The sequence below is a fragment of the Drancourtella sp. An57 genome (assembly GCF_002161525.1).
Lineage (GTDB): Bacteria > Bacillota > Clostridia > Lachnospirales > Lachnospiraceae > Sellimonas > Sellimonas catena.
In genome coordinates this window covers 115,343-173,013 of sequence record NZ_NFHY01000006.1, presented here as the reverse complement: position 1 = coordinate 173,013, position 57,671 = coordinate 115,343, and the positions used below count along the sequence as shown (strand labels likewise).

Genomic DNA, 57,671 nt, shown 5'->3' with positions numbered 1-57,671 from the left:
ATTTATAGAAATCTTCATCGGGCATGTTGTCGTTCTGGATTTTTCCGGCTGTCTCTTCCACATTCACGTTATAGGGAGGATCGGTCAGAACCAGATTGGCTCTCCGGCCTTCCATGAGTTTTGTGTATGTCTCCGGAATGGTGGAGTCTTCACAGATCACACGGTGTCTGCCTAAGAGCCAAATGTCACCTTTCCGAGAGATCGGCGGATTTTTTAATTCTTCCTCCACATCGAAGTCATCTTCCTTGATGTCTTTGTTATGGACTTTGGAAAACAACTGCTCGATCTCCGGAGCCTCAAAGCCCGTCAGGTCAGTATTGAAGTCCACGCTCTGCAAATCCACCAGCAAGTCCGCCAGCAGTTCCTCATTCCAAGCACCCGTGATTTTATTCAGGGCAATGTTCAGCGCCTTCACCTTATGCTCATCTTCAATATGCACCACAACACACTGGACTTCTGTATATCCCAAGTCTTTCAGAACCGTCAGACGCTGGTGACCACCGATGACTGTCATATCGAAATTGACAATGATCGGCTCCACATAACCAAACTCCAAAATGGAATTCTTGATCTTCTCATATTCCTTATCCCCGGCTTTCAGTTTTTTACGGGGATTGTATGCTGCCGGACGCAAAGCGTCCACGGACAGGGTTTTCCATTCCATCGCACTCATGCCTGTACCTCCTTACGATCTGCGGGGCCGACATAAGGCTCCCGTCCTTCTTCTTTCCTCCAAAACCGATCCCGAACATAACATGCATGGGAACAGTACCGGCGGTTCTTATTCCCATACGAGCGGAAGGTTTTTCCACAGTAAGCACAGGCGGCTTCATAGTATGCGCTTTCCTTCCGCTTGATGGCTTCCGGATGGGCTGACCACCATTCCCGCCTGCATTTGTCTGAACAAAACTTCCGCTTCCTTCCGGTGGAAGGCTGGATCAGTTCCTTGCCGCAGCAAAGACACGCCGTCCCGCTTTCCATCTGTTCTTTCACATTCAAAACAAGAGCGGATGCGTATCCATCCAGCCCGTGGCTCTTACAATAATTCCGGACAGTATCTCTGGACAGCCCGACAGCGGAAGCAATGGATTTATATCCAGCGCCCCGGAGCCGTAATTCCCGTATCTGTTTTGCCTGAAAATCCGTCATTGCTTCACATCCTTTCGCAAAATGGTTATAAAAGAAAAAGCTGGAAAACCCACCTTTGCGGATAAGTTTCCCAGCCTAAAATTTAACTTTTTGGCAAATGATATTTTGTTTGTCAGGCAGCTCAGATGCAGGAAATCCGAATCTTTTCTCGCCGCCTGCCAAAAATTTTTCGTATTTTCTTCGCCCCGGCAGGTATCCCCCCTCTTTAATTTCGCAGAAATTCACATTTGAGGGGGCGCCGGTCTTTTGAGGGGCAGGTCACAGAGATTTCGACCGCCCCTTGGGGTAGCGGAATTCCTCGTATCTGTCCTCTGTCATGGTTTTGGAATCGTGACAGGATTTGCAGAGAGCCTGCCAATTGTCCCGATCCCAGAACAATTTCCGATCTCCCCGATGGGGGATGATATGATCCACAACCGTTGCCTTCACATAACGTCCTTTGGCAAGGCATCGTACACAGAGTGGGTGGGACTGCAGGTAAACAGCCCGTGCTTTCTGCCAGCGGCTCCCGTATCCTTTCTCGGCCGTGGTCTTCCTGTCGTGTTGATGCAGGGATTTGTGTTCCTCGCAGTACATGGTGCCGTAGGGAACCAGCCTGCCGCAGCCCGGATGCTTGCACGGGGTGTTCGGCCTACGTGGCATGGTACCCACGCCCTCTCCGGTTCCGTTCCACCACCCGGTCAATGCCACGGATCGCACCGGCCTCATCCCCGGCCAGAATCTGCCCCTTGATCGTGCGGTACTGCTGCACGGTCAGTTCCGGCTTCTTTTTCTTCAGATACGACAGTGCCGCCTGCATTTTCTCTATATCCATGCGTGTCAACTCCCTTCTATGTACAGACGGGTGAAAGGATAAAGCCCCGTCCAGCCACGAAAAAAGGGCCTGAAGTTTTCACTCCAAGCCCGTCTTATTTTGGCAATTCTAATGATAGCACAGTCGATCTGAAAAAACAGTACACCTTTAGTAAACCAGTTTTGCGTAACCTACCCCTTTTTATAAAAGAAATCCGCATTATTTTCCTTTTTTCCTGTTTTTCCATACATGGTATAAAATATCTTTTAGAACTAACATAGCATCCAGCTCGCTATATTGGTATTCCTGTTTTAGTTCATCTAACATTCCACTAATCCGATGTGCATAATTGGGGATATTCACATCCTCCTGATATTTCAAAAGAATCGGATATTTCTTTCCCCACGCATTTGTCCAGTCGATTTTATCTTCTACCTGCTCACTGCTCTTTTCGATAACTTCCTGTATTTCTCTCATTTCAATATCAAACTCAATCAGATCGTCCAATGAAACATTATAAAGCCTTGCCATCTTTTTTGCCTGATAAATATCCGGTACCGTTTCATTAGTCTCCCATTTAGAAATTGTCTGCCTGCTGACACCTAATTTTTCTGCGACTTCTTCCTGCGACATTCCACATTTCTTTCTGGCATGAAATAAGCTGTTTCCTAAATTCATGATCATATCCTCCTCATTTGCTGATAATCCTATTATAAAAAAATACTGGGAAAAACTCCACCAATCAAATTCAACAATTATGCCCGTCATTTTAACATGACAGTTCCATACTAACACGGCCCTTTTTCTCTAATTATACCTTTCCACAGCACCGATCTGTATCTGTAATGCTTTCGTGACCGCTGCCATAATTCGCATATCCGTCACAGCACCTCTTTTTTCCATAAGGCAGGATTTATCAATAGTGCTGACCTGTTCGGCCAGAGCCATACTGTTTCTGGTAAGCCCGGTGCCGGAGGTTTTCGGGATCAACACATGGGTGGGGAAGTGGGGCCTTTTATATGTTCTTGCTGTCAGCGGGATCACCGTAATTACTGGAGAATTCTCATTGGCCCGGTTATTGCTGACCACAAGGGCCGGACGGATACCACACTGCAGATTGCTCTCTATATCTCTGCCAAAGTCCACAAAATAAATATCACCTCGTCTGCATTCCATCATATCCGCCTCCTTAACTCAACATGTAGGACACCATCTCGTCCTCACGCTTCTCATATAATTCCTCCAGTTCCCGGATCGCCTTCCTGCGGTTTTTTGCTACCATTGTCCGAGAAATATGATAATGCTCACACAAATAATCCCAAGTACAACCGTTGATTACCATATCCGTCATGAATTCCGGCAGATAACCACTTAAGGCAGACAAAGCCGCCTCGAAAAAGCGGATCTCCTCATCCAGCATCAGATACTGCTTTTCCAGATGTTCATACCACTCCTGATTGATCCGCTCCATCCGTTCATGGTAGTTCAGGGCAATGGAGGCGGGCTTATTAGAAATGTTGCTGGTCTGCACCCGCTCTCCCTCCGGGGAATGGAAATTCATGGAGTCGATCATCTCTTTCTCAGAAATACCCTTAAAATTCCGGATCTGATGCTCCAGACAGTTCCTCTCCTTTTTCATCCGGTGATATTCTTTTATGATTTTTTCTATCCTTTCACTCATCATTTACCCTCCAATTCTTGCACGGACAGCTTCAATCAGACTGGACTGCCGCATATCCTTATTTTCCAGAGCCTTCATCACATCCTCGTCATGGGTATCCTTGGTGATGATATGGTGGATCACCACCGTGTGTTTCTGTCCCTGTCTCCAAAGCCTAGCGTTCAGCTGCTGGTATAGCTCCAGCGACCACGTCAGTCCAAACCAGACGATGGTACAGCCGCCCTCCTGTAAGTTCAAGCCGTGTCCGGCAGAGGCCGGATGGATCAGCGCCAACGGGATCTTCCCATTGTTCCAATCCGTGATATCCTCGGAAGAATCAATGCACCGGGCCTGCGGGAACCTCTCCTGAATGCGGGCGAGATCATGCTTGTACCAGTAGGCCACCAGAAGCGGTTTCCCAGTGGCTGCTTCCACCAGATCCTCCAGAGCGTCCAGCTTCCGGTCATGGATCGGGAGAACTTTCCGGTCACTGTTATACACAGCACCGTTTGCCATCTGTAGAAGTTTGTTGGACAAAGCGCCTGCGCTGACCGCATCCAGTTCTTCCTCTCCGATCTGTACCACCATGTCCCGGCAGAAATCATCATAGATTTTTCTCTCTTTCCGATTCATCTCCACCTCCACACGATTGCAGATACATTCCGGCATATCCAAATAATCCACAGCTTTCATGGAAATACAGATATCCGAGATCAGAGAGTAAATCGCTTTCTCCGCTCCCTCACGGGGTTTGTAACTATAAATAATCTCCCGGTTCCGTTTATCCGGTGTAAAGAACCGCTCCCGGTACCCGGTGATAAACCGTCCCAGCCGCTGTCCCATATCCAGCAGATACATCTGGGGCCAGAGATCCAGAAGGGAGTTTGGAGCCGGTGTCCCGGTCAGACCGATCACCCGGTTCACCAGCGGCCGCACCTTCTTCATGGCTTTGAACCGCTGTGCCTGATTCGATTTGAAACTGGAAAGTTCATCGATCACCACGGTGTCAAAATCCCACCGATAGTTCTGCACCAGCCAGCTAACATTCTCTCGGTTGATGATATATATAAACGCCGGACGGGCAAGTGCGTCTTCCCGTTGTTTCTGACTTCCCACAACCAGTGAAGCGGTCAGCCCTGTTAAATGCTCCCATTTCTGTAGCTCCTTCGGCCAAGTGTCCGTGGCCACACGCTTTGGAGCAATCACTAAAATTTTCCCGATATCAAAACGATCCAATGCCAGTTCCCACAGGGCAGAAAGCGTGATCACCGTTTTCCCAAGTCCCATATCCAGCATCAGACAGCAAACCGGATGTTCCAGAATAAAATCTGCTGCGTACTGTTGATAGTTATGTGGTCTGTATTTCATCCAAAATCCCTCCAATCATTTCTTTGCGATCCACGGTATAAACACGAAAGCCCAATGCGGCCAGCTGCCTTGCCCGGTACTGCTGCAAGGGCCGCATGGTTTCTCCCGGAGCCTTCAATTCCACAAAGGCCATCCTTCCTTCGGGGAAGAGAACCAAGCGGTCGGGCACCCCATTGAATCCGGGGGAGACGAATTTGACAGCCAGCCCACCACGCTTTTTTACCTCCGCAGCGAACTTCTTTTCTACGACACTTTCCCTCACGAAAAAAACCTCCTGTTCCTTAGTGCTGTTCCCAGTACCAAAAATCCTATACGCGCGTACACGTATATACGTGTGCCTATTTCTATATATTTTTCTATCTTTTATCCTCAATATGGTTTTTCTTAGGAACATAGGAACAGGCTATCGCCAACCGCTTGATTTCAAAGGGGTTTTGCCTGTTCCAGACCTGTGTTCCCTGAGTCTCCAAAGATACAACGGAACGTTCCCAACTTAATCCGGCTGTTCCTTGCATCGCACGAATGTCTTCTGTGGGCCATAAAGGGGAAAACGGGTTTTTCCGCTTTTGAGTCCCTGTATCGGCTCCCAGCCACCAATCTTCATCAGGATGGATTCCACCTCATAGGAATCCGTCCGTTTCGGGTTCTGGCGCTCCTTTCCAAAGCACTCACACCAGATTTCCATGATGCAGACCTTCTCCCGGCGCACGGTTCCCGCCGTGGGCGTACCATCAAACTCGCTGCCGCCGAGGAAACTTCTCCGCTGGTATAGATCCATCCGATCCCAGTTCGCAGGGAGCAGCGTCTCCAGATACTCTGCGATCACGCCTTCCCGGTCATCGGACTCCATCGCATCCTGCTGCATGACATAAGCATCTGCCGCCACCCGGCCTTTCAGATACAATTCCTCTCCATTGTGATAACGCTCCAATGCCTCTGCCCAGACCTGATCCACCTCCTGCAGTTCCCACGGGTGGAACCGGCCATGCCCGGAAACATGTACCGGCCAGAAGCGCCGGTTCCCGGTAATGTCCCGCAGAAAGCCTCCCTCGGAGTTGGTACTTCCCACAATGATGCAGGATCTGGGATGACTCTCCACAGCCACGCCATAGGACTGCCGGAACTTATCATCCGTTCTGGTAACAAAAGATTTCACGGTCTCCACATCCACCTTCTTGATCCCGGCCAGCTCTCCCAGTTCCAGAATCCAATATCCCTGAAGCTTCTCAGCGGCGGTCTTATCTTTCATATCAGAAATGGAAAGGCTGTCTGAATACCAGTCTTTTCCCAGCAGGGCAAACAGGGTAGATTTCCCGATCCCCTGCGGGCCGTTCAGCACAAGGATGGAATCAAACTTGATCCCCGGTTCATACACTCTGGCTACCGCAGCGGTAAAGGTTTTCCGGGTAACAGCACGGATGTAGGTTGTATCTTCCGCACCCAGATAGTCGATCAAGAGTGTATCCAGCCGCTCTGTCCCGTCCCACTGCAGGGTAGAAAAGTATTCTTTGATGGGGTGATAGAGCCTCTCCGCAGATACCACGGCCAGCAAGGCGTCCTTAAACTTTGTCGGTGACCAGATCCCATAGACACGCTCAAAATACAGCTTGGCACAGGAAAGATCCGTATCACCCCAGCCGGGTTTCACCTGCCGCCACGGCAATGGCCCAATCACATCCACCATGCACTTAAACTCGTTGAAGACGATGTTCTTCAACTTCGGGTCGTACCGAAGAATCAGGGCAATATTGGTAAGCGTGTCTTTTACCTTACCCTGCTTGTCCAATTCCAGAAGAGTCTGCCAGTTCTCTGCATCTTCCTCCGTAAACTCGGCCTGCGCCGCCTCCGTCCGCTCCTTGGCAAGCTGGGCTTTCACCCGCTGATCTTGGATGGCAAATTCCTGCATGGCCTTAAAGGATGGCAGCTTCGCCGGATCGGTATCTTCACTTGCCTTTGCATCCAATCCTCCAAACTTGTGAATACGGACAACATCAAACGCATTCATCAGTTTTCCACAGGCCGGATCAGTGGCATGGTGGCTGTATGCGAAACGGTCTTCATAGATCACGACACCGGCCTGCGAGTCAGCAGGAATGTAGTCATATCGGCCGGACATAGCGCTGTGTTTATACACATCGGTCAGGAAAGTATCCATCGCTTCCGTGATACTGTAGGCACGGCAGAACGCTCCGACCACTCCCGGCTTTTCCAGAGGATCAGCCTGCTTTTTCATGTCACGGCGTACAATCGTCTGCTGCCGTTTGGATACCGGCCACTCCGCTGTATTGTGCCAGTCCGTATACTTAGCAAGAACCGTATCCGGATCGAGCAGGTCTCCCATGATCTCACGGAACACGAATTCTCCATCGGAAGAGGTGGAAGGCCAGTACATCAGCCTGCTCGGCTCATAAGTGGTATCATCAAACAGTTCAATCCCGATCTCTTCCGCAACTTTTCTGGAAACAGCGCAGTACTCATCCGGTGTCACCTCACGGGACAGAGGGATGATGAGACGGAGTCTTGGCTTTTCCGGTGTATGCTTATGCGTGGAATACACATAACACTGAAAAGAAAAGAACATCTCGATCTGATCGATGATATCTTCTGTTGCATAGTCCATATCCAGCGACAGCCCCGACCGGGTAATCACACAGTCCTTCTTCCGGCGGCCGCCCTTTAATGTGCCAAGGACAAAACCACCCACATCCTTAATCTCATCCTGCTTCGCTTTCCCCAGCTTCCGGTACTGCTCCACCGTCTCGGCAGTCCTCTGGGTGCGGAAGATCCGGTCTCTAAACTCGGACAATTCCATCTCCACAAGGTTCCAGTGTTTCTCCATTCTGGAGTTGCCAATACTCAGTCGGATCATACGGTTCCCTCCTCTATAAAGATTTCTATGTTTCTCCGTATCCTCTGCAGCATCCTTTCACACACCCGGATACAGCGCTGCAGTTCCTGCTTTTCCGATTCATCTTCCGTCTTTTTCTCCCGGTTCTGATACGCCTTTATCCGGGAGCGGTAATTCATCTCTTGTTTCACCAGAAACTGCCGCAGTTTTTCCTTTTCTGATTTTTCACAGTACCGCCGGAGCAACAGAGAGAGTTTCTTTGCTTTTGCAACGGTACAGGGGAAGAAACGCTCAATTTCCAAAACCATCTGCCCGGTCGGATACCGGATGTGTAACCTCTTTTCTTCCGCTTCCATATGCTGTACAGCATAATAGGCTGTCGGATCGGGACATCCTGATCCATTCTTATAACTGATCCCCATAGCGCATCCTCCTCTAATCTTTTTTATAAAACGCACACTCGTAACCGTCCGCACGGAGGGGCAGGCCCGCCGCCCAATCCGGCTGCTCCGACATGATCTTGCAGATTTCCTCTACACTGGAGACACCGGCCGTAACTTCCAGCACCGCTTCATCGTGGATGTGCATCACAATGTCAAAACCTCGATTCCTGAGCCGGAGCATGGCCTGCGCTAAGAGGTCACGGGCCGTGGCCTGCACGATGTTCTCCACCAGCTTCGGGCCGTAGGTTTCAATCCGCATCCATTTCTTACTCTCCCCGACACCTTCATAGGAAAGGCTCTCCCTTCCAAAGCGGTTCTGAGTCATCCGGGGCTTGATATAAGACAGCTTCCGGCCAGAAGGAAGGGTGACAAATAAGATGCCGGATCGGTAAGTAAAGCACAGTTTTCCAAGAACCACTTCCGTCCGCTCCTTCACGGCCTTAACTGCAGATGCATCCACATCCCACCAGAACTTTGTGATATGGGGATTGGAATTTCTCCACTGACTCACCAACGGCTGCAGTTCTTCCTCCTGAAGTCCCATATCCAAAGCGCCCATCGAGGTGAGCGCCCCGACTGCACCGCCATATCCCAGTGCCAACTCGGCAATCTTCCCTTTCTGGCGGAGATGCCCATTCACGCCATGTTTCACCACCGGGACGCCGAACATCTTTGATGCGGAAGCGCAATAGATATCCCCACCTTCCGCAAAGGTGTGAAGCCGCCACTGCTCCCCGGCAAACCACGCCAGCACCCTTGCCTCGATTGCGGAAAAATCTGCCACGATAAACCGGCATCCGGGTTTTGGTACAAAGGCTGTCCGGATCAGTTCCGACAATACTTCCGGGGTGGACTCATAAAGCAGATCCAGATCTTCAAACCGCTGCTCTTTTACCAGACTACGGGCAAGTTCCAGATCCGGGATATGATTCTGGGGGAGGTTTTGCACCTGCACCAAGCGTCCGGCCCAGCGTCCCGTGCGGTTCGCCCCGTAAAATTGGAGCAGGCCATGCACCCGGCCATCCGAACAGACGGAACGTTCAATAGCTTCATACTTTTTTACACTGGTCTTCGCCATCAAAAGCCGGAGTTTTAATACTTCCAATACTTCTCCATCCGTTTCCGAAATCAGCCCTTTGACCGTCTTTTTATCCAGCTTCTCCGCTTCCACGCCATGCTCCGCAAGCCAGCCCTTAATCTGCGCCGGAGAGTTGGGATTAGAAAGCCTGGTCAGTTCATAGGCTCTGGCCGTGACCATCTGACGGTACTGGTTATCACAGAGAACTGCATTCTCCACCAGCTGCTGATCCACCAGAATCCCACGGTCATTGATTTCCTGATCCATCCGGTACAACTCCATTTCCGATTCTGGGATGGGAAATTTCCACAGTTTCTGCCGGATCTCTCGCTCCGCATCCACATCCCGGATACAGTAAGTTTTGAACCGTTCCCATTTCTCCGGTGCGTCCTCTGGTCGGTTCCGAGTTCGGCCACCGTTGGCTTTCGTGGGCTTACATGGTATGGAGAAGAACCGGACAAGGTCAGTACCTTCCTTCAGCTTTTTTCTCTGGATATTCAGGACTTCACCCACATTATCCAAGGACAGGGGAAGGGCCAGCATGGCAGACTGGACTGCCGTACACTGCCATCCTTCCGGGGAGAGTTTCCGTCCCAGATACTTAGAGATACAGGTACGCTCAAACTGAGCATTAAACGCTGCTTTTGTAACTGCCGGATCTTCCAAAGCAGCCAGTACCCTCTCTGGAAGCTGTTCTCCACAGGCAAGATCCACAATCTGAGTCGGCTTCTCATCAAATGCATAGGCAAAGAGTAAAATTTCAAAGTTAGGACTGTCCGAATAGGCATACACGCCGCATTTGGTCAGATCCACGTCCGAATAAGTTTCAATATCTATTGACAGGATAGGCATAAAGTTTCCCTCCTTTATTTGCAAAATTGTTTCAAACAAATGGATATTTTTATGTAGAGACGGGTGGAAAACCACCCGCCAGTATAATCAAGAAAGGAAATCCTCGTCTTCTTCTGTCTCAAAATCTTCTGCTGCTGTGGTGCGTCCGCCGAGGCTTTCCCCGTCACGGAGTTTCTGAATATTGCCGAGTCCAGCCGCAATCCCACGGTTTCCGTTGGAGTTATATCCGTAGAAGGTCACGCTGATCTTTCCATAACAGCCGGAGTACACCTCATTCTGATCCAGAATCGGCTGTACATGGGAATCCACCACCTGCGGAGCCTGACGGCTGTTCGCATTGAAGAAATAGCTGTTGGCGTAGGCTTCATCATCCGGGCGGTCAATATCTCCATCACGAAGCGGCAGCTTCAGGTTGGCCGGGATCTTCCCACCCCATTTGGAAATGGAGTCCTTCTTGGCCTGCTCTACGGCAGCTTTGATAGCATTGATGGTTTTCGTGTCGCTCTTCGGAATAATGGCAGAAACACTATACTTGGGATCTCCGCCATTGACGGAATCCGGCTCCCAGCAATGCAGATAGGAAAAACGGCAAGGTACAATTACTTTTGTAGGGTTCATATTTTTAGACATGTTTTAGTCCTCCTTCTGAAAATCCGCTTCTGCGGTTGATGTTTGAATGGCTTCCCGCTTGTCCGACTCTGGGACAAGCGTAATCTTTCCTGCGGGCTTATACACCAATGGGCCGAGAATACGGGCAAATTCTTTCTTCCCCATCAGACGCTCCATATCGGTAATTCCCAGCAGTGTGTGTTTATAAATATCGGTATAGCCTGCAGCTTTTGCGGCAGCAGCCACCTCTTCTTCCGAGGTGTATTTCCGATTGCTCTTTCCCATTACCAGCTTGAAACCGTCCCACTGCTTATGATGGACAATCGCCTGATCCTGTGCGTATGCATAGATATCTGCTGCCCATTTAGAAAGTTCATCCGCCTGCTTCAGCACTTCCGTTATTTCTTCATCTGTAAGAAGTGCAGGTCCCTTAAACTCCATCTGGGCCAGCTTCAGATTTTCCTTAGCTCTCTGCCTGCAGGTAAATCTTGCTTTACAGAACCGACACCAGCTTCCAGCGCTTAGGTCTCCTTCGCCTTTCAGGGCCAATTCTCCGGCGGGGCGCAGCACTTCATTTCCCCATGCTTTCAGATCCTCTGGAGCAATTTCCCATGTGCTGGAATTAGAAAGTCTCGGCTGAAAAATGGTCAGACGAACAGTCTCTATCGGAAAGAGCATCTCGGCCATATCGAGAATGCCAAGCCCATAGATCATCAGCTGTGGATTTTTCTCCGCATACACCGGAACGCCTTTTCCCAGTTTCAGATCAATGATGTGTACCAGCTTGTCCGTCACGATCACCATATCCGCTGTGCCAAAGCAATCCGGCACATAATCAGAAACGTCCACCCTCTGTTCTACAGAGAAAATCGGATAAGGGCATTCCTTCCGGGCAGCTTCGATCTCACCAACTACGAAACTGACATAATCGTCCACCGCTTCTAACAGGTCATCGGAATAATAATCGGAGACCGGACGGCGGGTCTGCTGTTTCAGGTGCTTTTTTATCAGATGTTCTGCCAGTGCATGTCCAGCAGAACCTTCTGCCGCATAAGGACTCTCTTCATCCTGAAATGCCTCGCCCAGCACCAGAGAGGGTGGACAATGGATGAGGCGGTTTGCCGCTGATGGAGAGAACCGTGCGTGAGCGCCCATCAAAGCGCCTCCGCATCTGCCATAAGGGCAGCATAGTTTTCCGGCTTCACGCCAGAGAGTTTCCCGGAATCATATTTCAAAAGCAGTTCTTTCACTTCCCGGCGCTTTCCAGCCTGAGTCTTGGCTGCCAAAACTGCCCGCACTTCTTCAATGGATATTTCCTTCTTCTTAGGTTCAGCCGGAACAGCCATCTCTGCTTTTTTATCCTTCTGGTCTTTTGCCAAAGCACGGTAACCAGCGGCCAGCTTTTCATACCCTTCTGCGAGAGTCTTATAAATTTCATTCATATGTGACATCCTTTCTTAAGCAAATCTCAGTTTGTATACTGCCTGACGGAACGCATCCGTGATGCGGTCATCAATCATCATGGTTTCCGGATAAATCCGGCTGCCATCATCAGAGTAGAGGCGTACCGGAATTCCCAGCTTGCTGGCATGCTCCAATTCAAACGCCATACCATTACTGATTGTGCTTCCAAAAATCCACACCTCATCGCAGATCTTCATCAGTTCTACACCGAGCGTAATACCGAGAATCCGCTCATCCGGATCAGAATCCTTCAGAAACTGCGGATACATCAGATGCGGAACCACAGGGCAATATCCGCAACGGGCCGCAAATCGTGCATGGGCTTTCGCAAGCGCTACATTCCTCTCAACATCACCACGATAGGGAGAACAAATAAAAACTTTTTTCATCGTCATTCACCTGTACCTTTCATAATCATTCGGGGGTGTTCCCGTATTCTGGATTTAATAGGGAGAAAATTGGGAAATGATACTGTTCATAACATCAAGGTCATTTCCTTCCAAAGAGGGGGCCAGCCTTTTCAAAAGTTCTGCCTGTTCCGGTGAGAGCGTTTTCCGGTTTTGATGGTACCAATCTGCTACCTTCACACCGCCACCATATCTGCCACGAACTGTCTCAATTGGGTATGAACACGATAGTTCCTCAATATCACGCCGGATGGTTTTCTCACTCACGCCAAACTCAGACGCCAGATTTTCTACTGTATCCTGGCGTCTGATGCACAGTGCATCGAAGATCGCCGCCCTTCGTTCATTGGGTCTCATCGTGTCACACCTCCTTTCCCTTGCTCCGTGGCTTTAATTTATTGGTTAAACCGGACACCTTTTGACCGCTTTAAAAAACTTTTTCGCAAAACTTTTATCTACTCGTTTATTCTCCGTTTACATATAAAAAAGTGTAAAAAGTAGCTGATAGAAATAAAAAAAGGATCAGAGCATAACTGTAAACATTTACAGTCAGCTCCGACCCTTATTGGTGACTATTGAATTGTCCCTACGGTCAGTCAGCTTTTCTATCTTCTTCATCCTATACGTTTCTGGGCTTTAGATTTTTCTGTTTTTAATAAGTCCAGATAGGCTTTGTAAATCTTTCTGCATTTTGCACACTGAACAGAAATCGTAGCCTTGGTACGGTGATCTACCAATATTTCGCTACCACCACACCACGGACAGCTTAAATGGATATCCATTTGAAATTCTTCCACTGTATCAATCCCCCTTCTTCATTTACTTGTTCGCTAACTAGCGAACAAGTAAATTAAAAATTTTGCGGGCTTCTTAAGAAACCCGCCATATCCTTATAGGTGAACTACTCCCTCATAAAACAAAGGACTTGCTGTGTCATACAAATTTCTTGCCGAATAATCCCCAACTCTTTTAACCGGATCGTAGCTGCCTGAAAGGACACGTTAAAAACTTGTGAAACTGTATCCGCTTCAATATAGCATCTTTGAATTTCTTTTTTCTGAGAAAATCCTGGCTTTTGCCGGAGAGCCCTCACAAGTTTATGAACCATTGCCTTAGGCATTAAAATTGCAGAAGATAATGCATTGGCCTGCCACTCCATCCACTCTTTGTCTGTCCAGACCGCCTGCTGTTCACAATTCATCTTTTTCGTATCAACCCTGCACTGTATCATTGCAGCTTCTTTTCTTTTACCCAGCAAATCCATTAAAGTTATCTGATTAGGGTCATAAGCAAAGTATGGGGTATGTAAAAAAGCATGGCTTGCTTCATGTCCCATTGTAAAACGATACCTATGTTCCTGATTTTCTTCTAAAAGAGTCCGGTCAATAATAATCGTATTGGCCCTGGCACTAATATACTCAGCCCGATTTTGAATAGGATCATATACAGGAACTTTGTCCGTATCATTAAACACCGTCATTCCCAGATAGACACCGCAATGAGATAAATATTGGAAATCCTGATCTGCCCCCAGATAATCCTGGACAAAAAGATCTATATCTATCTCTTGTGGTGTGTGCATGGCGTCCGGATTAAAATCTGATACTAAATTTTCTCCAATGATATCGATCTCCTTCCGGCTTAATACCGGAGCCCCTGATCTCTTTCGAACAATTTCTGCTACATACATAGATAGGCACTTACCCCTTTCGCTTCTTCAGTTCTTCAACAAAATGCTTCCATTCTTCTTCGCCAGCGTCCAAATCCCTGGCTGTACGCAGTGCCGCGCTCACATAATCCCGTTGCATAATATATTCCGGCAAATCTGGGGCAACAGCTTTTCTCTTCTTTCCAGCTAGATTCAGCATCTCATTTTTTTCTTCCTTTGTCAGTTCCAGAATATGAGCGAGTTGATTCAGCTTCTCAATGTCGAAAGGATTTCGCCTATCTTTTTCAACATCCGTAAGAAACGGTGCAGAAACTCCGAGCATATCCGCCATTTTTCTGATGGTTATCTTTTTCTCGATCCTCTTCCTGCTTATAAAATCTCCAAAATTCGCATACGTCATAATCCTTCACCTTTTCATCTCTTTCGTTCTTGTAGTCTTATTTTTACTCTTCTTCGCTTTCTTGTTAGCATTTATGCTTGTTCGCTTTTATGATAACACAAGTATACAAAAAATACCGGGAGTTGTCAATCACCAATATCAAAATGTTTCAGCTTTTAATGCCAAGGATGATATGGTGATTGACTCCCAGATGTCTGAGATGTGCGGTTATTCTTTGAAAGATGCTGTTCTGCAGCTTCCCTGGTAGGGAAGATCCGGCTTTTACGTAACTGGATACTGCCATTGTTGTCAAACCGAACAATATAAAAATCTGAGTTCTTACGAACTATGGTTACTTCTCGAAGAATTCGATTACTTTCAATGATGAAGGCTTTGGATCCTATTTCATATTCCATATAATCATTGTGCCTCCTGAGCAAAATTAAACTCAAGGGAAAGTGTCTGTTTAATCTCTTCTCATTTCGAATTAACGATTCCTACTGTAGCGATGATTATATTATACGAACACACGTTCTGTTTGTCAATGGGATGTTTACTTTATTAAATCTTTAGTATCGTTACTTTAGAGATTCAAGATAGAGCATATCTATTTCGTCACGTATATTTTCAATCATTTCATCATTATTATAATTAATATGGGCCTTTTCGCTTAATTCTGCTATTCTCAAATGAACTTTGTTCATCCCATCGAACTCGACAATTTTAACCGGGATCCTAATCTTAAAAGTTCTTTTATCTGATGTGGCCATTATGAAATTTTCGACCAAATGAGAATTGAGAATTCCACAAATATAGTAGGCCTCTTTTTCGGATATAAATTCACCATCGGATCGTTCGCAAATAGAAACACAATGATTCTGAAATGCTGGTGTTTTCATTCCGCCCCAAGCGGTGTCAACCTGACCTATAACTGCAGATACCCACTTGGTATTATCTCTAAAAACTACATACCACGGCGCATGCGAATAAATGCCTGTTCTGGCTAGTGCATAGTATTCTGCATGTTTATTTCCAATAATTGAATCACTGTATCCTGTCTGCATTTCAAGATATTCCCTATTTTCCTTATAATACTGATAAAGAAGGGGAGAAGACTTACTTAACTCACTTCTATTAAATGGGATCTTGCTATGTTCCTTGTCATATGGAAAAGCGACTATAAACTCTGAAGGTTCAACATGAAATCTTTTGATGCCGACTCCTTTAACCAGTGGACGCAAATATTTGGTTTCAATTTCTGGAGTTCTAACTCCAATAGAATACTTGGATCTTTTGTTTTTATACGTTTCTAATGAAACTGTTTGCTTTTCATGATTAACGTTCTTGAGAATAAAAAGTTGTAATTCTTGTGGGTAATACTCAACACCTTCTCTTCCAATATATGAAGTAGTTCCTGATATTTTCTGAATACTTTTTAGCACTGATATATTATCCGCAACTGTCAAGGCTGTGCGGGTTTCCGTGGTTCTTCCAATAACCTTTTCGTTTATTGTGAAATAATCATTAAAAGTGTCTTGTGAAATTTTATCTGAAATCTTCTCAAGTTTTATCCCTTTATTTAAAACGATTTCTCTATACGGTATCCCTTTAAAATAATCCTGTTTTGTATCGGATATTATATAAGTACAAAAAAGCTGCTGTACAGGATAAAAAGGATGTCCCGACATTGACCAGTCAACAATTTCCTGGAAATATAACCGTCTATCCCCTTCTATATACAAATTTCTATACCCCTCATAGCTCTGCTGGAATAGAAGATTCTGAGGCATCAAAACAGCCATAACACCATGCTCTGCCAACCAATTCTCAGCCGTAATATTCGACAACAATGCACAAACATTTAAATTAATTCCGCCGGTGCGTCTGTCACCAGAAAACAGTTTTCTTGAAACACATGCGTTTTTGATTTTTTCTCTATGAACAGACGGCAGACTTTTCCAATCGACCCAAGGAGGATTTCCTACAATCATATCGTACTTACCTAAAGCGCATAACAAATAATAGTCTGTTATAGTACTCACCATAGAGTCACTTAACATGCCTCGTCTTTTTAATCTAATCCAATCTTCTTTTATTTCTTCGGTTTCATCTTCCGTGCAAATTTTATCTAGCTGTCTAATCAAACTATCATCGTTCTCGTCATCTGAAATATCTGCCATAAAACGAATTGTATTAATAAATTCTTCTTTATTATTGACAGAATGGGTGGGAACTCTTAAGGTTACAGTATTTCCCTCAGCATCAAGCAATTTGTCAACATAGTATTTTTTATCTTCGGTTAGTTTGTCACTATTGGAAACTGTAGAATCCCCAATAAAAACAGGAATATATATTTTTTGTTCATGAGATATGAGATCTGCAATGGTGATAAAATAATTAATACGCGCTAAAATTACCGCCAGAACGTTAGCATCTATTGATGCTACCTCTGTTAATATATGTTCAAGCTGTTTACCTTTTTCCAGATTACAATACTCTTTTCGTTTCATAGATATTACCTTGTGGGGGAATGTACCTGACCCTGCTGCAGAATCCAGCACTCTTACTCCATTTATTCCCTTTAGCGGTGAATATCTAATTGCTTCATTGATCACATTCTCTGCGAGCCACGAAGGAGTGTAATATTCTCCTAGCGAATGCCTTACGCTAGTAGGCATAATTGCCATATATAAATCTCTAAAAAGATCATCGGTTCTGCTGGTCAAATCAGGCATGTTTTCATACTTGAGCAAAACAGATATCACATCATTGATAGTATGATAAATTTGTTCTGTCCATTGTTCCTCTAAGAATACCCATGTAAAACAATTCAGTTCCAACAAATTATATATATGAATTTCTGAAGAAACCGCTCCATTTGCAATACGATTAAGTTCTGTTCGCAAAAATCTTGGCTCAAGATTATATAACTTGCGTAAAGAATACTCTTTCCTATTATTTTTTATAACTGAAACTACCTTGTATGCAATAAGCATACCTATGATTGCCGTAGCTGTGTGTAAAGAAAATAAAATTCTATACTCCTCGTTTGAACCAATTTCTTTTTTCCCGACAATAGATGCTAAGTCCTTTCGTCTCTCTTCAATTGCCTGTTGCTGTGAAGCATCGTCATGAGACAGGCCAAAGTTGTCAAGCCATGAAGAATATGATATAGTAGTTTCCATACACATACTATCTAAAGAAGTATTAATTGCCTTTGTCATAGAATAAATCAGGTTAGTTCCTCTATGCTGTGCTATGACAAGATCATTAATTAAATTTTTTGCATCCAAAGATTTAACAGAAAGTTTAATAATATTTTTAATCAGCCTGCTTAATGCTTTCCCGTCAAATCTTTCTACCGTTTCACTATGAAATGTATTATCAATCCATTCAATAAATTGATACTGGAAACCGTCTGTAACCATAGCAGCATACTCACCAGGTTCTTCCTGATTCAATGCCTGAAGATATTTAATCGCCTGCTTTTCTGCTTTTTCCATATCTGCAATTGTCAAATACTTTGAGTGCTTTTTATATTCGATGATAAAATTATTGTACTTACTATCAATCCTACCATTTTTGCTCACAGCATGAAACTTTGTGTCATCATCATCAAAAGCAGTTAATTTTACACTTCTTTCGCGATAAGGCGTATATCCATCATATCCCGCAGGAATGAGAATAAGATCGGAAATATTAACCAATTGATGATCCATTTCAAAAGCAATCGTACTTTCAGATTCTGCTTGCAGAGCGATTGTATTGATTCTGTCACTCATTACCTCTGTTAATTGATCCCAGGTATCCCCTCTAATAACAGACTCAAGTTCCTCTGATTCCAGCTGCTTCTGAATATCTTTGATCAAATTATTGATTCTAATAGCATATTCTTCCATATATAAGCCTCCAAACATAATTTCTCATTGCCCACTAAAAATAATACTAAAAATTGATGCCCTTGTCAATCGGATCTCTGTACTGCCCACATCTTTTTTGAATATTTTTAATGCCCCTGGTCATCTAAAATACTTGCTATTTATAAAAATCAGAGCTAACATGAACTGACAAAAAAGGAGGATTGCTCAATGAAAAAACTTATAGTTTCTAAAGCTGTTAAAGAAAAAATACCACAAGATTTAATAAAGGAAATATACCGTCTCATTGTCGCTTTGCCAACTACAGAGATTGTACATCAATTTATTCTATTTTCTGACAGTAAAGGTACTACTCTTACTCATACTGTACCTCTTAGCAATTTCAACTATTCACTTTACTTTTCTAAAAAATTTAATTTAAACAATTCTTTTTCTATTATTGCCTATGAGAAAAGCGATAAAATAATGATAGCATTAACCTATGAAATAAAATAAAATATAAACTATCTGGTTTTAAATATATGAGTTTGACATTTCTTTTTACACACTTCTGAAAGCAGACAATTAAATGAACATATTTATAGAGGTTTATAATCTAATTCATATGCATGTGAATAATCTTTCACAATCATCTGATATTTTGCAATTCCTTTCATATCAGCAATATGTATAAGTAGTTTTCGATAAATATCAGGAATCTGACATCCCAAATAAATTGCAACCGGCGGCTTAATAATTGGATAACGATTTTTTTGTTCTATAGCTTGATTAGGTGTTGAACATATTATTCTCCACTCATTCTCATATTTCCAATCATTTGACTTGTTTAATGCAGCTTTCGTAAATAGGAACTCATCTTCGTAACTTCCTTCTGGCAGAATTCCTATGCATTCTTTCATGTATTGTTCCACACGCCATTGGCCGTAGCTTGTTGCGTCAAAACGTTTATCAGAATAGATTATCGGATATATAGTAGCTAACTTAATATTTCCGCATGATCGATTGGGACAATTAGAGCATTGCGAAATATCGTTATCTCTAAAATCATATCCTATTGCAAATCCTTTGTGATTGTCTGCATAATGTGCCCACATTAATGGGGACTTTATACTTTCAGAAAGACAAGCCATTTTTATGTGACCTCGTATTTCTTCTCTAATTGCGGAAAAACTTGTCTCCAAAAACGCATCAAGTCCAGGAAGAATTTGTTGTACTTTATCCAAAAATGTCCGCTCATCCAAAGCATCAAGTCCATTTCTTATAAATGTACGCATATTTGAGTCTGCAAACTTCAAATTCTCTAGAGGTTCCTGATACTGTTTTATATATTTAAATAAAGTTGCAGCATTTTCAGGGGCAAATACTTTTTTTGCATGTTCTAGTATTGTTGGTTTATCAAGGAATAAGAGACTATCGTGTAAATCATTAAATAGCGAAGCATTCGCTAACCATATCTCATCTTTCTCAAACGCATCCAAACTATATTCTGTACATGATCTAAATTTATAAAGCTGGTTAGGTATATTATTTTGAATGAATTGAATCATTGGCTGCATTTTTTGATTAAATTCTTCTGGCAAAGTATTCCTGTTAACTTTTATATTTTCTACAATTTTTTCAAACTCGTCTCTATAATTCACTATAACCCTCCCAAATATTTACCACTTCTGTTACCCGGACTTCTTTGATTCCTATAGCTCTAATTGCCTCAAAATCCAATGCAATTTTCCAATCGTCCATGCTGATTTCTTCTGCATTTATAGATTAACACACCACAGAACATAATGCGCATAAAATTTCTAAATGCTTCTGCCAGATTGTTTTATACTTTTCGGTAAAAGTAAACATTTTCGCATAAGCCCGTTATCCAACCATTTTTCTTACCCCTCTTCACTCTTCGGAAACTGATATACATTCTGTAAAACAAAGAAACACACCACATTTACAAATATTCATTCTGAAAATCTCTAAGCATACCTTTATTCCGGCTAAAATATCCACCTTTAGAATAGCAAAAATGGGATGCTTATTCACACCCCATATTCGCTGTTTTCTCTTATTTCCAGGCATTTTGCCCTTACTTCTGCCAAAAGATATGTTTCCGCAAACAGCTATATCTTGTGGTATTTATTTCGTTTTCCATTGCATTTATACAATATCTCGTGTGAGCAGTACTACCGTCTCAACATGCACCGTCCCCGGAAATAAATCCACGCAGCTTACCCGTTCCGGCACATATCCTTTTCCTGTCAGCAGTTCCAGATCTCTCGCCAGACTGGTCGGTTTGCAGGAGATATAAACGATCCTCTCTGCCCCAAATCCAATGATCTTTTCCAGTGCTTTCGGATGTACTCCGTCACGTGGAGGATCAAGGATAATCAGATCCGGCACTTCCTGCAGCTCATCAACTACTTTCAGCACATCACCGGCCCAGAAGCTGCAGTTATCCAGTTCATTCAATGCCGCATTTTCTCTCGCTGCCTCAACCGCTTCCTCGATGATCTCGACGCCGACCACTTTTTTTGCTACCGGTGCCGCGATCTGGGCGATGGTGCCTGTTCCGCTGTACAGGTCAAAGACAACTTTATCCTTCGTATCTCCGATATATTCCCGTGCTGTCTCGTACAGTACCTCGGCCCCCAGAGAATTGGTCTGGAAGAAGGAGAATGGTGTAATCTTGAATTTCAGTCCCAGAAGTTCCTCATAAAAATAGTTCTGTCCATACAGAATTTCTGTTCCTTCATCTTTTACCGCATCAGCCAGGCTGTCGTTTCTCGTATGCAGAATTCCCGCAAAAGTTCCTTTCAGCGGTAATGCCAGCAGTGCTTCTTTCCACCCTCTCAGCAGAGCTTCTTCCCCTGTATAAGCGGATGTTGTAATCAGGTCCGCCAGAATTTCTCCTGTTTTTACCGCCTTTCTTACAAGCAGGTGGCGGAGATATCCGTCATGGCGCATCCGGTGATAGAACGGCACCTTCTGCTGTTCAAAATACTCTCTGGTACATTCCAGAATCATCCGGAAATCCTCATCCACGATCCGGCACCCGGAAACGGTCACAATATCGTGAAAGCTTCCCCGCTTATGCATGCCAAGTGACAGCGGGCCGTCCTTATATTCATCGCCGAATGTAAATTCCATCTTATTCCGGTACGCTTCCCGCACCGGGCTTTCCTTGATTCCTTCAAATACTCCTTCCGGAATCCGGTCTTTCAAAAGTTCCCGTACCTGGGATTCTTTGAGTTCCAGCTGCTTTTCGTACGGAAGGCTCTGGTAGGAGCATCCTCCGCACTGTCCGAAATGTGGGCACGGCGACGGGATCTCGTCTTTCGATGTCTCAAGGACTTCCAGAAGCCGTCCTTCGGCTTTCCCTTTTCTCACTTTATTAACTGCCACTTTTACTTTCTGTTCCGGAATCACATGCTTCACGATGATATCCTGCTCTTCGCCTTCCACTTTCACAATTCCTTTATTTGGAAATTTGACGCAGCAGACAGTTCCTTCATATATGGTTCCTTTTTTCATGGTTCTTCTCTCTCCTGTATTGATTCTCAAAAAAATAAGGCAGGAAGTTGATTTCCTACCCTATCTTCTCTTGCTTTTCCAAGTTTTACTCTACTTCATCTTCGTCATCGAAGAAGTCGTCGTCAAAATCGTCATCGAAATCTTCTTCAAAATCTTCCAGATAATCTGGTGTAAAGAATGAGTATACTGCGTAAGCAATCGCTGCTACCGCTGCTACGGCTCCAATAATCGCCAGTACCCAAACAATCACCTTTTTCGTATTATCTTCATCTTTTTTCTGTAATAATTCGCTTAATTTGGAAGCTGCCATAATCTCTTCAAACTTTCCGCTCATGCTCCCTCTCCTTTCCGATGTTGCCATCTCAACGCTTATTCTTTTTGGTAATTATACCACTATCATAGACAGAATGCCATCCTTTTATGTGAACTTTTCCTGATTTTGTCATTTTAAAGGGTGCTGTTCACACCATACTCAGAAGCACGACGAGTGCGCATGCGGACGGCGGTTTGGGGTGAACCGTACTTTTAAAATTACAATTCCCCATGCTCTTTTGTCCGTCTGTCTGATCTGCGCCTACTCAACCTTCTTGAGTCTCGCAAATGCCGCAAACATTTTTTTCACTCCGACCGTATCGAACTCGACCGTTACTTCGTAGTCCCGGCCGCCTTCTGTGATCGCTGTCACCAGTCCTTCACCGAACTTCATATGACGGACACGGTCTCCCACGTCATAACCCGGTCCTTCTCCGGAAGCCACCTTAAACTGTTGCACCGGCTTTTTGATACCGAATGCCTGAGAATGAAAAGCTGCTTTTGCCTTGGCGTAGGTCTGGTTTCTTGCAATCTCCATCTGCGGTTTTTCTTTGTGCAGCTCTTTGTGCCCGCCCAGAAGTTCTTCCGGAATCTCCCGTAAAAACCGGGAAGATTTGTTGTACTGGGTCTCGCCCCGTACCATCCTTCTCCTTGCACAGGTCAGCGTCAGCTCTTTCATGGCTCTTGTAATACCGACGTAGCAAAGGCGTCTCTCCTCTTCCAGTTCCATCGGATCATCTGCTGTGATGGTCATATAACTTGGGAAGAGCCCGTCCTCCATTCCCGCCAGAAAGACATACGGGAATTCCAGTCCTTTCGCGCTGTGTAAAGTCATCAAAACGACATAATCGCTCTCCTCGTCCAGATTGTCAATATCGGCCACCAGCGCTACTTCCTCCAGGAATCCGGACAGCGTCGGCTGTTCTCCGGTCTGCTCACAGCTTTCCTCGTAGGAAGCCACCTTGCTTTTTAATTCTTCCACGTTTTCAATCCGGCTTTCGGCGTCTTCCATATCGATCTCTTCGAGATAGCTTTCATAATCCAGCGTCTCGATAATATCATTTAACAGGGCAAGCGGTGTCATCCGGCCTGATTCCTCTTTGAAATGCTCGATCAAGGCGGTAAAAGATTCCAGACGGGAAACGGCGCGTCCGATATTCGGAATCAGGTCCGCTGCCCGAAGCGCCTCATAAAATCCGATTTCTTTCTGGATAGCATATTCCTGCACCCGGTTGATGGAAGTCAGTCCGATTCCCCGTTTTGGCACATTGATAATTCTGCGTACTGCCAGATCGTCCCGCCCGTTTTCGATGGTACGGAGATAGGCAAGCAGATCCTTGATCTCCCGTCTTGCATAGAAGTTGACGCCTCCGATCACTTTATATGGAATGTTGGTGGATACAAAGCGCTCTTCAAACATACGAGACTGTGCGTTAGTTCGGTACAGAACGGCACATTCATTATAGGAAGCGCCCTCTTCCTTGACTTTCTTCTGAATGGCTCCCGCAATATAGTCCGCCTCGTCGTAGGCATTGTCAAACTGACGGCAGACCAGCTTCTCCCCTTCCGGATTCTCGGTCCAGAGTGTCTTGTCCTTCCGGCCGTGATTGTTGCGGATCACGGCATTGGCCGCATTCAGGATGGTGGAGGTGGAACGGTAATTCTGCTCCAGCTTGATTACCACCGCATCCGGAAATTCCTCTTCAAAGTTCAGGATATTCTTGATATTGGCTCCCCGGAATTTGTAGATGGACTGATCGTCATCCCCTACCACACACAGATTCCGGTATTTGGATGACAGGATCTGGATCAGGCGGAACTGCACCGTGTTCGTATCCTGATACTCGTCCACCATAATATAGCGAAACCGGTTCTGATAATACTCCAGCACATCCGGCTGTGTCTGGAACAGCTGAACCGCCTTCACAAGCAGGTCATCAAAGTCCAGTGCATTGTTGGCACGGAGCTGCTTTTCGTATTCCGCATAAACTTCGGTAATCTTTTTTCTGGAAAAATCACCCTCTGCTTCAAGACGGTATTCTTCAGGGCTGATCATCTCATTCTTTGCGGAAGAAATCGCGGATAAAAGTGCCCGTTCTTTGTACATCTTCGTATCGATCTGGAGATAGCGGCATACTTCCTTCATCAGCGACTTCTGATCGTCCGTATCGTAAATCGTAAAGTTCGTATCATATCCGAGCCGATCAATAAATCGTCTCAAAATCCGCACACAGGCAGAATGAAACGTGCTGACCCAGATACTCTCGGATCCGAATCCGACCAGCTGATCCACGCGTTCCCGCATTTCGCCCGCTGCTTTATTGGTAAATGTAATGGCGAGAATATTCCACGGGTTCACCCCTTTTTCTTCAATCAGATAGGCAATGCGGTGCGTCAGCACCCTCGTCTTTCCCGATCCGGCTCCCGCCAGAATCAGAACCGGTCCTTCTGTCTGATAGACCGCTTCTTTCTGCATATCATTCAATGAATCATAAATACTCATTTTCTATGTACTCCCATCTCTGTTCGTAGTTTTATCAGTATACCATACATCTGTTCGATATTTCAAGGTATTGGAAGATTCTTCTGGCCCAACCTTTCACAAAAAACTTGCCATCTAGTTTTTAAAACTATATAATGTATATATGAAGTTTTTACACGAGGGGTTTTGACGTTATGACGATTGACACAAATGATTTATTAAACAGTATTTTAGACAGCCTTTCCAGAATCGATTATATCCATCCGGGTGAAATCCCGAATATTGATTTATACATGGATCAGGTTACGACATTTATGGAGACACAGCTAAGTTCCACGAAGCGCTACGAGCAGGACAAGATTCTTACGAAGACGATGATTAACAATTATGCCAAGAATCATCTTCTTCCACCTCCGGTAAAGAAGAAATATTCCAAAGAGCACCTTCTTGTTCTGATTTTTATCTACTATTTTAAAAATCTGCTTTCGATCCACGATATCGAGCTGCTTTTGAAGCCTCTGACCGAGAAGTATTTCCAGACATCAGAAGATTTTGATCTGTCTGCGGTGTACAAAGAGGTCTGCCAGCTGGAAAAGAGCCGGATCACTTCAGTTCAGGAGGATATCAAAAATCTCTGGGAGGAATCTTCCCGGACTTATCAGGATGCACCGAAGGAGGATCAGGAATATCTGCAGCTGTTTGCATTTATCTGCTCGCTGAGCTTTGATGTCTACATCAAAAAGACAATTATCGAAAAACTGATTGATTCTTTCTCCGATGAGAAAAAATAAAAAGAACAAGACGCTGAGGGCCGTGAGGCTTTCAGCGTCTTTATGATTACTCTTTGTTTTCAATTCTGTCAAATACCATATCGTACCCGTCATTGCCGTAGTTCAAAGAACGGTTTACACGGCTGATCGTCGCGGTTGATGCTCCGGTCTTCTCTGCAATCTCCAGATACGTCTTCTGCTCACGCAGCATTTTTGCCACCTCAAATCTCTGAGATAAAGACAAGAGCTCATTGATCGTACAGATGTCTTCAAAGAAAATATAACACTCTTCCTTATTTTTCAGGCTGAGAATCCCTTCAAACAGATTGTCCACAGCCTCTGTCTTAATTTTCCTACTCATATCTACCCTCCATATCTTGTTCGTCGGGCAATGTTTCTGCCGAGTACTATTTTAGCACACTAAACTCATAAAGTCTAGCAGTTGTTATCATTTCCGTTTGATAAGACTGTAAAATTTTTCATAAGACGTTGTGGCAATCAGTTCTTCCGGGAAATCGGTCTCCTGAAGAATTTTTTCGATACAGCTAAACTCTCCGGCGTCTGCGTCGATATGTGCGTCACTGCCTGTTGTGATATAAACGCCCTCTTTTTTGCAGAGTTCCAGAATTTCCTTTGCGTTGACCTCAGTATTCACACGGAATCCGCCCGGACGCAGGGAGGAATTATTCATCTCGAGAAGCGTATTGGTCTCCTTCGCTCCTCTGACAAGTTTTTCGTAATCGATCGGAAACCGGCCGTCGTCCGGATGACCAATAATATGAATATACGGATTTTTCATCACGTTGAGATAGGCCTGTGTATTCAGCTCCCTGGAACGGCTTTCTCCATAGCACGGTCCATGGATACTCGCAATGGCAAGATCCATCGACTTCAAAACACCTGCCGGAAGATCTACTGTACCGTACTCGTCCATGATATTCAGTTCCACACCCATCAGAATGTGAAGCCCGTCCACTTCTCTTGGTACGACTGTATAATTCTGGAAATAAAATTCATGGCACGCTCCAGGCATCTCCGGTGCATGCTCCGTCAAGGCAAGCGCCTCCAGTCCCCTGTTTTTTGCGGCCTGAATCATCTCCATTCTCGTACTGTAGGCATGCCCGCTTACCACAGTATGAGAATGTGAATCTACTAAGATTTTCAAAAAGATCCCTTCTTTCTTTATATCTTTTCTACTTTACTGCTTTAGTTTAACATATTTTTCCATTAAGAACAATGATACATACTTCTTTCATTTCCGTCCATACTTTTGATTGAGGTGATCCAAATGAAGAAAGATTCAACTGTAAAGAAAGCCCGGAAGAATCCAGATTCTTATGATTATCTGGCCAATTCTGCTTCTGCCAACGACTGTACCGGCCTGATTCCATCCGCACCGCAGTCTGAAGCAGAACTTCAGTCTTATGAAGAAGTCTACGCCTATACTGCTCCAAAAATCAAATCCCAAAAAGGCTCTGATCAATCCTGAAAAAGGGATGCCCGCCTGCGGCAAGTTTCCGCAGACGGGCATCTTCTTTTAAAACAACGTCATCTGTCCTGTACAGTATTTCTCCTGCTTTGCGATCCTTACCTCATCCTCCGGCCGGAGATGTCCGGTCAGTAACGGGGAGGTTGGATCGTGTTCTCTCATCTTCTTTTGTACAAGATCCTTGTTCTCATTTGCGTAGCAGTAAATGCAGCCGTTCCCGCATGTATTGTATTCTCCGATGTCACTTCCAAGAACACAGCTGCATCCCTCTCTCGGAGTCTTTTTCCCGCCCGGAATCTGCATTTCCATGCCGACCGCATGTTCCAGAATCTCCTTTGTCATACAGCCTGAAATATCGATGCCGTACGGTGCAAGTTCTGTACCTTCACAACAGGAACGTACCCGGATCTGATACTTCCCTGCAATCTGTGCAAACTCTTTTCCGATACAGAGCCGTTCCTCTTTGCGAACCGGCCGGACTCCCGGAAAATTCCGCTTCGTTTTTGCATACAGATCAATAAAACTGATCACACACTGATCGGTATATCCGCTTAAGTATGCACACATCGTTTCATACGCCTCCATATGAAAGGACAGGCTGTACCGGTCCGACAGAAAAATCGGATCATAACGCCAGCTGACAGCCCGTTTTCCAACCTTTTCGGAAAGCACGCGGAAGGATTCCAGTACCTTTCTCTTGTCCGGTACCTGCGGTTCGATCTCTTTTCCGTAGGGTGTGATCGTCACAAACCAGAACTGCGGAAATACCGAAATCTCATCGAGTCTTCCAAGCATCGGTCCCGGATTCTTGGTACAAAAGGCAAGACAATCCACCACATCCGGCGTCAGACGGTACCGTGTGACCTGCTGCGGATAGTAAGGATTTCTCACAAGCACATATTTTTCCCGGATCCTCCGGAAAAACCAGTCGCTGTAACAGGCAGGAATATCTGTCCGCATCCCGGTATTGATTATCACAGCTCCCACTCCTTTCCTCCAGGGCTTTCCTTTGAAACGCCTGATCAGGACAGGGTAAATGCTTCTTCCGCGCCTGTCGTATCGATCAGTGCCGTCATGAGCGCATCCACGTCTTCGCCAGGGATCTCCCATACATTTTCTGTCTCACTTTCCTGCACATGTACGGTAATGGTCGTCTTGTCACCGTACTGTGGATTTTCAAGAGCGGTATTGAGACATTCGTAGAGCATCTCTCCCGCTGCCTCCGTCATCTCCTCATCGGTAGGCGCCGCCTGATTATTCAGAATATTGTTCTGCACCTGGGACAGATAATCCTGCAGTTTCTGCTGGAGCAGCTCTTCTATTCCTCCAAACATAATGATCGGTTCTACTTCCACGCCGACTTCAAAGCTTCCGTCATCCTGCTCTTTTGCTTCCTGCACGGTATATTTTGTCTTTTGCATCAGGTTTGGAATATAGCTCCGGTACTTTTCCGTCAGCTCGTCCGAAAATCCAAGGGAATCAAATTCCTGCATGTAGGAATCGATCGCTGCCTCGTACTGTTTTTTCGCTTCTTCTTCGCTGGACTCGGAAATTGCCTCGTATGCCTTTGTTTCTCCCCTTGTCACCATATCCAGAACGGCCTGTGTATATCCTGTCGCATCAAACGGCTGCTGGCATCCTGTCAGCAACATAAGTGACGCTGTCAGAATAAAAACAACTGTTTTCTTTACATACTGTTTCATCTTTTTCTCCTTTCAGTTTTTTTCAGTATAACATACTTTAAAAAAACTGTCATCCGGGCAGTCCGGATTCAACAGCTTTGCTTCCCCTTTTATAAAAAACCGGACTGATGGGAATACTGTCACCAGAAAGGAAATTCTTCGGGAGGTACTTATGTCAAAAACTTCTTTAGACCGCCGGGTTGTAACTATAATGAATCACATTCACGCAGGCGTACTGTATTGTAAAAACGACCGGTACTCTACCATATTGTACGCAAATGATTATTTTTATCAGATGATCGGTTATGAGAAGGATGAATTTGCCATTTTATTCAGCAACCGTTTTGCCGATCTGGTGGTGGATGATGTGGCCCCGATTCTGATATCGGTCAAGGAACATATCGCTCTTGGGAAAGATCTGGACTTCGAATACCGGATGCATAATAAAAAAGGGGAAATCTTCTGGATTCACGACACCGCAAAATACGATCCGGAAAATGACAGCTGGTATGTCACGATCATGGATATTACTGAAATGAAAAGTTTGAAATATGAACGAGAGCGGCTGGAATTCTATCTTAATAACATGCCGAACAAAATTGTCATCTGCAATCTGGATACTACCATTATCTATAAAAACAGACAGGCAGCTCAGTGCAGTTATTTCAATTCTGAGGCCACTTCCCTGTATCAGCTGGAAAGAGGGCATGTTCTTGTGAAAAGCCTAGATGAGATCCTGTGCCGTGCGTCTGACGGAGAAACGCAGGAATATGAAACACGATACCGGAAAAATGGTGTATTTATCGGTCATGACAAAAACCGTCTGATCCCGATTCGCAATTCAGAAGGGAAAATCATGAATTATATGCAGGTCAGCGAAGACCTGCTGGCGAAAAGCGACGGACTGACACGTTTTCCTACCAGATCCATGTTTGAATACTATTTTTACTGTTTTACCGGTTCCAGACCTGATACTCCTGTTCATCTGATGATCATAGACGTCGACGAATTCAAAGGGATCAATGATACTTACGGTCACCGGACCGGAGATGAAATCATACGTATGACCGCGCGTAAACTCACTTCCATGCTTGGATCGGAAGATTACATCTGCCGCTTTGGCGGAGATGAATTTCTGATTCTGTTTGTTGACCAGGCGCTGGAAAATATCATAAAAAAAGCGCGGTATGTTCTGAATACCGCGCTTTCTCCGGACAGCATAGGGGGAACTACCATCCGGATCACCTACAGTGCCGGAATCGCTTCACGCGGCTCCGGAGACGATTATGAAAGTCTGCTCCTGAAAGCCGACCGCGCTCTCTATCGCACAAAGGCAAATGGTAAAAATAATATTCATATCTTCAACGGATCCTGAATGTCACATCCGCCTCATTTTTCTCCGGAGAATGTCCTCCGGAGATTTTTATATTTTCCTCATTTCGACTGCTTCCATTCTGAGAGACCGTCCGACTGTGCCAAGAGTGGACACGCCATCCGCCCGGGTCCACTGAGTCCATCCGGTTCCCTGAATATGTGCTCTCCACTCGAAATTTCCTTTCAGCCGCAGACATTCCAGACGTTTCTTTTCCCCGGCCGTTCCGATCAAGATATTCTGATTCACTGTCCCGTAGTCGATCCATCCTTCGTCCTGAATATGGGCCTGTGCCTCGATATTGCCGCAGTGCTGGCTTTTAATCCGCAGGGCTTCAAGCCGGAGGGCGGATCCGGTCGTTCCAGCAGTCATGCCGTCCGCCATCCAGACGGTATCTCCGCTTCCCTGCACATGTGCCAGATAGGCAATATCCGCAACTTGGATTTCCACTGCCTCGATCTGCAGCGACTTCCCTTTTTCACCGGCCCACTGTCCGTTGACACACCACCTGCTCCATCCGAGATTTTTCTGGTGCACACGGTACAAATATACTGTATCCCCGGATTCAATTTTCAGTGCTTCGAGCCGTTTTTCCTGCCCGGTTGTTCCGATAATTGTAGATTCTGTAATATTTTTGTACAGTTTGTCACCGATATCCCGGATATGTACGGTCACATCCATATGCTTCACTGGAGAAATCCGCAGTGCCTCCACTCTCCTGCTCTGTCCGGTACTGCCGGCCATTGCTCCGTCACACTGCCAGTTTGCCCATCCGATACCACGAAGATGACCCTGGTAGGACACTTCTCCTTTCCGGTCCTTCCTCTCCTGAAAAACGCCCGCATGGTCAAGGACTGTTCCATCCTGATCTTCTGCTGTCTGCTCTCCTGTACAAAACCACGCCTCCGTCCTGCTTCCCGTCAGCCGGTTCAGATCGCATTGCGGGGTAATTCCAGGACAGTGCCCGATACTCGTATACTGATGAAGATCTACTCCACTGTGGCAGGGATAGCCGGAATTATAAGTCCCGTTATTCAGGCCATACCGTGATTCCCACCATGCGCAGCCGGACGGGCGTGACCGGATAATCTCCTGATATCTGCTGTAATCCGCATAACCGGTGTACAGCATGAACTTCTTTCCGCTTCCGGCAAGATAATCCATTGCTCTCTTTACGTCGGTGGCCGCATTTCCCTCTTCCGCATCAAGCGCGTATCCGACAAAATATTTACCGGCTCTGGCCTTGCAAACCTCTGTCAGAAAGACTGCCTGAGCCGGTTCATTCCCGTTCCGGAGATAGGCATACAGCCAGTATGGAATCTCATTGTTCTCACAGCCTCTGATAAAATCATCCAGCGTAGGATCTGTGTAATCCGTCCCTTCCGTCGCCTTTGAGATCAAGAATGGACAGTTTCTCTTTACAAGCCTCCAGTCTTTAACCGGCCTGTACCGGGAAATGTCTGCATAATATGCCATAGCCTATTCCTCCTTTTGCAACTGTTTCAAAATCTGATTGACGTAAGTACTTGCTCCTGCAGCAAGAACTCCCTGAACAATGGCCGTGAATATCGCAAGTGCCGCTTCCCGTCCTGAGCCCACTGGTCCGTTTGCAAATACCCAGATGCCGCAGAGCAAAATACCGGCGGTTCCAAGAATCACCGGAATCCATTTGTCTTTCACTACAGTCGTTTTCTTTAGGCCGATGCCTACAATATACAATACAACTGCGACTACAATCAGTTCCGGTTTGATATACTCCGTAATCAGTTCCATATTTTTCCATCCTTTCTTTTTTTCCGGGAGGCTATTCCCCTCTTCACTCTAATTTATGTGAAAATTTCTATTTCGGAACATGGAATTTTCTCATTTTTCCTTCCATATTTCCTAAAAAAAGCAGTGCTTTTGTCCCCGAATTATTGCCTTTAGCACACTTTTGTGTTAGCATAAATACAGGTACTGACAGTATGTACAAAAACTGAACGGAAGTACCCTTCCAGGGCAGTGCATACGATGCGGCAGCACTTGGACGGAAGTAGATAAAGAAAAGGAGAAACAGACAATGAAAGAATTTACTTATGTAATCACTGATCCAGAAGGAATCCATGCAAGACCGGCAGGACTGCTTGTAAAAGCTGCAGCAGGATTTAAAAGCGACATCAAGATTGAAAAGGATGGCAAAGCTGCAAACGCAAAAACAATCTTCGGTGTAATGGGACTTGGCGTTAAGAAAGACATGGAAGTAAAAGTGACAGCTGAAGGTGAAGACGAAGATCAGGCAGTTGAAACACTTCAGAAATTCTTCAGTGAAAATTTATAGATTCCGGTACACAGTAAAATAGCGGAATATGCAGAGGGAAAGGAATCCGGAAAACCGGAAGTCTTTCCCTTGCATTTTCTCCGGGAAGTGATATACTGTATTTATCTGCAGATATGGTTCATCGGTAGAACGCTAGCTTCCCAAGCTGGAAAGGCGGGTTCGACTCCCGTTATCTGCTGTCAGGAGCCCTTGGTTTGACCGGGTTTTCGATACCGGGGCTTTCAAAAAGGGAATCCAAATGGTAATCAGAATATGCGTGTGCATGTTCTGGTTATTTTTTTATTCGATAAAAAGCTTGCTTTTTGTCGGAAATATGGGTACAATTTCTCCGGTACATAGTATCTTTACGACAAGATTAAGAAGTGATGAGGAGTTAATATGAAAGAAAAGTGGATCAGCAGTATTATTGCAGGGGCATACATTGCCATGGGCGCCATGGTGTATTTAAGTATACCGGACAAGATCATCGCAAGTTTCTTTTTCTCAACAGGTATTTTACTTGTGTTGAATCTTCACAACCGGTTATTTACAAGGGTCTGCCCTCTTGCGGCCTATGATCGTTCTTACCGGTTCAGCGATATGGCGATTGCCTGGATCGGAAACGGGATCGGTACACTGATTGTTGCCGTACTCATTCATTTTACAAGATTTGAGGCTGGAATTCTTGAGCGTGTGAAAGAAATCGTAACACCGAAGATCGGAGATTCCCCGGTCAGCCTGATTCTTCTTGGTATCTTCTGCGGCCTGTTTGTAGCGTTCGCGGTTTTCGTCGGAGGAATCCGGCAGAAACAGGGATCTTTCGCCCAGATTTTTTATGTATGGCTGTTTATCACCGCCTTCGTTTTCTGCGGATTTGAACATATAGTAGCGGATATGTATTATCTGTCCGTATATGCTTTCAATTTCCCGATCGCCCCGGATCAGATCCTGAAAGTGCTTTTCTGTGTGACGATAGGGAATATCATCGGCGGTGCCGCTGTCGGATACTCCATCCGACGTCTGGACACATCTGCAAAATAAAAAGACAGGAAAGAGTTTCGTATGTACGTGCTCTTTCCTGTTTTTTGCATTTTAATAGCCAGTACAGGGAATGTACTGGCTGAGGGAAAAAGTTATGAAAAAGTTTATTCACAAAGTATTACTTACTTTGTAGTTTCATAATACATGTCAATTGTGAAGAAAGTGTGTTCAAAATATCAAAAAAGTATTAAAAATTTATTTCGCAGCCTTTTTTGCGAATTCCGTTGTGACAAGATCTTCGTACGGAGTCCTGGAATCCAGTTCGCCGGCATCCTCCAGAATGTCCTGTAATAATTCAAAGCTGTCCTGATTGAATATCAGATCTTCTTTCCATGTCTTCTGCTCATAATACCGTGAAACGATCGTTGTGATTGTTTCCAGATCATTTTCTTTAAACTGTGGCTGGATGACTTTTGCTATTTCCTCCGGTGTGTGTGTATTTACATAATCCATCCCTTTTTGAAGGGCATCCGTAAAACTCTGGATCAGGTCCGGATGCTCCTCCAGATAGCTCTTTTTCGCTGAGAATGCCGTATAAGGCACATAACCGCTCTCTTTGCCAAGCGAGGCAACAACGTAGCCTTTTCCGGCAGCTTCCAGTGTGGTGGCCCCCGGTTCAAATTCTACCGTAAAGTCTCCCTGTCCACCGGAAAAAGCGGCTGCTGTGGAACCAAAATCAATGTTTTGATTGATCATTACATCTTTTTCCGGATCGATATCGTTTTGTTTCAGGATATATTCAAAGACCATCTCCGGCATTCCTCCTTTTCTGCCACCAAGGACCGTCTTCCCTTTCAGATCTTCCCATGAAAAATCTTCAATCGGTTCTCTCGATACGAGGAAGTTTCCTGCTCTTTGTGTCAGTTGGGCAAAATTGACAACATAGTCTTTGGCACCTTCATTATACGTGTAAATGGAAGATTCCGATCCCATAAATCCGATGTCCGCCTGACCAGAGAGCACTGCCGTCATGGTTTTGTCTGCTCCAAATCCGGTGACAAGTTCCAGGTCGATCCCTTCGTCCTTAAAATAATCTTCCTCGATAGCCACATACATCGGGGCATAAAAAATGGAATGGGCAACTTCATTCAAAGTTACTTTTGTAAGTCTGGTTTCCTCCTTTTTGTCCGATTCTGATGAACCGGTCTCTTCTTTTGCACATCCGGCAAGTACAGATGCTGCGAGAGCAGCAACAAGAAGTGCGGACAAAAGCTTCTTTTTCATAATAACCTCCACAAAACTGTTTCATACCATCAGATTATGCACTCCCACGAAAGGTGTGAAGGCCGCTTCTCATTCCGTATTTATCAGAATTTTATTGAAATTCGGACAATTCTTCTTTTACGCTCTATATTTCTCGACAAATCATTGACTTTTCACGCAAAAAGTGCTATGCTCTAGTAACATCGTATATTCGATGTATGGCTTATTGTTTTTATTTTTTATGGAGGTAGCACTATGAACAAGGGTACCGTAAAATGGTTCAACAACCAGAAGGGATATGGATTTATCTGTGATGAATCCGGAAACGATGTATTTGTACACTATACCGGACTGAATATGGATGGATTCAAGACTCTGGAAGAAGGACAGTCTGTTGAATTCGAAGTAACAGAAGGAGAAAAAGGTCCTCAGGCTGTCAATGTGACCAGGTTATAATCGAAATTGTATGCATCTTTTATTTATATAAATTCGTTTTTCAATTTAGATATTTAAAAGCCATAGAATCTGGATTACAAAAAAGGCTGTCGATGACAGCCTTTTTTGATACGTTTCTTTATAAATTTGCTTTATAAGCCTCATCTGCTTTCCAGACACCGAATCCACTTTGCTTCAATATGTCTGCCGCTCTTTCCGGCTCATCTGTCTTTAGGACTGCGGAAGCATCTTTACCGTTCGCGAATGCGTACATATATTCTACGTTAATTCCGCCTTCCACAAGCTGATGCATCGCTTTGCTCAAAGACCCGGTTGCATGCGGAACTCTCAGGGCAATAACCGGTGTGAGCATTGCCGTGATTCCAATCTTCTTCAACTCTTCTTTCCCCTTTTCCGGGTCTGAGACAATCATTCTTAACATCCCGTACTCTGTTGTATCTGCAAGGCTGAGGGCGACAATATTGACGCCGTTCGTTCCAAGCGCATGCAGAACTTCATCGAGTCTTCCTTCTCTGTTTTCCAGAAATACCGATAACTGCTGAATTGTACTCATGCTTTTCCCTCCTATACAAGATTCCGGTTGTCAATTACACGTTTTGCTTTTCCTTCACTTCTCTCGATCGTCTTTGGCTCTACCAGTTTGACTCTGACAGAAACGCCAAGCGCCTGCTTTAAGACATCACCGATCTTATGGCGGAGTGCATCCAGTTTCCGGATTTCATCCGAGAAAAATTTCTCATCCACTTCTACCATGACCGTAAGTACATCCATATTGTCCTCTCTGTCGATAATCAGCAGATAATGCGGAATGACTTCTCCAATTCCAAAGAGTGCTGTTTCCACCTGAGTCGGAAATACATTGACGCCGCGGATGACTTTCATATCATCTGTACGTCCTTTGAACTTGGAAATTCTCGGTGTTGTACGTCCGCATTTGCATGTCTCATGGCAGATGCTTGTAAGGTCTTTCGTCCGGTAACGGATTAACGGTACGGCTTCCTTGTCCAGCGTGGTAAATACCAGCTCTCCGGTCTCTCCGTCTTTCAACGGCGCATGTGTGGCCGGGTCGAGTACTTCCGGATAGAAGAAGTCAGAATTCACATGGAGTCCTTCATGGTGGATGCAGTCCATCGCAACACCCGGTCCGCTGATCTCACAGAGCCCGTAAATATCAAAGCAGTTGATCTTCAGAATCTCCTCGATCTTGTGCCGCATCTCCACAGTCCAAGGTTCTGCTCCGCATACTGCCGCCTTGATTTTCATCTTTTCAACGACACCTGCTTCCTGCATGGCTTCTGCAAGATGCATCGCATAGGACGGTGTACAGGCAAACGCCGTGGCGCCAAAATCTTCCATACACATCAACTGGCGTTTCGTATTTCCGGCTGACATCGGGATTGCCATGGCTCCAAGCTTCTGCGCTCCAAAATCCAGTCCCATTCCTCCGGTAAACAGTCCATATCCATAGCAGACATGAATCCGGTCCTGCGCTGTCAGTCCGGCCATCGTAAGGCAGCGCGCCACACACTCGCCCCAGATGTCCACGTCTTTCTGCGTATAGGCCATGACCGTCAGTTTTCCGGTCGTGCCGGACGTTCCCTGAACTCTTACGATCTTTTCATTCGGCACTGCCTGAAATCCGAACGGATAGTTGTCACGCAGGTCCTCCTTTGTCGTAAACGGAAGTTTCGTGATATCTTCGATTCCTTTGATATCTCCCGGTTCTACACCGAGTTCTTTCATCTTTTCCGTATAAAAAGGAACGACCCCGTACACTCTTTTTACAAGATTTTTCAGTTTTTCCCCCTGAAGTACCATCCGTTCATCTTCGCTCATACATTCTGCTTGCGGATCACGGATCTGTTCCTTCCATGTTTTGTCTGTTATCATGCTCTTTTCCTCCTATAACTCCTCATCCGAGACAAGCTTTACTCCTGCCTTCGCAAGAATCTTTTCCGCACGTTCCATGTCATCTGTCGAAAATACCATCACCGGTGCGTTATTATCACGGATCACGAACGAATAGATATAATTCAGATTGATCTGTCCGTCAGCCAGAATGGACAGCATTCTGTTTAAGTTTCCTTTTTCATCTTTTAATTCTACTCCGACCACGTCATAGATCCGTACCACAAATCCCAGTCTGGTCAGCGTCTCTTTCGCCCGTTCCGGCTGGTCCACCACCATCCTCAGGATTCCGAACTCCGGAGTATCAAACGAAGCAACCGCACGGATATTGATCTCCGCCTCCATCAGCTTTGAGGTTACTTCCATCAGACTTCCCGGTCTGTTTTCCACAAATACCGATACCTGTTTCATTTCGTCCTCCTATCGTGCTGCTCCTGTTTCAAATGCCTTTTTATTGATCTCGATTGTCTTTGGCGGCACCGTCTTTTCAATCACCCGGTACCACTGTTCTTTTGTGAAATCCATATGTCTGGATGCGATACCGAGAACAATCATATTGAATACTTTTGGATTTCCAAGCTTTTTGGCCTCCTCCGTCGCGTTGACAGTGTAGACTTTATGTTTCTCTTCCAGCGTTTCAATGATGTGTTCCGGATACCTGGCCGCGCCGATCACAACCGGCATCGGATCGATCCTCCAGTCATTCAGGATCAGTGCTCCCCCTTCTTTCAGAAAATGTGCATAGCGCAGTGCTTCCAGACGTTCAAACGCGATAATAATATCTGCGCAGCCTTCCTCCACGATCGGTTCTGCCACCTTGTCTCCATAGCGGACAAAGGTTACAACACTTCCTCCTCTCTGCGCCATTCCATGGACCTCAGAAAGTTTGACATCATATCCTGCATCCAGTGCAAGTCCTCCAAGAATCCGGCTTGTCAGAAGTGTTCCCTGGCCTCCGACACCGACGATCATAATATTTTTTACTCCCATTACTTTTCACCTGCCTTTACCAGTTCAATCGCTCCAAACTTACAGAGGGATTCACAGAGTCCGCATCCGGTACACATGGTGTCGTCAATCCGGATCGTACCGTCTTCATTTCTTGTCATGGCCGGGCAGCCCGGTTTCATACACATGCCGCATTTTTTACATTTTTCCGGATCCGCAGCATAGAGCGGTTTTGGTCTCTTGTCAAGAAGTACGCATGGTGTCTTTGTAATGATGACGGATACTTCGTCTTTTGCCACTTCTTCCTTAATCGCTTTCTCCAGCGCTACAATGTCAAAAGCATTGATTTCCTGTACATTCGGCACACCGATTGCACGGCACAGATTCGGAATGTTGATTGCGTAAGTCGGATCTCCCTGAAGTGTTTTTCCGGTCGCCGCATGATCCTGATGGCCGGTCATTCCGGTAGTGGAATTATCCAGAATCAGCACCGTTCCGGTAGCCTGATTGTAAACCATGTTCATCAGGGAATTGACACCGGTATGTAAAAATGTCGAATCTCCAATTACTGCCACCCAGTTTTTGATGTATTCTTTTCCTTTTGCTTTCTCCATTCCATGGAGGCTGGAAATACTTGCTCCCATACAGATTGTCGTGTCCACCACGCTGAGCGGTGCCACTGCTCCAAGTGTATAGCATCCAATGTCTCCTGCCGCATGCATCTTTAATTTGTTGAGAACATAGAAGACGCTTCTGTGCGGGCATCCCGGACAGAGAATAGGCGGCCGCTGCGGCACATCTGTCGGCGGATCCATCCGTACTTCTTCTCCGAGGATGGCCTTGCGGATCATATTGGAACTGTATTCTCCCTGAATGGTAAAGATCTCTTTTCCAATGGCAGGAATACCCCAGGATTTTACCTGCTCTTCGATGACAGGATCGAGTTCCTCCACCACATACAGTGTCTCAACTTTAGATGCAAACTCCCGGATCAGTTTTTCCGGAAGCGGGTTGACCATGCCAAGCTTCAGAACCGAAGCCTGAGGCAGTGCTTCTTTCACATACTGATACGGAATTCCACTTGTGATGACTCCGATTCTGGTATCGTTCATCTCCATTTTATTGATCGGAAGCGTATCTGCCGCTTCTTTTAATTCGTTATTTCTCTTTTCGATTTCCACATGCCGGAATTTTGCGTTTCCAGGCATCATGACATTTTTCCGGATATCCTTTTCATATGTTTTGTCCGGAATCTCCTCCCGGTCTTTGAGTTCCACAAGTCCCTGAGAGTGTGCCAGTCTTGTGGTGATACGGAAGATGACCGGACGGTCAAACTGTTCGCTTAATTCAAATCCGATTTTGACAAACTCTTTTGCCTCCGCACTGTCTGACGGTTCCAGAACCGGCACGCCCGCAGCCCTTGCAATCATTCTCGTATCCTGTTCATTCTGGGAACTGTAAAGTCCCGGATCGTCCGCCACCATAAAGAGCAGTCCTCCGTTGACTCCCATGTAAGAAACCGTATAGAGCGGGTCGGAAGCTACGTTGAGCCCTACGTGCTTCATACATGCCATGGCACGTACTCCTGAGATGCTGGCTCCGATCGCGGTTTCTGCCGCCACCTTCTCATTCGGTGCCCACTCCGCGTACAGATCATCCCTGTATTTCACGAGATTTTCGCTGATTTCCGTACTCGGCGTTCCCGGATAGGCTGACGACACCTTGACTCCGGCTTCATACGCCCCTCTTGCGATTGCTTCGTTTCCAAGCATTATGACTTTCTTTGATTCTGACATTCTATAATCCATCCTTTCGTAAATCCTTGATTCTCTTTGCCTTTCCCTCAAATCTCTGCAGAGAATAAGGCGCTACCAGCCGGATTTCTGTTGCGAGGCCAAGCTGGGATTTCAGTCCCGCCTTGATCTTCTTTTCCAGTTCGCTGAGTTTTCCGTAGCTGTCAAGCAGCCTGTCATCAATCAGTTCCACTGTGATGGTCATAACGTCCAGTCTGTTCTTTCTTTCTACAAGGATTTCATAGTGTGGTCCGATCTCATCGATCTTGAGCAGTACTTCTTCGATCTGCGTCGGGAATACATTGACGCCGCGGATGACAAGCATGTCATCTGCCCTTCCGGAAAGATTTTCGATTCTTGCGGTCGTTCTTCCGCATTTGCACGGCTCATAGAAAATCCGGGTCATATCTCCGGTCCGGTAACGGATAATCGGAAGAGCCTCCTTTCCAAGACAGGTCACGACAAGCTCTCCACGCTCTCCCGGCGGCAGCACTTCTTCTGTCTCCGGATCGATGATTTCCGGTATGAACCAGTCTTCATTTACGTGCATGCCGCAAAGCTCTCTGCACTCGCCTGCCACACCCGGTCCGCAGAGCTCGCTCATGCCGTAATTCTGCGTGCAGAAGAACTGATCGCCCCATACATGGTGCATCTCCTCGCGCATCGCCTCGGTCATTCCTTCGCCTCCGAAGAGTCCGGTCCGAAGGCACAGATCTTTCGCCGGATCCATCCCGGCCCTGCGGATCTCTTCGCCAAGATGCAGCGCATAGGACGGTGTCGCCACAAGAAGTGTCACGCCCATGTCTTTTAGAAACATGATCTGTTTTTTCGTATTGCCGGATGACATCGGAATCACGGCAGCTCCGATCTTTTCCAGTCCTCCGTGCAGTCCCAGCGCACCGGTAAAGGTGCCGTATCCAAATGAGAGCTGCACGATGTCATCTGCGCGCGCTCCTCCCATGCAGGCAACTCTTGCTACATTATTCAGCCAGATATCCAGATCGTTTTTCGTGTATCCGACAACCGTCGGTTTTCCGGTCGTGCCGGAACTTGCGTGAAAACGTACCAGTTCCTTTTTATCAACCGCAAACAGCCCCATCGGATAATTATCTCTGAAATCCTTTTTGCTTGTAAACGGAAGTCTCCTCAAGTCATCCAGCGAACGGATATCTTCCGGAGCCACCCCTGCTTTGTCCATTTTCCCCCGATAAGGAGCCACCCTCTCATAGATGTAGGAAACTGTCTGTTGCAGCTTCCGGAGCTGGATCTCTTCCAGTTCTTCTCTAGGCAGTGTCTCCTCCTTTGCCCATATCATTTTTTCTTCCTCCTGGTCAGATTAATTTAGGAATAAAACGCTTCCCTGTTCCATGCAATGCCTTCTGTGCAGAAGTCTTTCCGGCTTTTTGCACAGAAAAAAGAGGACCCGCCTCTTTGGCTTATCCTCTTTAGTATATCATATTCCTTTATTCGTTTAAAGCATTAATCTGCAAAATCAAACAGAGATAACTGATTGGATTCCGGAAGATCGGAAAGAAGTCCCAGTTCCGACATCTTATCAATCACCGTCTTGCTGGCCTTGGTTCTCTGTCGGAAATCATCTTTTGAAAGGTACCTGCCGTCCCTCGATGCCTGTTCCACCGCTTCTGCCGCCTTGTCTCCCATTCCATCGATACTGGAAAGGGGCGGCATCAGCTTTCCGTCCACAATCCGGAACTTGGTCGCTTTTGCCTCATAAATATCAATCGGCATAAACTCCAGACCTCGCGCATACATTTCCTGCACGATCTTCATATCTTTCATCGTATCCTGCTCTTTTTTACTCAGCCGGTCCTGTCTGCTTTTATATTCCCGGATATGGTATGCCAGTTTTTCCTTTCCCTGACACATCAGCTCATAGGAAAAGGCGTCTGCACGGATTCCAAAGTAGGCAGCATAATACGCAAGTGGATAGTTGACCTTACAGTAGGCAATCCGGTATGCCATCATAACATAGGCGGCCGCATGCGCTTTCGGGAACATATACTTGATCTTCTTACAGGACCAGATATACCAGTCCGGTACTTCAGCCTCTTTCATTGACTCTTCAAACTCCGGCGTGAGTCCTTTTCCCTTTCGCACTTTCTCCATGATCGTAAAAGAGAGCTCACTGTCCATCCCTTTGTTGATGAGGTAAGTCATAATATCATCACGGGTACAGATCGCCGTGGAAATCGTTGCCTTTCCCTCCTGAATCAACGTCTGCGCATTATTCAGCCACACATCGGTTCCGTGGGAAAGCCCGGAAATCCGGATCAGGTCGGAGAGGGTCTTGGGCTTTGTATCTACTACCATCTGGATAACAAAGTCCGTTCCGAACTCTGGAATACCAAGGCATCCAACCGGACATCCGTCAATGTCATCCGGCGTGATGCCGAGTGCCTCCGTATTGGCAAACAGCGACATGACTTTCGGGTCATCCAGCGGAATATCTCTGGCGTCAAATACATTCTCTACGCCGTCATATTCATTGTCCATGGCGTCCGAATTGATCAGCTCCTCCAGTGTCTTGATCATGGTCGGATCATCGTGTCCCAGAATGTCAAGCTTTAATAGGTTGTGGTCAATGGAGTGGTAGTCAAAATGGGTCGTAATGATATCCGTATTCATATCATTTGCCGGATGCTGCACCGGGGTAAAGGAGTTGATGTCCTCACCGTGAGGAAGAACGATAATTCCTCCCGGATGCTGCCCTGTACTTCTCCGGATTCCCGTACATCCCTGTACGATCCGGTCGATCTCACAATTTCGCTTCCTGCTGCCCCGCTCTTCATAATAGTTCTTCACAAATCCGAATGCGGTCTTGTCCGCCAGGGTACCGATGGTCCCCGCGCGGAACGTCTGCCCTTTTCCAAAGATGACTTCCGTATACTTGTGAGCGTTACTCTGATAATCTCCCGAAAAGTTCAGGTCAATATCCGGCTCTTTGTTTCCTTTAAACCCAAGGAAAGTCTCAAACGGGATATCGAACCCGTCTTTGACGAGCGGATGTCCGCATACCGGGCAGTCCTTGTCCTTCATATCCCATCCGCAGCCCCCCGCAAACGCGCGTACTTCCTCGGAATCAAAGTCACTGTAATGGCAGTGCGGACAATAATAATGCGGGCTTAACGGATTGACCTCCGTGATTCCTGCCATGGTAGCAACAAAGGAAGATCCGACTGATCCACGGGAACCAACCAGATATCCATCCTCATTGGACTTCCATACCAGCTTCTGGGCAATAATATACATCACGGCGAAGCCATTGGAGATAATAGAATGAAGCTCCCTCTCCAGCCGTTCCGTCACGACGTCCGGGAGGGGATCTCCATACATTTCATGGGCTTTTTTATAACAGATATCACGCAGGGTCTGATCGGAATTTTCAATGACCGGAGGACATTTGTCCGGTCGGACCGGAGCAATCTTTTCAATCATGTCCGCAATCTTATTCGGATTCTCAATTACAACCTCATGGGCTTTTGCCGCTCCGAGGTAGGAAAACTCCTCCATCATCTCTTCCGTCGTATGTAGATACAACGGTGCCTGTTCATCCGCATCGGAAAAGCCTTTTCCCGCCATGATGATTCTACGGTAGACTTCGTCCTCCGGATCCAGGAAATGAACATCGCAGGTTGCCACAACCGGTTTGCAGAATTTCTCGCCAAGCCTTACAATTTTCCGGTTCAGATCCCGCAGGTCCTCCTCGCTTTTTACATTGGAAACCCGGTCGCTTGCAATCATGAACCGGTTATTCCCAATCGGCTGGATTTCCAGATAATCATAGAAATTCACCAGCTTTGCGATCTGTTCTTCTGATTTTCCATTTAAGACAGCCTGGAACAGTTCGCCTGCCTCACAGGCGCTTCCGATAATGAGTCCGTCCCTGTACCGTAAAAATTCGCTCTTTGGAATTCTCGGCATTCTGGAAAAATACTGCAGGTGGGACATGGAAATCAGGCGGTACAGATTCACACGCCCGGTCTCATTTTTCGCCAGAATGACCGCATGGTGGGACGGAAGTTTCCGGATTGCGTCCGGATTCATGGAGCCGAAGTGATTCAGCTCTTTCAATGTAAAAATTTCCCTGTCTTTCAGCATTTCGACAAACCGGACAAAAATCTCGGCCGTCGCCTGGGCATCATCCACGGCCCGGTGATGATTTTCCAGCGAAATGTTCAGTGCCTTTGCCACAACATTCAGCTTATACTTGGAAAGAGTCGGAAGGAGCACCCGGGCGAGGGCCACCGTATCCACCGATATAAATTCCTTCTCGATCTCCTGATATCTACAGTTCTGCTCAATAAAACTGACATCAAATCCTGCATTGTGGGCTACCAGAACCGCATCTCCCACAAAGTCCAGAAATTTTGGAAGGACTTCCTCGACAGGCTCGGCATCCATCACCATGTCATCGGTAATACCGGTCAGATCTGTGATCTTAAACGGAATCGGAATCTGCGGATTGACGAAAGTACTGAAACGTTCTGTGATCGCTCCATGTTCCACCTTGACCGCTCCGATCTCGATAATCTTATCCTGAATCGGGCTGAATCCGGTCGTCTCCAGGTCAAATACCACATATGTATCCTGAAGAGTCTGGTCCTTCGCCCCCTGGGCAATCTCCGTCAGATCATCCACCAGATACGCCTCCACGCCGTAAATAATTTTAAACGGATCATCTTTATCCAGAGATTCGATATAGTGGTTGGCATCCGGGAATGCCTGAACGACACCGTGGTCCGTAATGGCAATCGCTTTGTGTCCCCAGTCATGCGCACGCTTTACAATATCTTTGACTTCCGATACCCCGTCCATATCGCTCATTTTCGTATGGCAGTGCAGCTCTACACGCTTTTCCGGGTAGAGATCCTTTCTCTGCACGGTGAAGTCACTGATTTTCCGGATTCCGCTCACAGAACCGATGGTCAGCTCCCCGTCAAATTTGTCGATCGTGGTAATCCCCTTTACTTTCAGGAATGCACCCTTTTTTATGTCGCCAAGCAGGTCCGGGAGCTGGTCGTTTCTGGCAAACATCTTGACAACGATCGTATCGGTAAAATCGGTGATGGCAAACATGAGGATCGTCTTTTCATTCCGGATCTCTCTCGTATCAAAGCTGATGACCTTTCCCCGGATGGTGATCTCGCCCATCTCACCCAACACCTGGGAGAGTTCGATCGGAGGATCATCGAAGTCACGTCCGTAAATCATGTTCGGATCATCCGATTTTCTGAAATCACGTCTGACAAACGGTTTCTTCATCTCTTTTCCAAACCGCTTTTCTTTCAATGTCTTTGGAGCAGATTTTGTTTTCTCTTCTTTTGTCCCGTTTTCTCCGGCATCCGCCTCTTCCGTATTTTTCCGTTTCTCCTTGCGGAGTGCCTCGTTTCTCTCAATAATTTCATCCACTTCTGCCTGAAGCTGAAGTTCGTTAAACTCAAGCGCGCTCTTTTTTTTCGGCGGTTGATAGCCGACTTTAATGGAAAGAGGCACATGAAAACGGTCATTAAACACTTCGGAAAGGAGGCTTACAATCGCCTCCTTCTTTCCTTCTGCCACGATAGAATTCTGAAGCTTCAGATTCAGAACGCTGTCCTCGAAATCATAGTCCGCATGCTCAAACATGCTTCTCTCAACGGCGCTTCTCTGCTCCAGCTCCAGAAGGATACTGTCATAATACTCGTGCATCAGGTTTTCCGGCGTATACTGCTCTGACAGCTGATAGCTCTCCAGAATCTCCACCTGGATCATCGTCCGGTCAAACAACTGATGCTTGATAGCATATTCCAGTTCATAAATCTTTTTTTTCTGCAGAAGATGGGTGGAAAACAGATAAATCCGGATAAAATCTCTTGTTGAATTCGTTGAAACTTTCGTAACCCTGACATCTTTCAGCAGAAATTTTGTCTCCTCCGAAAGGTTCAGAGTCGGAAACACTTCAAAAAAGTCTTTTCCCATATGTCATACGTCCTCAATCTTTTTTCCAGTTCAGAAGCTCTTCCCTAAGGGCCGGGAGGAGTTCTTCTTCTTTGAGTTTTTTTACAATCTCTCCCTTTTTAATCAGGAGTCCTTCTCCGACGCCTCCGGCAATTCCGATATCGGCTTCCTTCGCCTCACCAGGTCCATTGACAACACAGCCCATGACTGCCACTTTCACATCGTCAAGCGGGATATCCTGCACCATGTCTTCCACCTGGTTTGCAAGGCCGATCAGGTCAATTCTGGTTCTGCCGCAGGTCGGACAGGAAACGACCTCGATGCCGCCCTTTTTCAGCCCCAATGTCCTTAAAATCAGCTTTGCGGATTTGACTTCTTCCAGTGGGTCTCCCGTCAGAGAGACACGGATGGTATTTCCGATTCCCTGATAAAGAATGATTCCAAGCCCGATGGAAGATTTGATATTGCCGGAAAGGATAGTCCCTGCTTCCGTAATACCGACGTGAAGCGGATACGGACACTGCGGAGCAAGTAGTTCATGCGCTTTGACACACATCATGACATCAGATGCCTTAATACTGACAACCAGATTGTTGTATCCCATTTTTTCAATCATACGCACTTTATCCAGCGCGCTTTCCACCAGTCCTTCGGCCGTCACGCCATCATATTTTTCCACAAGATTCTTTTCCAGAGAGCCGCTGTTGACTCCTACCCTGATCGGAACCTTGTATTCTTTGGCCTTCTCCACTACTTTTCTCACACGGTCCTGATCCCCGATATTTCCCGGGTTAATACGGATCTTGTCCGCTCCGTTTTCAATGGCCGCAATGGCAAGCCGGTAGTCAAAGTGGATATCCGCCACAAGCGGGATATGAATTCTGCGTTTGATCTCTCTGAGTGCTTCTGCAGCCTCCATTGTCGGAACGGCACACCGGATAATCTCGCAGCCTGCCCGCTCAAGAGCCAGGATCTGCTTTACCGTTGCTTCTACATCTTCTGTTTTTGTGTTTGTCATAGACTGGATGGCAACCGGATAACTGCCTCCGATCTTTACATTTCCTATCTGAATTACTTTTGTCTGTGTGCGCAGCATACTCTTCCTCCTCTACATGAATAAAATCCCCCTCTACCCAAGTCACACGTCATATCCGTTTTCCTGTATAGAGGGGAAAGTTCTATTTTTTATCAAATATCATCTGTTCACCGTATTCGCGGTCCGTAAGCGTCAACGTCTGCCGTTCCATGCTGTAGTCAAACGATGTCGTAAACATGGAAAGCGCTGTATCCAGAGCACTCTGGGTCAACTGTCCATCATACTGCTCCAGGATTCTGTCAATCTCACTTTGCTGCAGTCCGCCGATCACCAGCGTCTTTTCCGTTTTATCCACCTGACAGTCCATTGTCACCGCAAGTTCCGGAACATCCTGCAGATTATCAAACTGAAGTTTAACTTTATCATCACTTTGAATGGTCATTGTAATATTGTCATCCTGATATTCCCATGTCCCAGCAATCGGATTTCTTGCAAATGACCGGATCAGGAAGTACGCTGCAACCGCAATGATGAGAACAGACGCTGTCCAGATTACAATCCGAAACAGGAAACTTCTCTCTTTTTCATCATTTTTGGCAATTAACATCCGGATTACCTCCATATTTTTCTTCTTTTATTCTAAGTAAATTATAAAATTTTTATTCATACCTGTCAACACGGGATTCGTCTCCGGCTCCTTTTGATGCTTTTCGACACATACCGCTCCATCTGTGTTCCTTTCCGACACACTTCCTGTTTTCCCCACGTTTCTATTGCTAAAATGTAGCCACACTAAAGATAGGAGGCAATATATGGGGTTTTCAGAAAGACTAAAATTGCTGCGCAGAAACGCAGACGTAACTCAGGACCAGCTAGCACAATACCTTCAGGTATCCCGATCAACCATCGCCGGATACGAGACCAAAAACCGACAGCCAGACTATGACAAACTGTATATGATTGCGCAGTTTTTTCATGTCAGTACCGATTATCTCATTTCCGGCAAGGAGTCGCATCCGGTCGAAGTTTCTTCGTCCGGGCCTGCCATAAACGAACGGATTATTCAGTATCAGCTCAAAACTGTTTTCATGTCTCTCTCCCCGAAGTCAAAGCAGGATCTGCTGGAATATGCAAACCTCCTGGCTTTGAGGGACAGGCAATGATCATCCATACACAATATTTCAGAAATCAGGAAAGGAGGAATTTTTGATTCCTCCTTTTCCTGACTTATTCTTTCATAATCTCTTCCAACGTGTCAAAAAACTGATTCATTTCCTCATCTGTTCCGACAGTGATTCGTAAATACTGCGCGATCTCAGGCTGTTTCCAGTGTCTGACATAAATCTGCCGTTCCTTTAAAGCCTGAAACAGTTTTTCTCCATCATACTTCGGATGTTTTGCAAAAATAAAGTTTGTACTGGAATCCGGAAATTCAAATCCCAGATCCGCCAGTTTCTCTTTGCTCCATTCTCTTGTGGCGACAATCTTTTCCGTCGTCTTCCGGAAGTACTCCGTATCTTTTACCGCTTCCGTCCCGCAGACAATGGCCGGATAGGACATAGTATAGGAATTGAAAGAATACTTCACATCCTGGAGCCAGCGAATAAGCCGTTCGTTCCCTGCCGCAAATCCGATCCGCATTCCTGCCATGGATCTGGACTTGGAAAAGGTTTGTGTCACCAGAAGATTGTCATACCGGTCAATCAGGGAAATGGCGGACGGCTTTCCTGCAAAATCGATATACGCCTCATCCACAATGACGATCACGTCCGGATTCTGCTTTAAAATCTCCTCAATCACATCCAGGCTCTCATAAATTCCCGTCGGCGCATTCGGATTCGGGAAAATGATGCCTCCGTTTTCCTTACAGTAGTCCTCTTTTCTGAGGTGCATATTCTCATCCAGCGGACAGCATTCATACGGGATCCGGTAGAGTTCTGCCCACACCTTATAAAAGGAATAGGTAATATCCGGAAACAGAATCGGCTTTCCGGAATTAAAAAAGGTAAGAAAGCTCATTGACAGTACGTCATCTGATCCCACTCCTACAAAAATCTGTTCCGGTTTCACCTGGCAGTATTCGGCCAGGCTCTCTGTCAGCATGCGGATTTCCGGATCCGGATACAGACGGAGTCTTCCGTCATCCATCTCCTTTAGTGCCCGCTCCACTCCCGGCGCAGGCGGATACGGATTTTCATTGGTATTCAGTTTGATTACTTTCTGCTGCGGCTGCTCTCCCGGAACATAAGGAGTCACCCGGCGGATATTTTCTTCCAGTCTCATACGCGTCTACTCCTGTCCGCGGTACTCGGCCGCAAGTTCTTCAAATTTCGGGAGCGCACGTACAATCGTGTCGTATGCGACACAGTATGCAAGTCTGACATAGCCCGGACATCCAAAGGAGCTTCCCGGCACCATCAGAATATTGTATTTTTTCGCTCTGCTGCAGAATTCCTTTTCATCTTCCACCGGAGACTTGACAAACAGATAGAATGCTCCTTCCGGTTTAATGCAGGAAAATCCCGCCTTCTTTAACCCTTCGTACAGGGTCTCTCTGTTCTTATCATAAAAAGCGATGTCCGCCTTCTCATTCAGGCATCTTGCCACTGCTTTCTGCTGGAGTGTCGGTGCATTGACAAATCCAAGAATCCGGGTTGCTACGTTGGCAGCGGAAATCACATCCGCGCTGTCTGTCACTTCATCCGGAATCACAAGGTATCCGATCCGCTCTCCCGGAAGAGAAAGGGACTTACTGAATGAATAACCTACAATCGTATTGTCGTAATACTTTGTCAGGAATGGAACTTCGGCATCCCCGTACACAAGCTCACGGTACGGCTCGTCGGAAATCAGATAAATATCCGTTCCGTATTCCTTCTGCTTTTCCTCCATAACGGAAGCCATCTTCTTTACTGTCTCCTCGGAATATACGACACCGGTCGGGTTGTTCGGATTGTTGACAATCACCGCTTTGGTCTTTGGCGTAATCTTCCGGGCAAACTCGTCAAGTTTTGGCTGGAATGTCTCCGTATCAGGGGAGATCTCCACAAGCACTCCGTCAAAATTGTTGACATAGCTTCTGTATTCTCCAAAATACGGCGCAAAGACAATCACTTCATCTCCCGGATTGATCAGTGTTTTCAGAATGACATTCAGACCGCCTGCCGCTCCTACTGTCATCGTAATATTCTTTCCTTCAAAGGAAGTTCCGAAACGCTCGTTCAGATTCTGTGCAACAGCCTCTCTGACGTCCGCATACCCTGCATTGCTGTTCGTATATCCGTGCAGCACAACCGGATCCTCCTCTTTCAGCACATCCATCATGGCGTTTGTCAACGCTTCCGGAGCCGGAATATTCGGATTTCCAAGACTGAAATCATAGACGTTTTCTGCCCCGTAAATCCCGGCAAGCCGGTTTCCTTCCTCAAACATCGCACGGATCGCGGAACTGTTCGCCACCATCCCTTTCATCTTCTCTGCAATCATTCTGATACCTCCTGTACTTTTGATAAAACTCCTTTTTCAAGCAGCATTGCCGGCTTATAGGAAAGCTTTGCTTTTCTAAGCCCCTCCTGTCCGGCATCATCCTCTCTGTTGACATAGCGGTATCCCATACATTCATGTTCCACAAACTGCTGGTTGATCATTGTATATGCACCCGGCACATCGGCAAATGCCTTTTCAATGTGGACAACAACCGTGTCATCACTTACCGGTTCCCCGACGGTAAATGCGACAATCTTACCGTTTACACGAAGAATTCCACCTTTGAGATGCAACTCCTGAAACAGTCTCAGAGAATTGAGCGTTACACACATCTCGCAGTTTTTCTCTTCATCTTCGTCACATCCGTTTTCGTTTCTCCATTTCAGAGCCATCTGAAAGCATTCTTCCAGATTGTCCTTTGTGAGCGGCTCATATGCCCAGTCCTCATACGTGGCCTTGAACTTATTGATGTGGTTCCGTTTACCGTGAAGCTTTTTTCCAGACAGGGTACAAAGCTTTTCCGACTCATAAATATAATCCGCCGCATCCCTGTCATATTCAATCTGGTACTTTCCCGGATACCAGCTGTCGACAAGGGCAAACTGTGCCTCGGAAAGTCCGTACATGTGAAACTCTCCTCCCTGCTCCTCGCAGTGTTTCTCCATCTGCGGGATCAGTTCCCGGATTTCCTCATCCGGTCCTGCGGGCCATGCAAAACCGTACCCGCTCTCTGTCTTTTCCCGGAACAGAATAGCTTTTCCTGTAAAGGCAAAATCCAGATTATAATGTCTTCCCCAAAGCATAACTCCAAAAAATGTTCTGTCACAGCTTCTTGACGGGTATTTCCGAAAATATTCCTTAATCAGTTCCTGATCCTTTAGCTGGACACGGTTAAATTTCCATTCATCCATACTGTATTATACCTTCTTCTTTTCCACGAATACAAAAGCCCTACATCCGGTGCCATACCGATATAGGGCATCCTGTCTGTCAGTTAGTTTTCCTGCATGTTCGCAAGTTTTGCCGCCTGATCGGCCGCAATCAGCGAATCAATGATTTCATCCAGATCTCCGTTTAACACGGTATCCAGTTTGTGAAGTGTCAGCTTGATCCGGTGATCTGTCACACGTCCCTGCGGGAAGTTGTATGTCCGGATCTTCTCGGAACGGTCTCCGGTTCCTACCTGGCTTCTTCTTGCCTCAGCCTCAGCGTCATGCTGCTTTGCCTGCTCCAGCTCGTAAAGTCTTGCACGCAGAACCTTGAGCGCTTTATCCTTGTTTTTCAGCTGGGACTTCTCATCCTGACAGGAGATTACGATACCTGTCGGGATATGGGTCAGACGTACAGCAGAGTCTGTCGTGTTGACACACTGTCCACCGTTTCCGGAAGCACGGAATACGTCGAATTTACAGTCGTTCATATCGATATGAACATCCACTTCCTCCGCCTCCGGCATGATAGCAACAGTGATGGTGGATGTATGAATTCTGCCGCCGCTTTCCGTCTCAGGCACACGCTGTACACGGTGTACCCCGCTTTCATATTTCAATCTGGAATAAGCGCCCTGTCCGGAGATCATAAAGACTGCCTCCTTGAAACCGCCGATTCCATTCTCATTGAGTGAAATCATCTCACATTTCCATCTTCTCCGTTCTGCATAGTGAATATACATCCGGTAGATCTCTGCCGCGAACAGCGCAGCCTCGTCTCCGCCGGCGCCGGCACGGATCTCGACGATAACGTTCTTGTCATCATTCGGGTCTTTCGGGAGAAGCAGGATCTTGAGTTCATGCTCCAGCTCTTCTACACGTTTTCTGGCATCGGCAAGCTCTTCTTTCAGAAGCTCCCGCATCTCTTCATCCGACTCTTCCTCCAGCATGGCAAGGCTGTCCTCGATTGTCTCGTTACATTTTTTGTATTCTTTATATGCTTCCACAATCGGAGCCAGATCGTTCTGCTCTTTCATCAGACTGCGGAACCGCGTCTGATCATTGACAACGTCCGGTTCCTGAAGCTCTCCCATAATCTCTTCAAAACGAATCAGCAAATCGTCCAGTTTATCAAACATTTGTTAATTCCTCCTCATTTTCTCTTGCTTTATTGTACACGCCGCCTACTACACGGTCAAGCCCTGCCAGATCCTTTTTTACATAGATCTGACTGTAGCCGGCCTCTTCCATCAGCCTTTTGACATCCTCCGCCTGATCGTATCCGATTTCAAAAAGCAACGTCCCCTGATGGTCAAAATAACCGCCCGCCTCTGAAATGATGCGGCGGTAAAAATACAGCCCGTCTTCTTTTCCGTCCAGTGCCCCGTAGGGGTCATGGAGCCGGACCTCCTCCTGGAGCTTCCGGATCTCTTCCGTCCTGATGTAGGGGGGATTGGAAACGATCATATCGTATGTCCCCTCAATTCTTTCAAACAGATCGCTTTGCACAAATGCGGCCCGTTCTTCCGGAATCTCAAGCAGTCTGCGGTTCTCCTCCGCCATCTTAAGGGCCGGTTCCGAAAGATCGGATCCGGTTCCGATCCGGTTTTCATTCATTTTTAAAAGGCTTAACAGGATGCAGCCCGATCCGGTGCAGACATCCAGAATCCGCTTCGCGCCTGTATCATCTGCAGCCCGGTCTGCCTCCTCTACAAGGATCTCCGTATCCTGCCGGGGAATGAGCACATGCTCATTGACGTGGAATTCATATCCCATAAATTCCTGCACCCCGGTGATGTGCTGGAGCGGGACGCGGCTTTCGCGCTTTCTTATGGCCTCCTCGTACTGCTCCCGGCACGATTCTTCCATCTCTTCTCTGTCTCTCACAAAATACATGGCTCTGGAAAGGCCGGACACATGCTCCAGCAAAAGCCAGGCATCCAGATCATATTCCGGAATCCCTGCATGCTGAAGCTTTTCTTTTCCCCAGTTCAGTGCTTCCCGGAATGTCATACGGCCTCCTCTTTTCTTCCGGATTCTTCACGGACCGGAAAATTTTCTGCAAGGTACGCCTTCCAGTCAAAGACCGCTTCCACAGAAGCAATCGCAACCTCAATCATACTATCGTCCGGTTCCTTTGTCGTCAGACCCTGAAGCATCAGCCCCGGTCTGCTTAACAGGTTAACTACCACGTTATCACTGTTTCCAGCCAGCCGGATAATCTCATAGGAAATTCCCGCAATGACCGGAAGCAGCGCGATCCGGATTACAACCCGCAGAATATGGGACTCCGTCTGGACAAAAAACAGAAGGACAATTCCCACAATCATAACAAACATGAGGAAACTCGTCCCGCACCGTTTATGCTCTTTGGAACTGATTCTGACATTGTCTACTGTAAGCGGCAGTCCATGCTCGATACAGTTGATACATTTATGCTCGGCACCATGATACTGATACAGACGCCGGATATCCTCCATCCTGGAGATCAGCCAGATATAGCCGACAAAAATCAGAATCCGGATCACGCCTTCGAGAATCGTCCGGATAACATAGGACGGAATGACCGTCTTGAACAGATCTGACAGAAAATACGGAAGAACCATAAAAATTGCGATGGCAATCAGGAAAGAAACCGCCATGACGACCCCATTGATCACCTGATCCAGTTTCTCCCTTTTCCTGGCCTCCTTTTCCGTCAGCACCTCCTCCTCTTCTTCCTCAAAGCCGGCTGACCACGTCAGCGTCTTCATACCCAGAATCATTGAATCGATAAAATTGAAGATTCCGCGGATAAATGGTGTTTTAAGCAGCTTCTGGTGGGAACCGACGATGCTTTTGTAATCATCCTGCTCCACAACAACCGTCCCGTCCGGCTTCCTTACCGCCACGGCGTACCGGTCTTTGTGTTTCATCATCACGCCTTCCAGAACCGCCTGTCCTCCTACATTTGATGACTTCATTGAAACTCCTTCTCTGCTAAATAACAGTTTTCTAAAGTAACGAAAAAGAGCTGAGATATGAAAACCTCAGCCCTGTACTTCTGAATCTTATTTGCTTTCGATTCCGTATTTCTTGTTAAACTTGTCAACACGGCCACGAGCCTGAGTTGCTTTCTGCTGTCCTGTGTAGAATGGATGACATTTGGAGCAGATTTCAACATGGATATCTTCCTTTGTGGATCCTGTTACAAATGTATTCCCACAGTTGCATGTTACAGTTGCCTGATGATATGCTGGATGGATTCCTTCTTTCATGATTTTCACCTCTTCTTGCTTTTATTCGTCTCACACAGATTTCTCTGCGACTAATCGTCTTCTAAACAGCGGGTTTATTGTATCATACCTGTTTTTGTTTTGCAACCCTCTTTTTAAATAAACTTCATTTTTTTGACAGTCTGCACGAGCTCTGAATTATGCTTCGACCGGTTGAACAGGTTGAGAATCGTATCAACCGCCTCATCGGACTTCATTCCATTGAGAGCGCGGCGCATAATGTAAACCGCTTCCTGCTCATCCGGAGTAAGGAGAAGATCCTCCCGCCTTGTCCCGGATTTTGGAATGTCAATCGCCGGGAACATTCTCTTTTCTGAAAGTTTCCGGTCAAGGACAAGCTCCATGTTTCCGGTTCCTTTGAATTCCTCGTAAATGACATCGTCCATCTTACTTCCGGTATCTACAAGTGCAGTGGCAAGAATGGTAAGGCTTCCGCCCTCCCGCATGTTTCTTGCGGCTCCGAAAAAGCGTTTCGGCATATGCAGGGCCGCCGGATCCAGACCACCGGAAAGGGTACGTCCGCTCGGAGGTACAACAAGGTTGTAGGCTCTTGCAAGTCTGGTAATACTGTCAAGCAGAATGATAACATCTTTTTTATGCTCAACAAGACGTTTTGCACGCTCAATCAGCATTTCGGACACTCTCTTATGGTGATCCGGGAGCTCATCGAAGGTAGAATAGATGACTTCCACATTTTTCCCGCGGATTGTTTCCTTAATGTCGGTTACTTCTTCCGGACGTTCATCGATCAGAAGAACAAGCAGATGCATCTCCGGGTTGTTTCTCAGAACGGAGAGAGCCACTTCTTTTAACAGTGTCGTCTTACCTGCTTTCGGAGGAGATACAATCATCCCTCTCTGCCCTTTTCCTATTGGCGAGAGCAGGTCTACAATTCTCATCGCTGTGCTGCTTCTCTCATTTTCGAGTCTCAGACGCTCATTTGGAAAAATCGGTGTCATGTCTTCAAAGTTTTTCCGTTTCACTGCAACCGCAGGTGGAAGTCCGTTGATCTTCGTTACAAATAACAGCGCACTGAATTTTTCAGACTGTGTCTTGATTCTCGTATTTCCGGAAACGATATCCCCTGTCTTGAGTCCGAATTTCCGGATCTGGGACGGGGAAACATAAACATCATTCTCTCCCGGAAGATAGTTCTCACAGCGGATAAATCCGTATCCGTCCGGGAGTACTTCCAGGATTCCATGGGCCGTCATACCGCTGTCCAGGTCAGACAGTTCCAGTCCGGCACCCTTTTCCCCTCTTACGTCTTCTCTCTGGACGTGCTCATGATCATGCCTGTTTTCTCTTACAGGTTCTGTTTCCTCTGTCTTCTGTGTTTTTCTATCTTCTTCAAGAAGGCGTTCAATCAAATCCGATTTTTTTAACGCGGATGTTCCTTTCAGCCCCCTTGCTTTCGCCACATCTTTCAGTACTGCCAGTGAAAGCGTTTCGTATTTTTCTTTCATATCCATCATATTCTATTTTCCTTTCTATTCTGGTCTCATGGGAAAAAATAGTCTGACTCGACCTGACTGACTTAATACGTAAAGTATACATCACAATTTTCAAAATGAAAAGTGTTTTTTCCAAAATTTAATTGCACCCCTGTTTTAAGAATGGTATGATTGAAGAAGTGATCATAATCATACATTATTAATGAAGAAAAGGTGAATAGTATGGCTGAAAATAATACATTGGAAAAAGCACTGAAAATGCATGAAATCTGGAACGGAAAGATCGAAACGACGGCAAAGGCACATGTCCGTTCAAGGGAGGACCTGGCGGTCGCATATACGCCCGGAGTTGCGGAACCTTGCAAAGTAATCGCCAAAGATCCTGAAGCCGTGTACAAATACACCATGAAGGCAAATACGGTTGCCGTTGTCTCCGATGGAAGCGCGGTTCTTGGTCTTGGCAATATCGGAGCCCGTGCCGCAATGCCTGTCATGGAGGGAAAAGCGGTTCTGTTTAAAGAATTCGGACAGGTCAATGCAGTTCCGATCTGTCTGGATACACAGGATACAGAAGAGATTATTCGTACCGTAGTGAATATTGCCCCTGCCTTCGGAGGCATCAATCTGGAAGACATCTCCGCCCCGAGATGTTTCGAGATCGAAGAACGGTTAAAAGAGCTTCTGGACATTCCGGTCTTCCATGATGACCAGCACGGCACTGCCATTGTCGTTCTTGCAGGCGTCATCAATGCGCTGAAGGTTGTCGGAAAATCAAAGGAATCCTGCCGCGTTGTCGTAAACGGTGCAGGTTCCGCCGGAGTTGCTATCACAAAGCTCCTCCTGACCTATGGATTTTCCCACATCACCATGTGTGATATCAATGGAACGATCTGCCGGGATTCCGAGCATCTGAACTGGATGCAGAAACGGATGGCCGAACTGACGAATCCGGATCAGATCCACGGTACCCTTGCGGATGCGTTAAAAGGTGCGGACATTTTCATCGGTGTCTCCGCCCCGAATATCGTCACCAGGGAGATGGTGGCATCCATGAATCAGGATTCCATCCTCTTTGCCATGGCAAATCCGGTACCGGAAATCATGCCGGATCTTGCAAAGGAAGCCGGGGCAAAGGTTGTCGGAACCGGGCGGAGTGACTTCCCGAATCAGGTGAATAACGTGATCGCATTCCCTGGCATTTTCCGGGGTGCCCTCGAAGGACGTGCCTCCCAGATCACAGAAGAGATGAAGCTGGCTGCTGCCAATGCCATCGCCTCTCTTGTTCCGGAGGAGGAACTGAGCGAAACCAGCATTCTTCCGGAAGCATTTGATCCTCGTGTAGCCGATGCCGTGAGCGAAGCCATCAAGGCTCTGATTCCGTAAGATGGACGCGACTGTACGCTGGGGCGAAAAGCGGTATAATTCGCTGGATTATTATATCAAAGAGACTTTCCATGAAAAACTGTACAAACTGTCCCTGAATGCCGGCTGTACCTGTCCGAACCGTGACGGCACCTGCGGAACACGTGGCTGTATCTTCTGCAGCCGTGGAGGCAGCGGTGATTTCGCGGCGGACGTTTCTCTTTCCATCCCGGAACAGCTCCGGGTTGAAAAAGAAAAAAAGAAATCCAAATACTCGGGACATTCTTATATTGCTTATTT

58 protein-coding genes and 1 tRNA gene (2 of these 59 running past the window's edge) are annotated in these 57,671 nt (G+C 46.2%); 11 read left to right on the top strand and 48 right to left on the bottom strand.

Going from position 1 to position 57,671, the window contains the following annotated elements:
• The 20 genes from B5G11_RS06755 to B5G11_RS06655 all read right to left on the bottom strand — a co-directional run.
• Positions 1-664: the 5' portion of a site-specific DNA-methyltransferase gene (locus B5G11_RS06755; RefSeq protein WP_087252636.1), read on the bottom strand. Its footprint begins 587 nt before the window's first position; the window shows 664 of its 1,251 coding nt (coding positions 1-664); the start codon lies at positions 662-664; its stop codon lies off the left edge, out of view.
• 5 nt (positions 665-669) lie between these two features.
• A complete protein-coding gene (locus B5G11_RS06750) occupies positions 670-1,149 on the bottom strand; it encodes an RNA polymerase subunit sigma-70 (protein ID WP_087252608.1) in 480 nt (159 codons plus the stop codon).
• Positions 1,150-1,407: 258 nt separating this feature from the next.
• A complete protein-coding gene (locus tag B5G11_RS06745) occupies positions 1,408-1,791 on the bottom strand; it encodes an HNH endonuclease signature motif containing protein (RefSeq protein ID WP_087252607.1) in 384 nt (127 codons plus the stop codon).
• Positions 1,781-1,963 carry a hypothetical protein gene (locus tag B5G11_RS06740; protein WP_087252606.1) on the bottom strand — a complete coding sequence of 61 codons (183 nt, stop codon included), beginning with the start codon at positions 1,961-1,963 and terminating at the stop codon, positions 1,781-1,783. The genes B5G11_RS06745 and B5G11_RS06740 overlap by 11 nt, the downstream gene beginning before the upstream one ends.
• A 198-nt stretch (positions 1,964-2,161) precedes the next feature.
• Positions 2,162-2,737, bottom strand: a complete 576-nt coding sequence (locus tag B5G11_RS06735; protein WP_343215477.1) for a helix-turn-helix transcriptional regulator — start codon at positions 2,735-2,737, stop codon at positions 2,162-2,164.
• Positions 2,738-2,749: 12 nt separating this feature from the next.
• Entirely contained in the window at positions 2,750-3,118 is a 369-nt protein-coding gene (locus tag B5G11_RS06730) for a type II toxin-antitoxin system PemK/MazF family toxin (RefSeq protein ID WP_087252604.1), read from the bottom strand.
• Positions 3,119-3,131: 13 nt separating this feature from the next.
• Positions 3,132-3,623, bottom strand: a complete 492-nt coding sequence (locus tag B5G11_RS06725; RefSeq protein ID WP_087252635.1) for a hypothetical protein — start codon at positions 3,621-3,623, stop codon at positions 3,132-3,134.
• 3 nt (positions 3,624-3,626) lie between these two features.
• Complete coding sequence (locus tag B5G11_RS06720; protein WP_087252603.1) at positions 3,627-4,970, bottom strand: DEAD/DEAH box helicase; 1,344 nt, start codon at positions 4,968-4,970, stop codon at positions 3,627-3,629.
• The gene (locus B5G11_RS06715; protein WP_087252602.1) at positions 4,951-5,232 is read right to left on the bottom strand and encodes a VRR-NUC domain-containing protein; all 282 of its coding nucleotides are present in this window, start codon (positions 5,230-5,232) and stop codon (positions 4,951-4,953) included. The genes B5G11_RS06720 and B5G11_RS06715 overlap by 20 nt, the downstream gene beginning before the upstream one ends.
• A 231-nt stretch (positions 5,233-5,463) precedes the next feature.
• Positions 5,464-7,836, bottom strand: a complete 2,373-nt coding sequence (locus B5G11_RS06710; RefSeq protein ID WP_343215479.1) for a virulence-associated E family protein — start codon at positions 7,834-7,836, stop codon at positions 5,464-5,466.
• On the bottom strand, positions 7,836-8,240 hold the full coding sequence (locus tag B5G11_RS06705; RefSeq protein ID WP_087252601.1) for a hypothetical protein: 405 nt from the start codon (positions 8,238-8,240) through the stop codon (positions 7,836-7,838). Before B5G11_RS06705 ends, B5G11_RS06710 begins: the two co-directional genes overlap by 1 nt.
• Before the next feature lie 13 nt (positions 8,241-8,253).
• On the bottom strand, positions 8,254-10,191 hold the full coding sequence (locus B5G11_RS06700) for a DNA polymerase (RefSeq protein WP_087252600.1): 1,938 nt from the start codon (positions 10,189-10,191) through the stop codon (positions 8,254-8,256).
• 87 nt (positions 10,192-10,278) lie between these two features.
• Positions 10,279-10,821, bottom strand: a complete 543-nt coding sequence (locus B5G11_RS06695) for a DUF2815 family protein (RefSeq protein ID WP_087252599.1) — start codon at positions 10,819-10,821, stop codon at positions 10,279-10,281.
• Between the two features lie 3 nt (positions 10,822-10,824).
• A complete protein-coding gene (locus B5G11_RS06690; RefSeq protein WP_087252598.1) occupies positions 10,825-11,955 on the bottom strand; it encodes a DUF2800 domain-containing protein in 1,131 nt (376 codons plus the stop codon).
• Positions 11,955-12,242, bottom strand: a complete 288-nt coding sequence (locus B5G11_RS06685) for a hypothetical protein (RefSeq protein WP_087252597.1) — start codon at positions 12,240-12,242, stop codon at positions 11,955-11,957. The genes B5G11_RS06690 and B5G11_RS06685 overlap by 1 nt, the downstream gene beginning before the upstream one ends.
• A 15-nt stretch (positions 12,243-12,257) precedes the next feature.
• Complete coding sequence (locus tag B5G11_RS06680; protein ID WP_087252596.1) at positions 12,258-12,653, bottom strand: DUF4406 domain-containing protein; 396 nt, start codon at positions 12,651-12,653, stop codon at positions 12,258-12,260.
• A gap of 54 nt (positions 12,654-12,707) precedes the next feature.
• A complete protein-coding gene (locus B5G11_RS06675; RefSeq protein WP_087166712.1) occupies positions 12,708-13,028 on the bottom strand; it encodes a DeoR family transcriptional regulator in 321 nt (106 codons plus the stop codon).
• Between the two features lie 544 nt (positions 13,029-13,572).
• Positions 13,573-14,361 (bottom strand): ImmA/IrrE family metallo-endopeptidase, encoded by a 789-nt coding sequence (locus tag B5G11_RS06670; RefSeq protein ID WP_087252595.1) that lies wholly within the window; start codon positions 14,359-14,361, stop codon positions 13,573-13,575.
• 10 nt (positions 14,362-14,371) lie between these two features.
• The gene (locus B5G11_RS06665) at positions 14,372-14,740 is read right to left on the bottom strand and encodes a helix-turn-helix transcriptional regulator (protein ID WP_087166709.1); all 369 of its coding nucleotides are present in this window, start codon (positions 14,738-14,740) and stop codon (positions 14,372-14,374) included.
• 557 nt (positions 14,741-15,297) lie between these two features.
• Positions 15,298-18,618 (bottom strand): hypothetical protein, encoded by a 3,321-nt coding sequence (locus tag B5G11_RS06655; protein ID WP_087166707.1) that lies wholly within the window; start codon positions 18,616-18,618, stop codon positions 15,298-15,300.
• Between the two features lie 189 nt (positions 18,619-18,807).
• Between B5G11_RS06655 and B5G11_RS06650 the strand changes: the two genes are divergently transcribed.
• Complete coding sequence (locus B5G11_RS06650; RefSeq protein ID WP_087166706.1) at positions 18,808-19,092, top strand: hypothetical protein; 285 nt, start codon at positions 18,808-18,810, stop codon at positions 19,090-19,092.
• Positions 19,093-19,175: 83 nt separating this feature from the next.
• Here B5G11_RS06650 and B5G11_RS06645 read toward each other — a convergent pair whose 3' ends face one another.
• From B5G11_RS06645 to pcrA, 4 genes are all read right to left on the bottom strand, one after another.
• Positions 19,176-20,237, bottom strand: coding sequence for a DUF2971 domain-containing protein (locus B5G11_RS06645; RefSeq protein WP_087166705.1), 1,062 nt, complete (start codon positions 20,235-20,237; stop codon positions 19,176-19,178).
• Positions 20,238-20,745: 508 nt separating this feature from the next.
• A complete protein-coding gene (rlmD, locus tag B5G11_RS06640) occupies positions 20,746-22,149 on the bottom strand; it encodes a 23S rRNA (uracil(1939)-C(5))-methyltransferase RlmD (RefSeq protein WP_343215476.1) in 1,404 nt (467 codons plus the stop codon).
• A 55-nt stretch (positions 22,150-22,204) separates the two neighbouring features.
• The gene (locus tag B5G11_RS06635; RefSeq protein WP_087168437.1) at positions 22,205-22,453 is read right to left on the bottom strand and encodes a DUF4366 domain-containing protein; all 249 of its coding nucleotides are present in this window, start codon (positions 22,451-22,453) and stop codon (positions 22,205-22,207) included.
• Positions 22,454-22,693: 240 nt separating this feature from the next.
• Positions 22,694-24,934, bottom strand: a complete 2,241-nt coding sequence (gene pcrA, locus B5G11_RS06630; protein ID WP_087252592.1) for a DNA helicase PcrA — start codon at positions 24,932-24,934, stop codon at positions 22,694-22,696.
• A 173-nt stretch (positions 24,935-25,107) separates the two neighbouring features.
• Here pcrA and B5G11_RS06625 point away from each other — a divergent pair, with 173 nt between their 5' ends.
• Positions 25,108-25,704, top strand: coding sequence for a DUF1836 domain-containing protein (locus tag B5G11_RS06625; RefSeq protein WP_087252591.1), 597 nt, complete (start codon positions 25,108-25,110; stop codon positions 25,702-25,704).
• A 46-nt stretch (positions 25,705-25,750) separates the two neighbouring features.
• Here B5G11_RS06625 and B5G11_RS06620 read toward each other — a convergent pair whose 3' ends face one another.
• Together B5G11_RS06620 and B5G11_RS06615 are read right to left on the bottom strand one after the other, a co-directional pair.
• Entirely contained in the window at positions 25,751-26,044 is a 294-nt protein-coding gene (locus tag B5G11_RS06620; RefSeq protein WP_087168440.1) for a YerC/YecD family TrpR-related protein, read from the bottom strand.
• An 87-nt stretch (positions 26,045-26,131) separates the two neighbouring features.
• On the bottom strand, positions 26,132-26,848 hold the full coding sequence (locus B5G11_RS06615) for a phosphatase (protein ID WP_087168441.1): 717 nt from the start codon (positions 26,846-26,848) through the stop codon (positions 26,132-26,134).
• Positions 26,849-26,971: 123 nt separating this feature from the next.
• Between B5G11_RS06615 and B5G11_RS06610 the strand changes: the two genes are divergently transcribed.
• Complete coding sequence (locus B5G11_RS06610; RefSeq protein WP_087168442.1) at positions 26,972-27,172, top strand: hypothetical protein; 201 nt, start codon at positions 26,972-26,974, stop codon at positions 27,170-27,172.
• Positions 27,173-27,220: 48 nt separating this feature from the next.
• On the opposite strand, the gene B5G11_RS06605 is transcribed toward B5G11_RS06610, so the two are convergent.
• Together B5G11_RS06605 and B5G11_RS06600 are read right to left on the bottom strand one after the other, a co-directional pair.
• A complete protein-coding gene (locus tag B5G11_RS06605; RefSeq protein WP_087252633.1) occupies positions 27,221-28,150 on the bottom strand; it encodes a DUF1848 domain-containing protein in 930 nt (309 codons plus the stop codon).
• A 44-nt stretch (positions 28,151-28,194) separates the two neighbouring features.
• Complete coding sequence (locus tag B5G11_RS06600; RefSeq protein ID WP_087252590.1) at positions 28,195-28,875, bottom strand: hypothetical protein; 681 nt, start codon at positions 28,873-28,875, stop codon at positions 28,195-28,197.
• A 151-nt stretch (positions 28,876-29,026) separates the two neighbouring features.
• Here B5G11_RS06600 and B5G11_RS06595 point away from each other — a divergent pair, with 151 nt between their 5' ends.
• Positions 29,027-30,229, top strand: a complete 1,203-nt coding sequence (locus B5G11_RS06595; protein WP_087252589.1) for a diguanylate cyclase — start codon at positions 29,027-29,029, stop codon at positions 30,227-30,229.
• A 48-nt stretch (positions 30,230-30,277) separates the two neighbouring features.
• On the opposite strand, the gene B5G11_RS06590 is transcribed toward B5G11_RS06595, so the two are convergent.
• Both B5G11_RS06590 and B5G11_RS06585 read right to left on the bottom strand, forming a co-directional pair.
• Entirely contained in the window at positions 30,278-31,702 is a 1,425-nt protein-coding gene (locus tag B5G11_RS06590; protein WP_087252588.1) for a GH25 family lysozyme, read from the bottom strand.
• Between the two features lie 3 nt (positions 31,703-31,705).
• Positions 31,706-31,999 carry a phage holin family protein gene (locus B5G11_RS06585; protein WP_087252587.1) on the bottom strand — a complete coding sequence of 98 codons (294 nt, stop codon included), beginning with the start codon at positions 31,997-31,999 and terminating at the stop codon, positions 31,706-31,708.
• Positions 32,000-32,285: 286 nt separating this feature from the next.
• On the opposite strand from B5G11_RS06585, the gene B5G11_RS06580 reads away from it, so the two are divergent.
• The 3 genes from B5G11_RS06580 to B5G11_RS06570 all read left to right on the top strand — a co-directional run bounded on the left by B5G11_RS06580 (position 32,286) and on the right by B5G11_RS06570 (position 33,563).
• A complete protein-coding gene (locus tag B5G11_RS06580) occupies positions 32,286-32,543 on the top strand; it encodes an HPr family phosphocarrier protein (protein ID WP_087168447.1) in 258 nt (85 codons plus the stop codon).
• A gap of 107 nt (positions 32,544-32,650) precedes the next feature.
• Positions 32,651-32,721: transfer RNA gene (locus B5G11_RS06575), tRNA-Gly, on the top strand.
• Positions 32,722-32,921: 200 nt separating this feature from the next.
• Positions 32,922-33,563: a formate/nitrite transporter family protein gene (locus B5G11_RS06570; RefSeq protein ID WP_087252586.1), complete on the top strand. Its 642-nt coding sequence runs from the start codon at positions 32,922-32,924 to the stop codon at positions 33,561-33,563.
• Between the two features lie 195 nt (positions 33,564-33,758).
• Here the strand turns inward: B5G11_RS06570 and B5G11_RS06565 are convergent, their stop codons facing one another.
• Positions 33,759-34,787 carry an ABC transporter substrate-binding protein gene (locus B5G11_RS06565; protein WP_087252585.1) on the bottom strand — a complete coding sequence of 343 codons (1,029 nt, stop codon included), beginning with the start codon at positions 34,785-34,787 and terminating at the stop codon, positions 33,759-33,761.
• A gap of 234 nt (positions 34,788-35,021) precedes the next feature.
• Here B5G11_RS06565 and B5G11_RS06560 point away from each other — a divergent pair, with 234 nt between their 5' ends.
• A complete protein-coding gene (locus tag B5G11_RS06560) occupies positions 35,022-35,222 on the top strand; it encodes a cold shock domain-containing protein (RefSeq protein WP_087168450.1) in 201 nt (66 codons plus the stop codon).
• 118 nt (positions 35,223-35,340) lie between these two features.
• Here B5G11_RS06560 and B5G11_RS06555 read toward each other — a convergent pair whose 3' ends face one another.
• The 9 genes from B5G11_RS06555 to B5G11_RS06515 form a co-directional block, all read right to left on the bottom strand.
• Positions 35,341-35,775, bottom strand: a complete 435-nt coding sequence (locus B5G11_RS06555; protein ID WP_087168451.1) for an amino acid-binding protein — start codon at positions 35,773-35,775, stop codon at positions 35,341-35,343.
• An 11-nt stretch (positions 35,776-35,786) separates the two neighbouring features.
• Positions 35,787-37,112 (bottom strand): phenylacetate--CoA ligase, encoded by a 1,326-nt coding sequence (locus B5G11_RS06550; RefSeq protein WP_087168452.1) that lies wholly within the window; start codon positions 37,110-37,112, stop codon positions 35,787-35,789.
• A 12-nt stretch (positions 37,113-37,124) separates the two neighbouring features.
• Entirely contained in the window at positions 37,125-37,541 is a 417-nt protein-coding gene (locus B5G11_RS06545; protein ID WP_087168453.1) for an ACT domain-containing protein, read from the bottom strand.
• A 9-nt stretch (positions 37,542-37,550) separates the two neighbouring features.
• A complete protein-coding gene (locus tag B5G11_RS06540; protein WP_087168454.1) occupies positions 37,551-38,120 on the bottom strand; it encodes an indolepyruvate oxidoreductase subunit beta in 570 nt (189 codons plus the stop codon).
• The gene (gene iorA / locus B5G11_RS06535; RefSeq protein WP_087252584.1) at positions 38,120-39,874 is read right to left on the bottom strand and encodes an indolepyruvate ferredoxin oxidoreductase subunit alpha; all 1,755 of its coding nucleotides are present in this window, start codon (positions 39,872-39,874) and stop codon (positions 38,120-38,122) included. The genes B5G11_RS06540 and iorA overlap by 1 nt, the downstream gene beginning before the upstream one ends.
• A 1-nt stretch (position 39,875) precedes the next feature.
• Entirely contained in the window at positions 39,876-41,186 is a 1,311-nt protein-coding gene (locus B5G11_RS06530) for a phenylacetate--CoA ligase (protein ID WP_087252583.1), read from the bottom strand.
• 164 nt (positions 41,187-41,350) lie between these two features.
• Positions 41,351-45,850 (bottom strand): PolC-type DNA polymerase III, encoded by a 4,500-nt coding sequence (locus B5G11_RS06525; RefSeq protein WP_087252582.1) that lies wholly within the window; start codon positions 45,848-45,850, stop codon positions 41,351-41,353.
• A 13-nt stretch (positions 45,851-45,863) separates the two neighbouring features.
• The gene (ispG, locus tag B5G11_RS06520) at positions 45,864-46,925 is read right to left on the bottom strand and encodes a flavodoxin-dependent (E)-4-hydroxy-3-methylbut-2-enyl-diphosphate synthase (RefSeq protein WP_087168458.1); all 1,062 of its coding nucleotides are present in this window, start codon (positions 46,923-46,925) and stop codon (positions 45,864-45,866) included.
• Between the two features lie 82 nt (positions 46,926-47,007).
• On the bottom strand, positions 47,008-47,472 hold the full coding sequence (locus tag B5G11_RS06515; protein WP_087168459.1) for a hypothetical protein: 465 nt from the start codon (positions 47,470-47,472) through the stop codon (positions 47,008-47,010).
• Positions 47,473-47,677: 205 nt separating this feature from the next.
• On the opposite strand from B5G11_RS06515, the gene B5G11_RS06510 reads away from it, so the two are divergent.
• Positions 47,678-48,028 carry a helix-turn-helix transcriptional regulator gene (locus B5G11_RS06510; protein ID WP_087252580.1) on the top strand — a complete coding sequence of 117 codons (351 nt, stop codon included), beginning with the start codon at positions 47,678-47,680 and terminating at the stop codon, positions 48,026-48,028.
• A 64-nt stretch (positions 48,029-48,092) separates the two neighbouring features.
• Here B5G11_RS06510 and hisC read toward each other — a convergent pair whose 3' ends face one another.
• The 8 genes from hisC to rho form a co-directional block, all read right to left on the bottom strand.
• Complete coding sequence (hisC, locus tag B5G11_RS06505; RefSeq protein WP_087252579.1) at positions 48,093-49,148, bottom strand: histidinol-phosphate transaminase; 1,056 nt, start codon at positions 49,146-49,148, stop codon at positions 48,093-48,095.
• 6 nt (positions 49,149-49,154) lie between these two features.
• The gene (locus tag B5G11_RS06500) at positions 49,155-50,351 is read right to left on the bottom strand and encodes a pyridoxal phosphate-dependent aminotransferase (RefSeq protein WP_087168462.1); all 1,197 of its coding nucleotides are present in this window, start codon (positions 50,349-50,351) and stop codon (positions 49,155-49,157) included.
• Complete coding sequence (locus B5G11_RS06495; RefSeq protein WP_087168463.1) at positions 50,348-51,262, bottom strand: phosphatidylglycerol lysyltransferase domain-containing protein; 915 nt, start codon at positions 51,260-51,262, stop codon at positions 50,348-50,350. The genes B5G11_RS06500 and B5G11_RS06495 overlap by 4 nt, the downstream gene beginning before the upstream one ends.
• An 83-nt stretch (positions 51,263-51,345) precedes the next feature.
• Positions 51,346-52,419, bottom strand: a complete 1,074-nt coding sequence (prfA, locus tag B5G11_RS06490; protein WP_087252578.1) for a peptide chain release factor 1 — start codon at positions 52,417-52,419, stop codon at positions 51,346-51,348.
• Positions 52,412-53,293 carry a peptide chain release factor N(5)-glutamine methyltransferase gene (prmC, locus tag B5G11_RS06485; protein WP_087252577.1) on the bottom strand — a complete coding sequence of 294 codons (882 nt, stop codon included), beginning with the start codon at positions 53,291-53,293 and terminating at the stop codon, positions 52,412-52,414. The genes prfA and prmC overlap by 8 nt, the downstream gene beginning before the upstream one ends.
• On the bottom strand, positions 53,290-54,243 hold the full coding sequence (locus tag B5G11_RS06480; RefSeq protein WP_087168466.1) for a DUF1385 domain-containing protein: 954 nt from the start codon (positions 54,241-54,243) through the stop codon (positions 53,290-53,292). The genes prmC and B5G11_RS06480 overlap by 4 nt, the downstream gene beginning before the upstream one ends.
• A gap of 87 nt (positions 54,244-54,330) precedes the next feature.
• A complete protein-coding gene (gene rpmE / locus B5G11_RS06475; RefSeq protein ID WP_087168467.1) occupies positions 54,331-54,537 on the bottom strand; it encodes a 50S ribosomal protein L31 in 207 nt (68 codons plus the stop codon).
• Between the two features lie 113 nt (positions 54,538-54,650).
• A complete protein-coding gene (gene rho, locus B5G11_RS06470) occupies positions 54,651-56,021 on the bottom strand; it encodes a transcription termination factor Rho (RefSeq protein WP_087252632.1) in 1,371 nt (456 codons plus the stop codon).
• 210 nt (positions 56,022-56,231) lie between these two features.
• Here rho and B5G11_RS06465 point away from each other — a divergent pair, with 210 nt between their 5' ends.
• Both B5G11_RS06465 and B5G11_RS06460 read left to right on the top strand, forming a co-directional pair.
• On the top strand, positions 56,232-57,392 hold the full coding sequence (locus B5G11_RS06465; protein WP_087168287.1) for an NADP-dependent malic enzyme: 1,161 nt from the start codon (positions 56,232-56,234) through the stop codon (positions 57,390-57,392).
• A gap of 1 nt (position 57,393) precedes the next feature.
• Positions 57,394-57,671 carry the beginning of a TIGR01212 family radical SAM protein gene (locus tag B5G11_RS06460; protein ID WP_087252576.1) on the top strand. It continues 661 nt past the right edge of the window, so the window shows 278 of its 939 coding nt (coding positions 1-278); the start codon lies at positions 57,394-57,396; its stop codon lies off the right edge, out of view.

Excerpts from the sequence above, each read along its gene's own strand:
- B5G11_RS06590 (WP_087252588.1), bottom strand. The coding sequence starts at position 31,702 with ATGGCATATTATGCAGACATTTCCCGGTACAGGCCGGTTAAAGACTGG.
- B5G11_RS06510 (WP_087252580.1), top strand. The coding sequence starts at position 47,678 with ATGGGGTTTTCAGAAAGACTAAAATTGCTGCGCAGAAACGCAGACGTA.
- B5G11_RS06550 (WP_087168452.1), bottom strand. The coding sequence starts at position 37,112 with ATGATAACAGACAAAACATGGAAGGAACAGATCCGTGATCCGCAAGCA.
- B5G11_RS06495 (WP_087168463.1), bottom strand. The coding sequence starts at position 51,262 with ATGGATGAATGGAAATTTAACCGTGTCCAGCTAAAGGATCAGGAACTG.
- B5G11_RS06725 (WP_087252635.1), bottom strand. The coding sequence starts at position 3,623 with ATGAGTGAAAGGATAGAAAAAATCATAAAAGAATATCACCGGATGAAA.
- B5G11_RS06650 (WP_087166706.1), top strand. The coding sequence starts at position 18,808 with ATGAAAAAACTTATAGTTTCTAAAGCTGTTAAAGAAAAAATACCACAA.
- ispG (WP_087168458.1), bottom strand. The coding sequence starts at position 46,925 with ATGCTGCGCACACAGACAAAAGTAATTCAGATAGGAAATGTAAAGATC.
- B5G11_RS06680 (WP_087252596.1), bottom strand. The coding sequence starts at position 12,653 with ATGAAAAAAGTTTTTATTTGTTCTCCCTATCGTGGTGATGTTGAGAGG.
- B5G11_RS06625 (WP_087252591.1), top strand. The coding sequence starts at position 25,108 with ATGACGATTGACACAAATGATTTATTAAACAGTATTTTAGACAGCCTT.
- B5G11_RS06570 (WP_087252586.1), top strand. The coding sequence starts at position 32,922 with ATGAAAGAAAAGTGGATCAGCAGTATTATTGCAGGGGCATACATTGCC.
- B5G11_RS06610 (WP_087168442.1), top strand. The coding sequence starts at position 26,972 with ATGAAGAAAGATTCAACTGTAAAGAAAGCCCGGAAGAATCCAGATTCT.
- prfA (WP_087252578.1), bottom strand. The coding sequence starts at position 52,419 with ATGTTTGATAAACTGGACGATTTGCTGATTCGTTTTGAAGAGATTATG.
- B5G11_RS06555 (WP_087168451.1), bottom strand. The coding sequence starts at position 35,775 with ATGAGTACAATTCAGCAGTTATCGGTATTTCTGGAAAACAGAGAAGGA.
- B5G11_RS06545 (WP_087168453.1), bottom strand. The coding sequence starts at position 37,541 with ATGAAACAGGTATCGGTATTTGTGGAAAACAGACCGGGAAGTCTGATG.
- B5G11_RS06670 (WP_087252595.1), bottom strand. The coding sequence starts at position 14,361 with ATGTATGTAGCAGAAATTGTTCGAAAGAGATCAGGGGCTCCGGTATTA.
- B5G11_RS06540 (WP_087168454.1), bottom strand. The coding sequence starts at position 38,120 with ATGGGAGTAAAAAATATTATGATCGTCGGTGTCGGAGGCCAGGGAACA.
- B5G11_RS06480 (WP_087168466.1), bottom strand. The coding sequence starts at position 54,243 with ATGAAGTCATCAAATGTAGGAGGACAGGCGGTTCTGGAAGGCGTGATG.
- B5G11_RS06705 (WP_087252601.1), bottom strand. The coding sequence starts at position 8,240 with ATGGGGATCAGTTATAAGAATGGATCAGGATGTCCCGATCCGACAGCC.
- B5G11_RS06635 (WP_087168437.1), bottom strand. The coding sequence starts at position 22,453 with ATGAGCGGAAAGTTTGAAGAGATTATGGCAGCTTCCAAATTAAGCGAA.
- B5G11_RS06565 (WP_087252585.1), bottom strand. The coding sequence starts at position 34,787 with ATGAAAAAGAAGCTTTTGTCCGCACTTCTTGTTGCTGCTCTCGCAGCA.
- pcrA (WP_087252592.1), bottom strand. The coding sequence starts at position 24,934 with ATGAGTATTTATGATTCATTGAATGATATGCAGAAAGAAGCGGTCTAT.
- B5G11_RS06500 (WP_087168462.1), bottom strand. The coding sequence starts at position 50,351 with ATGATTGCAGAGAAGATGAAAGGGATGGTGGCGAACAGTTCCGCGATC.
- B5G11_RS06720 (WP_087252603.1), bottom strand. The coding sequence starts at position 4,970 with ATGAAATACAGACCACATAACTATCAACAGTACGCAGCAGATTTTATT.
- B5G11_RS06695 (WP_087252599.1), bottom strand. The coding sequence starts at position 10,821 with ATGTCTAAAAATATGAACCCTACAAAAGTAATTGTACCTTGCCGTTTT.
- B5G11_RS06515 (WP_087168459.1), bottom strand. The coding sequence starts at position 47,472 with ATGTTAATTGCCAAAAATGATGAAAAAGAGAGAAGTTTCCTGTTTCGG.
- B5G11_RS06595 (WP_087252589.1), top strand. The coding sequence starts at position 29,027 with ATGTCAAAAACTTCTTTAGACCGCCGGGTTGTAACTATAATGAATCAC.
- prmC (WP_087252577.1), bottom strand. The coding sequence starts at position 53,293 with ATGACATTCCGGGAAGCACTGAACTGGGGAAAAGAAAAGCTTCAGCAT.
- B5G11_RS06530 (WP_087252583.1), bottom strand. The coding sequence starts at position 41,186 with ATGATATGGGCAAAGGAGGAGACACTGCCTAGAGAAGAACTGGAAGAG.
- B5G11_RS06740 (WP_087252606.1), bottom strand. The coding sequence starts at position 1,963 with ATGGATATAGAGAAAATGCAGGCGGCACTGTCGTATCTGAAGAAAAAG.
- B5G11_RS06585 (WP_087252587.1), bottom strand. The coding sequence starts at position 31,999 with ATGGAACTGATTACGGAGTATATCAAACCGGAACTGATTGTAGTCGCA.
- B5G11_RS06675 (WP_087166712.1), bottom strand. The coding sequence starts at position 13,028 with ATGAGACCCAATGAACGAAGGGCGGCGATCTTCGATGCACTGTGCATC.
- iorA (WP_087252584.1), bottom strand. The coding sequence starts at position 39,874 with ATGTCAGAATCAAAGAAAGTCATAATGCTTGGAAACGAAGCAATCGCA.
- hisC (WP_087252579.1), bottom strand. The coding sequence starts at position 49,148 with ATGAGACTGGAAGAAAATATCCGCCGGGTGACTCCTTATGTTCCGGGA.
- B5G11_RS06580 (WP_087168447.1), top strand. The coding sequence starts at position 32,286 with ATGAAAGAATTTACTTATGTAATCACTGATCCAGAAGGAATCCATGCA.
- B5G11_RS06525 (WP_087252582.1), bottom strand. The coding sequence starts at position 45,850 with ATGGGAAAAGACTTTTTTGAAGTGTTTCCGACTCTGAACCTTTCGGAG.
- rpmE (WP_087168467.1), bottom strand. The coding sequence starts at position 54,537 with ATGAAAGAAGGAATCCATCCAGCATATCATCAGGCAACTGTAACATGC.
- B5G11_RS06655 (WP_087166707.1), bottom strand. The coding sequence starts at position 18,618 with ATGGAAGAATATGCTATTAGAATCAATAATTTGATCAAAGATATTCAG.
- B5G11_RS06620 (WP_087168440.1), bottom strand. The coding sequence starts at position 26,044 with ATGAGTAGGAAAATTAAGACAGAGGCTGTGGACAATCTGTTTGAAGGG.
- B5G11_RS06690 (WP_087252598.1), bottom strand. The coding sequence starts at position 11,955 with ATGGGCGCTCACGCACGGTTCTCTCCATCAGCGGCAAACCGCCTCATC.
- B5G11_RS06465 (WP_087168287.1), top strand. The coding sequence starts at position 56,232 with ATGGCTGAAAATAATACATTGGAAAAAGCACTGAAAATGCATGAAATC.
- rho (WP_087252632.1), bottom strand. The coding sequence starts at position 56,021 with ATGAAAGAAAAATACGAAACGCTTTCACTGGCAGTACTGAAAGATGTG.
- B5G11_RS06745 (WP_087252607.1), bottom strand. The coding sequence starts at position 1,791 with ATGCCACGTAGGCCGAACACCCCGTGCAAGCATCCGGGCTGCGGCAGG.
- B5G11_RS06560 (WP_087168450.1), top strand. The coding sequence starts at position 35,022 with ATGAACAAGGGTACCGTAAAATGGTTCAACAACCAGAAGGGATATGGA.
- B5G11_RS06600 (WP_087252590.1), bottom strand. The coding sequence starts at position 28,875 with ATGAAACAGTATGTAAAGAAAACAGTTGTTTTTATTCTGACAGCGTCA.
- B5G11_RS06685 (WP_087252597.1), bottom strand. The coding sequence starts at position 12,242 with ATGAATGAAATTTATAAGACTCTCGCAGAAGGGTATGAAAAGCTGGCC.
- B5G11_RS06665 (WP_087166709.1), bottom strand. The coding sequence starts at position 14,740 with ATGACGTATGCGAATTTTGGAGATTTTATAAGCAGGAAGAGGATCGAG.
- B5G11_RS06730 (WP_087252604.1), bottom strand. The coding sequence starts at position 3,118 with ATGGAATGCAGACGAGGTGATATTTATTTTGTGGACTTTGGCAGAGAT.
- B5G11_RS06700 (WP_087252600.1), bottom strand. The coding sequence starts at position 10,191 with ATGCCTATCCTGTCAATAGATATTGAAACTTATTCGGACGTGGATCTG.
- B5G11_RS06750 (WP_087252608.1), bottom strand. The coding sequence starts at position 1,149 with ATGACGGATTTTCAGGCAAAACAGATACGGGAATTACGGCTCCGGGGC.